General features: G+C 62.4%; 52 protein-coding genes and 1 pseudogene (2 of these 53 running past the window's edge). 21 read left to right on the plus strand and 32 right to left on the minus strand.

Annotation, left to right across the window (positions count from 1 at the left end):
- A protein-coding gene (locus RAE09_RS05605; RefSeq protein WP_316981166.1) for an ATP-binding protein crosses the window boundary here: on the minus strand, nt 1–690 show its 5' portion. The gene continues 483 nt to the left of window position 1, outside the view; the window shows 690 of its 1,173 coding nt (coding positions 1–690); its start codon is at nt 688–690; the stop codon falls past the left edge of the window.
- Between the two features lie 109 nt (nt 691–799).
- Entirely contained in the window at nt 800–1,939 is a 1,140-nt protein-coding gene (gene hemW / locus RAE09_RS05610) for a radical SAM family heme chaperone HemW (protein ID WP_316981167.1), read from the minus strand.
- Nucleotides 1,940–2,086: 147 nt separating this feature from the next.
- Here hemW and RAE09_RS05615 point away from each other — a divergent pair, with 147 nt between their 5' ends.
- From RAE09_RS05615 to RAE09_RS05625, 3 genes are all read left to right on the plus strand, one after another.
- The gene (locus RAE09_RS05615) at nt 2,087–3,481 is read left to right on the plus strand and encodes a hemolysin family protein (RefSeq protein ID WP_316981168.1); all 1,395 of its coding nucleotides are present in this window, start codon (nt 2,087–2,089) and stop codon (nt 3,479–3,481) included.
- Nucleotides 3,481–4,539 (plus strand): CNNM domain-containing protein, encoded by a 1,059-nt coding sequence (locus tag RAE09_RS05620; RefSeq protein ID WP_005324190.1) that lies wholly within the window; start codon nt 3,481–3,483, stop codon nt 4,537–4,539. The genes RAE09_RS05615 and RAE09_RS05620 overlap by 1 nt, the downstream gene beginning before the upstream one ends.
- Nucleotides 4,540–4,761: 222 nt before the next feature.
- Complete coding sequence (locus tag RAE09_RS05625) at nt 4,762–5,634, plus strand: hypothetical protein (protein ID WP_316981169.1); 873 nt, start codon at nt 4,762–4,764, stop codon at nt 5,632–5,634.
- Between the two features lie 225 nt (nt 5,635–5,859).
- Here RAE09_RS05625 and RAE09_RS05630 read toward each other — a convergent pair whose 3' ends face one another.
- The 3 genes from RAE09_RS05630 to RAE09_RS05640 all read right to left on the minus strand — a co-directional run bounded on the left by RAE09_RS05630 (nt 5,860) and on the right by RAE09_RS05640 (nt 10,692).
- Nucleotides 5,860–7,581, minus strand: coding sequence for a hypothetical protein (locus RAE09_RS05630; protein WP_316981170.1), 1,722 nt, complete (start codon nt 7,579–7,581; stop codon nt 5,860–5,862).
- Nucleotides 7,582–7,925: 344 nt separating this feature from the next.
- Nucleotides 7,926–8,606, minus strand: a complete 681-nt coding sequence (locus RAE09_RS05635) for a hypothetical protein (protein ID WP_005324183.1) — start codon at nt 8,604–8,606, stop codon at nt 7,926–7,928.
- Between the two features lie 253 nt (nt 8,607–8,859).
- Nucleotides 8,860–10,692 (minus strand): AMP-dependent synthetase/ligase, encoded by a 1,833-nt coding sequence (locus RAE09_RS05640; protein WP_316981171.1) that lies wholly within the window; start codon nt 10,690–10,692, stop codon nt 8,860–8,862.
- Nucleotides 10,693–10,786: 94 nt separating this feature from the next.
- Between RAE09_RS05640 and malQ the strand changes: the two genes are divergently transcribed.
- The gene (gene malQ / locus RAE09_RS05645; protein ID WP_316981172.1) at nt 10,787–12,910 is read left to right on the plus strand and encodes a 4-alpha-glucanotransferase; all 2,124 of its coding nucleotides are present in this window, start codon (nt 10,787–10,789) and stop codon (nt 12,908–12,910) included.
- A gap of 35 nt (nt 12,911–12,945) precedes the next feature.
- On the opposite strand, the gene RAE09_RS05650 is transcribed toward malQ, so the two are convergent.
- Nucleotides 12,946–13,185 (minus strand): hypothetical protein, encoded by a 240-nt coding sequence (locus RAE09_RS05650; protein WP_294163872.1) that lies wholly within the window; start codon nt 13,183–13,185, stop codon nt 12,946–12,948.
- A complete protein-coding gene (locus RAE09_RS05655) occupies nt 13,178–13,393 on the minus strand; it encodes a hypothetical protein (protein WP_005324176.1) in 216 nt (71 codons plus the stop codon). Before RAE09_RS05655 ends, RAE09_RS05650 begins: the two co-directional genes overlap by 8 nt.
- A 38-nt stretch (nt 13,394–13,431) precedes the next feature.
- On the opposite strand from RAE09_RS05655, the gene RAE09_RS05660 reads away from it, so the two are divergent.
- Nucleotides 13,432–14,736, plus strand: a complete 1,305-nt coding sequence (locus RAE09_RS05660; RefSeq protein ID WP_316981173.1) for a carboxylesterase family protein — start codon at nt 13,432–13,434, stop codon at nt 14,734–14,736.
- Between the two features lie 13 nt (nt 14,737–14,749).
- Here the strand turns inward: RAE09_RS05660 and idi are convergent, their stop codons facing one another.
- Nucleotides 14,750–15,286, minus strand: coding sequence for an isopentenyl-diphosphate Delta-isomerase (idi, locus tag RAE09_RS05665; protein WP_023020986.1), 537 nt, complete (start codon nt 15,284–15,286; stop codon nt 14,750–14,752).
- Nucleotides 15,283–15,831 (minus strand): hypothetical protein, encoded by a 549-nt coding sequence (locus RAE09_RS05670; RefSeq protein WP_005326421.1) that lies wholly within the window; start codon nt 15,829–15,831, stop codon nt 15,283–15,285. The genes idi and RAE09_RS05670 overlap by 4 nt, the downstream gene beginning before the upstream one ends.
- Before the next feature lie 190 nt (nt 15,832–16,021).
- Between RAE09_RS05670 and RAE09_RS05675 the strand changes: the two genes are divergently transcribed.
- The 4 genes from RAE09_RS05675 to RAE09_RS05690 all read left to right on the plus strand — a co-directional run bounded on the left by RAE09_RS05675 (nt 16,022) and on the right by RAE09_RS05690 (nt 21,944).
- The gene (locus tag RAE09_RS05675; protein ID WP_316981174.1) at nt 16,022–17,932 is read left to right on the plus strand and encodes an ABC transporter ATP-binding protein; all 1,911 of its coding nucleotides are present in this window, start codon (nt 16,022–16,024) and stop codon (nt 17,930–17,932) included.
- Nucleotides 17,933–17,984: 52 nt separating this feature from the next.
- On the plus strand, nt 17,985–19,115 hold the full coding sequence (locus RAE09_RS05680) for a MalY/PatB family protein (RefSeq protein ID WP_150851613.1): 1,131 nt from the start codon (nt 17,985–17,987) through the stop codon (nt 19,113–19,115).
- Nucleotides 19,116–19,319: 204 nt separating this feature from the next.
- Nucleotides 19,320–20,720: a branched-chain amino acid transport system II carrier protein gene (gene brnQ / locus RAE09_RS05685; protein ID WP_316981175.1), complete on the plus strand. Its 1,401-nt coding sequence runs from the start codon at nt 19,320–19,322 to the stop codon at nt 20,718–20,720.
- A gap of 204 nt (nt 20,721–20,924) precedes the next feature.
- Nucleotides 20,925–21,944 carry an LLM class flavin-dependent oxidoreductase gene (locus RAE09_RS05690; protein ID WP_316981176.1) on the plus strand — a complete coding sequence of 340 codons (1,020 nt, stop codon included), beginning with the start codon at nt 20,925–20,927 and terminating at the stop codon, nt 21,942–21,944.
- Here the strand turns inward: RAE09_RS05690 and RAE09_RS05695 are convergent.
- Nucleotides 21,941–22,477 carry a hypothetical protein gene (locus RAE09_RS05695; protein ID WP_179386845.1) on the minus strand — a complete coding sequence of 179 codons (537 nt, stop codon included), beginning with the start codon at nt 22,475–22,477 and terminating at the stop codon, nt 21,941–21,943. The genes RAE09_RS05690 and RAE09_RS05695 overlap by 4 nt on opposite strands.
- A gap of 200 nt (nt 22,478–22,677) precedes the next feature.
- Between RAE09_RS05695 and RAE09_RS05700 the strand changes: the two genes are divergently transcribed.
- The 6 genes from RAE09_RS05700 (at nt 22,678) to RAE09_RS05725 (ending at nt 30,058) form a co-directional block, all read left to right on the plus strand.
- Complete coding sequence (locus RAE09_RS05700; protein WP_316981177.1) at nt 22,678–23,442, plus strand: GntR family transcriptional regulator; 765 nt, start codon at nt 22,678–22,680, stop codon at nt 23,440–23,442.
- 39 nt (nt 23,443–23,481) lie between these two features.
- Complete coding sequence (locus RAE09_RS05705; RefSeq protein WP_316981178.1) at nt 23,482–25,062, plus strand: ABC transporter substrate-binding protein; 1,581 nt, start codon at nt 23,482–23,484, stop codon at nt 25,060–25,062.
- Nucleotides 25,059–26,027, plus strand: a complete 969-nt coding sequence (locus RAE09_RS05710) for an ABC transporter permease (RefSeq protein WP_316981179.1) — start codon at nt 25,059–25,061, stop codon at nt 26,025–26,027. Before RAE09_RS05705 ends, RAE09_RS05710 begins: the two co-directional genes overlap by 4 nt.
- Nucleotides 26,027–26,848 (plus strand): ABC transporter permease, encoded by an 822-nt coding sequence (locus RAE09_RS05715; protein ID WP_316981180.1) that lies wholly within the window; start codon nt 26,027–26,029, stop codon nt 26,846–26,848. The genes RAE09_RS05710 and RAE09_RS05715 overlap by 1 nt, the downstream gene beginning before the upstream one ends.
- Complete coding sequence (locus RAE09_RS05720) at nt 26,845–28,299, plus strand: ABC transporter ATP-binding protein (protein WP_316981181.1); 1,455 nt, start codon at nt 26,845–26,847, stop codon at nt 28,297–28,299. The genes RAE09_RS05715 and RAE09_RS05720 overlap by 4 nt, the downstream gene beginning before the upstream one ends.
- Nucleotides 28,300–28,366: 67 nt before the next feature.
- Entirely contained in the window at nt 28,367–30,058 is a 1,692-nt protein-coding gene (locus RAE09_RS05725) for an FUSC family protein (protein ID WP_316981182.1), read from the plus strand.
- Here the strand turns inward: RAE09_RS05725 and thpR are convergent.
- From thpR to RAE09_RS05740, 3 genes and pseudogenes are all read right to left on the minus strand, one after another.
- Nucleotides 30,055–30,597, minus strand: coding sequence for an RNA 2',3'-cyclic phosphodiesterase (thpR, locus tag RAE09_RS05730; protein ID WP_316981183.1), 543 nt, complete (start codon nt 30,595–30,597; stop codon nt 30,055–30,057). The two genes, RAE09_RS05725 and thpR, sit on opposite strands and share 4 nt — an antisense overlap.
- Nucleotides 30,598–30,600: 3 nt before the next feature.
- The gene (locus RAE09_RS05735; RefSeq protein WP_255342548.1) at nt 30,601–30,723 is read right to left on the minus strand and encodes a hypothetical protein; all 123 of its coding nucleotides are present in this window, start codon (nt 30,721–30,723) and stop codon (nt 30,601–30,603) included.
- Between the two features lie 85 nt (nt 30,724–30,808).
- Nucleotides 30,809–32,191: pseudogene (locus RAE09_RS05740) on the minus strand (YeeE/YedE thiosulfate transporter family protein).
- Between the two features lie 173 nt (nt 32,192–32,364).
- Between RAE09_RS05740 and RAE09_RS05745 the strand changes: the two are divergent.
- Nucleotides 32,365–32,745: a hypothetical protein gene (locus RAE09_RS05745; protein ID WP_023020971.1), complete on the plus strand. Its 381-nt coding sequence runs from the start codon at nt 32,365–32,367 to the stop codon at nt 32,743–32,745.
- A gap of 24 nt (nt 32,746–32,769) precedes the next feature.
- Here RAE09_RS05745 and RAE09_RS05750 read toward each other — a convergent pair whose 3' ends face one another.
- The 6 genes from RAE09_RS05750 to RAE09_RS05775 all read right to left on the minus strand — a co-directional run bounded on the left by RAE09_RS05750 (nt 32,770) and on the right by RAE09_RS05775 (nt 38,607).
- Nucleotides 32,770–33,423, minus strand: a complete 654-nt coding sequence (locus RAE09_RS05750) for a response regulator (RefSeq protein ID WP_023020970.1) — start codon at nt 33,421–33,423, stop codon at nt 32,770–32,772.
- Nucleotides 33,420–34,631, minus strand: a complete 1,212-nt coding sequence (locus RAE09_RS05755) for a sensor histidine kinase (protein WP_316981184.1) — start codon at nt 34,629–34,631, stop codon at nt 33,420–33,422. Before RAE09_RS05755 ends, RAE09_RS05750 begins: the two co-directional genes overlap by 4 nt.
- Nucleotides 34,632–34,697: 66 nt before the next feature.
- Nucleotides 34,698–35,363, minus strand: a complete 666-nt coding sequence (locus RAE09_RS05760) for a response regulator transcription factor (protein WP_316981185.1) — start codon at nt 35,361–35,363, stop codon at nt 34,698–34,700.
- Nucleotides 35,360–35,971: a hypothetical protein gene (locus RAE09_RS05765; protein WP_316981186.1), complete on the minus strand. Its 612-nt coding sequence runs from the start codon at nt 35,969–35,971 to the stop codon at nt 35,360–35,362. The genes RAE09_RS05760 and RAE09_RS05765 overlap by 4 nt, the downstream gene beginning before the upstream one ends.
- Nucleotides 35,968–37,188 (minus strand): sensor histidine kinase, encoded by a 1,221-nt coding sequence (locus tag RAE09_RS05770; RefSeq protein WP_316981187.1) that lies wholly within the window; start codon nt 37,186–37,188, stop codon nt 35,968–35,970. The genes RAE09_RS05765 and RAE09_RS05770 overlap by 4 nt, the downstream gene beginning before the upstream one ends.
- Nucleotides 37,189–37,230: 42 nt before the next feature.
- Nucleotides 37,231–38,607, minus strand: coding sequence for a M20 metallopeptidase family protein (locus RAE09_RS05775; protein ID WP_316981188.1), 1,377 nt, complete (start codon nt 38,605–38,607; stop codon nt 37,231–37,233).
- 157 nt (nt 38,608–38,764) lie between these two features.
- On the opposite strand from RAE09_RS05775, the gene RAE09_RS05780 reads away from it, so the two are divergent.
- A complete protein-coding gene (locus tag RAE09_RS05780) occupies nt 38,765–39,754 on the plus strand; it encodes an HNH endonuclease signature motif containing protein (protein WP_316981189.1) in 990 nt (329 codons plus the stop codon).
- 101 nt (nt 39,755–39,855) lie between these two features.
- Here RAE09_RS05780 and efeB read toward each other — a convergent pair whose 3' ends face one another.
- The 4 genes from efeB to lepA all read right to left on the minus strand — a co-directional run bounded on the left by efeB (nt 39,856) and on the right by lepA (nt 46,373).
- Entirely contained in the window at nt 39,856–41,139 is a 1,284-nt protein-coding gene (gene efeB / locus RAE09_RS05785) for an iron uptake transporter deferrochelatase/peroxidase subunit (protein WP_005329266.1), read from the minus strand.
- Complete coding sequence (locus RAE09_RS05790; RefSeq protein WP_005324121.1) at nt 41,139–42,296, minus strand: EfeM/EfeO family lipoprotein; 1,158 nt, start codon at nt 42,294–42,296, stop codon at nt 41,139–41,141. The genes efeB and RAE09_RS05790 overlap by 1 nt, the downstream gene beginning before the upstream one ends.
- Before the next feature lie 4 nt (nt 42,297–42,300).
- Nucleotides 42,301–44,265, minus strand: coding sequence for a phospholipase C (locus RAE09_RS05795; RefSeq protein WP_005324120.1), 1,965 nt, complete (start codon nt 44,263–44,265; stop codon nt 42,301–42,303).
- 257 nt (nt 44,266–44,522) lie between these two features.
- On the minus strand, nt 44,523–46,373 hold the full coding sequence (lepA, locus tag RAE09_RS05800) for a translation elongation factor 4 (RefSeq protein ID WP_316981190.1): 1,851 nt from the start codon (nt 46,371–46,373) through the stop codon (nt 44,523–44,525).
- Nucleotides 46,374–46,391: 18 nt separating this feature from the next.
- On the opposite strand from lepA, the gene RAE09_RS05805 reads away from it, so the two are divergent.
- Both RAE09_RS05805 and rpsT read left to right on the plus strand, forming a co-directional pair.
- Nucleotides 46,392–46,928: a type II toxin-antitoxin system PemK/MazF family toxin gene (locus tag RAE09_RS05805; RefSeq protein WP_179386861.1), complete on the plus strand. Its 537-nt coding sequence runs from the start codon at nt 46,392–46,394 to the stop codon at nt 46,926–46,928.
- 226 nt (nt 46,929–47,154) lie between these two features.
- On the plus strand, nt 47,155–47,418 hold the full coding sequence (rpsT, locus tag RAE09_RS05810; protein ID WP_005324114.1) for a 30S ribosomal protein S20: 264 nt from the start codon (nt 47,155–47,157) through the stop codon (nt 47,416–47,418).
- A gap of 118 nt (nt 47,419–47,536) precedes the next feature.
- Here the strand turns inward: rpsT and RAE09_RS05815 are convergent, their stop codons facing one another.
- Nucleotides 47,537–48,115 (minus strand): TetR/AcrR family transcriptional regulator, encoded by a 579-nt coding sequence (locus RAE09_RS05815; protein WP_316981191.1) that lies wholly within the window; start codon nt 48,113–48,115, stop codon nt 47,537–47,539.
- 333 nt (nt 48,116–48,448) lie between these two features.
- Between RAE09_RS05815 and RAE09_RS05820 the strand changes: the two genes are divergently transcribed.
- Together RAE09_RS05820 and RAE09_RS05825 are read left to right on the plus strand one after the other, a co-directional pair.
- Nucleotides 48,449–49,291 carry a DNA adenine methylase gene (locus RAE09_RS05820; protein WP_316981192.1) on the plus strand — a complete coding sequence of 281 codons (843 nt, stop codon included), beginning with the start codon at nt 48,449–48,451 and terminating at the stop codon, nt 49,289–49,291.
- On the plus strand, nt 49,284–50,615 hold the full coding sequence (locus tag RAE09_RS05825) for a type II restriction enzyme (RefSeq protein WP_200435324.1): 1,332 nt from the start codon (nt 49,284–49,286) through the stop codon (nt 50,613–50,615). Before RAE09_RS05820 ends, RAE09_RS05825 begins: the two co-directional genes overlap by 8 nt.
- Here the strand turns inward: RAE09_RS05825 and RAE09_RS05830 are convergent.
- The 8 genes from RAE09_RS05830 to rsfS form a co-directional block, all read right to left on the minus strand.
- Complete coding sequence (locus RAE09_RS05830; RefSeq protein WP_250412482.1) at nt 50,612–51,259, minus strand: LysE family translocator; 648 nt, start codon at nt 51,257–51,259, stop codon at nt 50,612–50,614. The two genes, RAE09_RS05825 and RAE09_RS05830, sit on opposite strands and share 4 nt — an antisense overlap.
- Nucleotides 51,256–51,645: an ankyrin repeat domain-containing protein gene (locus RAE09_RS05835; RefSeq protein WP_316981193.1), complete on the minus strand. Its 390-nt coding sequence runs from the start codon at nt 51,643–51,645 to the stop codon at nt 51,256–51,258. The genes RAE09_RS05830 and RAE09_RS05835 overlap by 4 nt, the downstream gene beginning before the upstream one ends.
- Before the next feature lie 10 nt (nt 51,646–51,655).
- Nucleotides 51,656–52,633, minus strand: coding sequence for a DNA polymerase III subunit delta (gene holA / locus RAE09_RS05840; protein ID WP_316981194.1), 978 nt, complete (start codon nt 52,631–52,633; stop codon nt 51,656–51,658).
- A gap of 1 nt (nt 52,634) precedes the next feature.
- Nucleotides 52,635–54,047 carry a ComEC/Rec2 family competence protein gene (locus RAE09_RS05845; RefSeq protein ID WP_316981195.1) on the minus strand — a complete coding sequence of 471 codons (1,413 nt, stop codon included), beginning with the start codon at nt 54,045–54,047 and terminating at the stop codon, nt 52,635–52,637.
- Nucleotides 54,048–54,065: 18 nt separating this feature from the next.
- Nucleotides 54,066–54,764, minus strand: coding sequence for a ComEA family DNA-binding protein (locus tag RAE09_RS05850; protein ID WP_316981196.1), 699 nt, complete (start codon nt 54,762–54,764; stop codon nt 54,066–54,068).
- Between the two features lie 99 nt (nt 54,765–54,863).
- A complete protein-coding gene (locus RAE09_RS05855; RefSeq protein ID WP_316981197.1) occupies nt 54,864–55,739 on the minus strand; it encodes a DegV family protein in 876 nt (291 codons plus the stop codon).
- Entirely contained in the window at nt 55,739–56,437 is a 699-nt protein-coding gene (locus tag RAE09_RS05860; protein WP_316981198.1) for a histidine phosphatase family protein, read from the minus strand. Before RAE09_RS05860 ends, RAE09_RS05855 begins: the two co-directional genes overlap by 1 nt.
- A gap of 6 nt (nt 56,438–56,443) precedes the next feature.
- On the minus strand, nt 56,444–56,877 hold the 3' portion of the coding sequence (gene rsfS, locus RAE09_RS05865) for a ribosome silencing factor (RefSeq protein WP_179387589.1). 10 nt of this gene lie beyond the right edge of the window; 434 of the gene's 444 nt are visible here — the last part of the coding sequence; the start codon falls outside the window, past its right edge; it ends in the stop codon at nt 56,444–56,446.

The raw sequence follows: 56,877 nt of genomic DNA on the forward strand, positions 1-56,877 counted from the left end.
GTGTACCTCAAACATGCGCTCCGCATAGGAGCGCGACCTAGCAACTTTTCCGGGCAAGCTCGGTAGGCCAGCGCCGATTATATAAAAGGGTAGACGGTTTTGGCCTGCTTCATGCTGGGCTGAAATTAACGCCTCCATCATTTCCTCATCTAGGTCTTGCATTTCATCGATAAAGAAAGCAAGGGCCTTTCGATCCCATTTTAGGGTTTCCGCTACAGCAGAGGTGACATCCTGAAGGTCGAGCTCTAAGTTTCCGGTAACAGGAGCTAAATCCTTAGTCTCCACTCCTAGGTTCATTGCTCCGTCCCCCAAGGAAAGGTGAAATGATGCAACCGCCCGCGACAGTGCCAAAGCACTCTCTTTCACCAACGCCTTCGCACGGTAGCGCAGCGAAGCTTTTCCTAGCCCGTTGGCAATTGCCCGCCGTACGCTCTCTGCCCCGCGCACTCCTTGCGAAGCTTCAACTTTTACCGTGAGCCAGTCACACTTATCGGCCCGTGATTTCAATTGGTTCAAAAGGACCGTCTTGCCGACTCCACGAAGGCCAATGAGCAACATCGGGCGGCCAAGCAAATTGTTTTCTGCACGCTTAATCAAGTTGTCAAAAGCTTGTAGATCCCTGTCACGCCCGGTGAGGACTGTAGGGGCAAGTCCCGAACCGGGCGTATACGGATTTAGTGCATCGTCCATATCAAAAGACTAACAAGAAAATAGCGGAATAACAGGTTTCTCATCGACTGAGTCAAAACTAACTGGTTTGGTTTCTACTGGACTAAGTCTAAAGGTCTGGGAACGAGGATTAGGTTTCTTCGGCGACGAGGAGATCGGTGATGATGCCATCGGCTAGCAGGCGGCCGGGCTTGGTGATGCGTACGCGATCGTCGGCGCGCTCGAGCAGGCCGCGGCCGATAAAGCGCTCGAGGGCGGGGGCGGCGTGGGCATCGAGCCAGGCCTCCGGGATGCCCTCGCGCAGGCGCAGGCCGAGCATGATTTTCTCCATGTGGCGGTCGGCGTCGGTAAGCGTCTCGGTTTCTTTGATGGGCAGCTCGTCGCGGCCGAGGGCATCGATATAACGCGAGGGGTGCTTGACGTTAAAAAAGCGCTCATTGCCCAAATGCGAGTGGGCTCCTGGGCCGGCACCCCACCAATTGCCGTCTACCCAGTAGATACGGTTGTGCTCGCACTCGCCGCCGGGCTTGGACCAGTTGGAGACCTCGTACCACTCGAAGCCTTCCGCTTCGAGGGTGGAGGAAATCATCTCATAGCGTCGTGCCAGCACGTCCTCATCGGGGGCGGGCAAGATGCCCTTATTGACCTTGCGCGCCATGCGGGTGCCGTCTTCTACGATGAGCGAATAAGCACTGACGTGGTCTACGCCCGTCTCTAGCACTCGGTCCAAGGTCTCGCGCACGTCGTCATCCGTTTCGGTGGGCGTGCCATAGATCATGTCGAGGTTGACATGCTCGAAGCCGGCGGCGCGGGCCTCGCGGGCGGCGGCAAAGGCGCGGCCGGGGGTATGGGCACGCTCGAGGACCTGGAGAACGCCCGGGGATGCGGACTGCATGCCGAGGCTGATGCGGGTATAGCCGGCGTCGGCAAGCTGGGCAAAATACTCCGGTGAGGTGGACTCCGGGTTGGATTCGGTGGTGACCTCCGCCCCAGGCTTCAGGCCGAAGGTGGAACGGACGGTGTTCAGGATGCGGCTCAGGCCCTGCCCTCCCAGCAGCGAGGGCGTACCGCCGCCAATGAAGACGGTCTCGGCCGGGCGGCCCACGCGCGCGGCCGCCAACTCCAGCTCGCGGTCCAGGGCATCCAGGTAGGGCCCGGTGAGATCGCGCGGGCTGCCAAGCTCGCCCGGGGTATAGGTATTGAAATCGCAATACCCGCAACGAGTGGCACAGAAAGGAACGTGGATATACAGCCCGAAGGGTTCAGTCATGGATAAAACCCTAATAGGCCGGGAACAAAATGGCCGAAAGCGGGGTTGAGCATGTAGTATGTTTCCATCTTCCCAAGTAGAAAGGCACCCTCAGTGGAACCTCCGAGTCGATGTCCCTACCTCCTTCTAGGCGGTGGGGAGTAAATCATGTTATCGGCTATTGTGATGATCTTGGCCGGCTTCGTTGTCATCGGCCTCATCATCGTCGCGAATGCATACTTCGTGGCCCAGGAATTTTCTTTCATGTCCGTGGACCGCACACAGCTGCGGACCCAGGCTGCTGAGGGGGATAAAACAGCACAGCGCGCGCTGGCTATTACCCAGCAGACCTCCTTCATGCTCTCCGGCGCGCAGCTTGGTATTACGATTACCGGCCTGCTCATCGGCTATGTCGCGGAGCCGCTCGTAGGCCAGGGACTAGGTACGTTACTCGGCGGCGTCGGTGTTCCGTCCGCGGTGTCTGTCACCGTGGGCACCATCGCGGCACTTTTCATCTCCACGATTGCAACCATGCTCTTCGCGGAGCTTTTCCCCAAGAACTACACCATCGCCGCCCCCATGAAGACGGCGCGCTGGCTGGCCGCATCCACGCAAATCTACCTGCGGATTTTCGGCTGGCTCATCCACTTCTTTGAGTATTCTTCCAATGCCATCCTCAAGGTCTTTGGCATCGAGCCGGTAGAAGACGTGGACTCCTCCGCCACCGCCGATGACCTGGAATCCATCGTGGATTCCTCCCACGAGGCTGGCGATCTGGATGAGAATACTTATATGGTGCTCGACCGCCTGCTGGACTTCCCTGAGCACGACGTAGAGCACGCCATGATCCCGCGCTCCCGTGTGGACGTCATTGATCCGGACACCACCCTCGGTGAGGTCCGCGAGATGATGTCTACCGACCACACGCGCTACCCCGTCATCGATGACGACCACAACCCGGTGGGCGTGGTGCATCTTATCGACGTCCTGGGAAGCGACCTTCCCGCCGCCACCAAGGCCACCAGTATCATGCAGGAACCCGTGGTGGTCCCTGAGCTGATGCCGCTGCCGGATGTGGTGGACGAGCTGCGCGATAGTGACCAAAAGATGGCCTGTGTCATCGATGAATACGGCGGCTTCGTGGGCATCGTGACCATGGAGGACTTGGCCGAGGAAATCTTGGGGGATGTCACCGATGAGCACGATATCGAAGAAACCGAGGAAATCACCGAGCAGGATGATTCCCACTGGTTAGTCGACGGCGATACGCCAATTGATGAGATCGAGCGCGCCATCGGCCACGACCTGCCTGAGGGCGACTTCGAGACCGTCGCCGGCCTCATCATCGCCCACTCCGGTGCGCTGCCCGAGGTAGGCGAGGAACACACCATCCAGCTCGAAGCCGAGCCCGATGACTGGGTGGACCACGATGAGGCGCCCGTTCGCTCCATCCGCCTGCGGGTGCAAGAGGTGGACCGCCACGTGCCGTCCGTCCTTGCCATCGAGCTGGTGGAGGATTACTCCGACCACTCCGATGATGACGATGAGAAGGAGGATGCATAATGACCGAATCTTGGTGGTTTAACCTCCTTGTTACCCTGCTCATCATCGCCGCTTCCGGATTCTTTGTGATTATCGAGTTCTCCTTGATGGGCGCTCGCCGCAACCGTTTGGAAGAGGACGCGGAAAACTCCCGCACCGCCCGCGCCGGCCTACGCTCGCTCAATGAGCTGACCATCATGCTCGCTGGCGCGCAGTTGGGCATTACCGCCGCTACCTTCGTGCTGGGTGCTGTGACCAAACCGTGGGTGCACCACCTGCTCATGGCGCCGCTGGAGGCCGCGGGACTACCGCTGGGCATTGCCGACGTCGTCAGCTTCCTCCTTGCCCTCTTCATCGTCACCTTCCTCCACCTTGTTCTAGGTGAGATGGCGCCGAAGTCCTGGGCGATTACCCACCCGGAGACCGCCCTGCAGTTCATCGCGGTCCCCGCACGTGGCTTCGTATGGATCTTCCGCCCGCTGCTGAAGTGGATCAACGTCATGGCCAACAAAATGGTGTCCCTGGCTGGCGAAGAACCCGTCGACCGCGCCGGTGCGGCCGGCTACGACGCTGAGACTCTGCGCACCTTGGTCGAGCACTCCCGCGAGACCGGTGCTCTGGATGATGAGTCTGCCAACCAGATTTCTGATGTCATCGAGTTGGAAAACTCCACCGTGGGCGCCATGGCCCGCGAGCACGGCTCGGAGGTAGTGCCCCTGCCTTCCGACGCCACCGTGGAGGACCTCCAAGACCTCGTCGTACGCAAGAACATCATGCGCGTGCTGGTCTTCCCCAAGGACTCCCGAGTCCCCCGCGTGGTCCACGTGCGCGATACCTTGCTGGCAGAACCAGAAACCCCGGTTCTCGAGTTCTCCCGCCCTGCCCTGTCCGTGTCTTCTTCCACCACCGTGCAAAAGACTCTGGACCACATGCGCGCTCGCAACGAGCAGCTCGTCATGGTGGGCAAGGCTGATAAGGACAACGCCGTGTGGATCCTTACCTGGGACGACATCATGGGCCAACTGTGGCCGCAGATTACCGAGCAGCTAGACAAGGTCACCCCTCCCCCGGCCGTCTAGTTCTCCCCGCACCCGCGCCCGCGCCCGCTTCATTGCGGCCGGCGCGGGCTTTGCCGTTTTCGCACCCGTGCGCAAGGGGTGTTTCCCCCGACTGTGGATAACTGTGGCCGTAACTTTCCCAGCCGCCACTTCGCTCACTCGCCTTTCCCTGCAGCCTTGTTATCCACAGGCCCGGCCGCCACCTCCTCGCGCCGGCCGGCAACGTGCCCTTTCCTAGGAGGCATGACACCACCACTGACCAATATCGACTCCATCCGCACCAACCACCCCACCTTTTGGACCGACCTGAAAAACGGCACCTACCTCAAACTCGCACCGCGCATCGCAGTCCGGCGCGATCACTACCACTGCCTCGACTTCCCCTCCCAGCTGCGCCTGCGCGCCATCGCCGCCGCCCGCAGCGCCTATACCGCGGTGCTCATCTCCAAGTCCGCCGCCCGCGTCCACGGGCTGTGGGTCATCGCCACGGCCGAGGAAAAGATTGAAATGGCCCTTCCCACCAATACGCTTCCCCACAAGGACCGCCGCCATCCCGAGCGCATCTACCGCAAGGCTTTACTTCCCGAGCCCATCCTCGTGGACGGCACCCGCTGCGTTTCCAAGGCCCGCGCGGTTATCGACGTCGCCCGCTACCACGGCTTCACCGACGGCCTCATCGCCGCCGACTCGGCTTTGCGCTCCGGCCTGAGCCGAGAAGACCTCAAGGAAGAGTTCGCCCGCATGGGCCGGGTGCGCAATAGCCGCATCGTCCGCGCCGTAATCCACCACGCCTCTTCCCTTTCCCGCTCTCCTTACGAGTCTTTCGCCCGCGCCCTCCTCATTGAGGCCGATTTCCCCTGGCCCATGTTCTTCGAGGCGCCGTTCACCGCGCTGCCTGGCATCACAACCGCCCTATGCATCAACAGCGCCTACCTCATCGACATCATCCCTGCGAAGGCACTTCTCCATCAGCGTGAGCGCCACCGACGTCTGCGCGAGGCCGGCTTCACCGTCCTCTGCTATACCCCGCGACAGCTCATCGACCACCCCACTCGCTTCCTGACCGACCTCATTTCCACCATCTCCGCCAGACAAGAGGCCGCCCGTTCTGCCTAAGTCCACGCTTCCTGCCTCCCGCCATCCTCTACCCCGCCGCCCTTCGCGCTCACCAGCGGTGCTTTCGCCGCGGAGTCGGCTGCGCCGGTGAGCGCGAAGGGCGGGTAATGGCGAATGCCTTGCAAGAGAACCCACCGAGACTTCGCCCGCAATAAGAAAAAGCCTCCGCGAGCGCATGCTCGCGGAGGCTCTACTACTTCCAGCTAATGCCTCAACAGGAAGGTCTTACTGGTTGATGCGCCATGGGACGCTGTTCTTCGGCAGCATGCCGTGGGTGTAGAGGTAGTCAATGGTGGACAGGATGCCCAGCACCGTGCCGCCGCCTACGAGCGCAGCCAGGAAGGAGAACCCTGCGACGGAAGACATGTCTGCGTCCTTGCCGTCCTTACCGTTGATGCCATCGCGGCCGTCACGTCCGTCGCGACCGTCTCGGCCATCACGTCCGTCTCGGCCATCGCGACCATCCTGGCCATCTTCGCCGTCGCGGCCGTCCTTACCGTCTTGGCCATCTTCGCCGTCGCGGCCGTCGCGACCATCGCGTCCATCGCGGCCGTTCTCGCCATCCTTACCGTCACGACCGTCACGGCCATCGCGACCGTCGCGGCCATCCTGGCCATCCTTACCGTCTACGCCATCCTGGCCGTCCTTACCGTCCTGGCCGTCTTTGCCCGGAACAACCGCAGCTTCGGTAGTGGAAGGTTCGGTGGATTCCTCAGAGGTCGGCTCTTCAGCGGAAGTTTCTTCTGCGGAGGTCGGCTCTTCGGTGGCCGTTTCTTCAGCGGAGGTCGGCTCTTCGGTGGCCGTTTCTCCAGCGGAGGTCTCCTCGGTGGAGGTCTCTTCTGCGGACTCGGACGGGGTGGTCTCCTCAGAGGTAGCATCCTCAGAAGCCGGAGCCTCGGAAGTGGTCTCCTCAGAAGAAGGCTCCTCGGAAGGGCTCTCCTCGGCAGGCTGGTCCTTGGTCTTCTTGCCGTTGAGCATATCGGAGCACAGCTGGCCAGCCGGGGCGTTGACGGCCGCGAGATCGGAAGCTGCGGTGGAGATGTTGTTCAGGGAGTCTTCGATGCTCTTCTGCTGGTCCTTGCTCAGCTTCAGGTCGCCGGCGACGCTCGCACCTGGAACCAGGCCGGCGATGGTAACGGCTGCATTAAAGAGCTTCAAGATAACCTTGGTGCCCTTGCCAAAGGCGCCGTCGGCGAACTTAAGCAGGCCGGAGACGGTCTTCTTAGCACCATCCGGGTTGTTCATATCAACGTCGGCATCGGCGTTATCGATACGGCCGATGGCCATGCCCTGGGCGCGGGAGAGATCCCAGGTAACGGTCTTGTCCTTCTCGCCTTCCTTGACCAGCTTGGCAATGCCGTCCCAGGTCTTACCGGAAATCTTATCGATGAAATCAGCCGGAACGAGGTCGCCGACAACCGGGATGATCTCCCAGACGGTCTTGAGGATCTTTTCGCCGCCATCGTAGAAGGCCTTAGCCAGCGCAAGCTTGAGGTCGAGCATGTTGCCTTCCTTGTCAGGGGCATCAGTGACCTCACAAACAAGCTTGTCCTTCTGCTCATCCTTGACCACCTTGACGTTGACGTCGCCGTTGGAGGCCTCAGTCTGTGCGAGTTCCTCGAGGGTGGTTGGCTTTGCAGACTCCTCGGAAGCCGGAGCCTCGGCGGTCTCCTCCGCGCCGTCTACGGCGTACGGGGTGATGGACTCGGCGGCGTCTTCTTCTGCGTCGAGTTCTTCCATCGCCTTATCACCGGCGTTGTTTTCCTCCAGCAGGTTGCCTTCTTCATCGAATTCAATGCCGTTGAGGCTTACGGTACCGTCGGTGGTCTTTTCCTCGACAAAGGTGGTGTCGTCGGCGGCGACGGCGTTAGGCACAACAGTGATGGAAGAGAAGGTGGCTACGGCCACTGCGCTGGCAATGAGGCGAGAAGTTCGGCGTGCGCCCATGGATTAACTCCCTGTAGATGTGGTTAAAGAATTTAATTGCGCGCGCCGCGTGTGGATGCTGCTAGGTCACGGCGTTCGCTTGGACGGGAATTACCCTACAGCGCGTTGAGAGTATTTTCTACTTAGATTTTAAGGTTGATCCAGCAACAATACCGCTGGATACACAACCCAACCCACTGAACAGGCATAACAGAAATTATATGGAACGGCTGTTAACCTAAAATTTCCCTAACTGCTTCCCCGAATCGGGGCGCCCTAGCGCAGAAAACTTCAACGGCCACCGAGAGAGGGAATCTCGGTGGCCGTGAACATCCCCTTGCGTGAAACAAGGAAGTCTATGTGGTTTATGCAGTTGTAGCCCGGCGGGCCGCCTCACGCTTAGCGCGGACCTTTTCCACCACCGCGGCAACCCGGGCGCGCTCTTCTAGAAACTGCGGCGGGTTATGCCCGCGCATCGTGCGGACATAGGCCGGGTGGGTATCAAGCACCGTGTGCTTCCACGCTTGGACCGCAATGAGGGCGGACTCGCCGGTGCGCTTGTACAAGTGCGGCAGCGAGACCATGTCGAGGTTGCGGGCCACGGCGTCGGTTTGCGCAAGCACGTACTCAACTACCTCGCGCAGGTAATCCGCCACGGCCTGGGTGCGAGAGCGCAGGGACTCGGCCAACTCGTGCACCACGATGGGCTTGGAGATGGGGAATCGCTCATCCAATAGGCGCGGGGTAAGTTGTTCCGGTTCTTCCACGTCGTTCACGCCGGAAGAAGCGGCGGAAATGGTGCCGGAGCGTACGCCAGAGACCAGGGCTTGACGCAGGCCCATCAGCTCGCCTACACAACGGCCGGAGTCAACGCGGGCGTCTTCGACGATATCGCCCAGTTCAGCTAGGCAATCCATGCACAGCTCTTCGTCCCAATCCTCGATGGCTTCAATGAGGTGCTCGAGATATTCTGCGACTTCGTCGCCGATATTGTAAATCTCTTGCGTAAGCTCGCGGTGGCGCAGCTCGGCGGCGATTTTGTGCATTGGCTTCGAGCCACTCCCTTCCACGGTCCCATTTCTAACCTCTAGTAGAGGTTGAGGTTTGCTGTAACGCCTCACGACTTTATGCGAGATCCGCCGCCGCGAGCGCGCGACACTCCGAAGCCATTCACAGGTTTATGGCAGGTTGGTCCGCACTGGGGTGAGGATGGTGGGGTGAGCTGCAGAAGGGGGCGTCGGCAAGCAGGGCAAAAAGAAACACCCGAGGAAGTTCCCTCGGGTGTACCCGTCGCGCAGACTAGCGCTTGTACAGGTGCTCGATGGCTGCGGCGTAGCGCTGCGAAACCACGTTGCGCTTGACCTTCATGGTGGGGGTCAGCTCGTTTTCTTCCTCGGTAAGGTCAGATTCGAGGATGTAGAACTTCTTGATGCCCTCCGCATGGGAGACGGTGGCATTGACCTGGTTGATGGCATCCTGCAGCTCCGCGCGCAGGGTCGGATCGGTAGCCAGCTCGCGCATGGAGCGATTCTCCGGAATGTTGTGGTCCAGCTTCCAGCGCTTCAAAATATCCGGATCCAGGGTCAGCAGCACGCCGACGAAGGGCTTGCCATCGCCTACCACCATGGCCTGAGAGATAAGCGGGTGCCCGCGCAAGATATCCTCCATCGGGCCGGGCGAGACATTCTTGCCGCCGGCCGTGACAATGAGGTCCTTCTTGCGGCCGGTGATAACGAGCTTGCCGTCTTCATCAATCTCACCCAAGTCGCCGGTGTTGTACCAGCCATCCTCGAGGGCCTCGGCCGTGGCTTCCGGATTATTCCAGTAACCGTGGAAGACGATATCGCCCTTGATGCAGATTTCGCCTTCCTCATTGATGCGGAAGGTCACGCCACCCATCGGCGGGCCAACAGTGCCGATGGACTGATCCACAAAGTCCACCGCGGCCGCGGCGGCGACCTCGGTCAGGCCATAGCCCTCATAGACCGGGATGCCGATGCCGCGGTACCAGTGCAGCAGGTCATGGCCCATGGCCGAGCCACCGGTAATGCAGTAGTTCACGTTGCCGCCCACGCCCTTGCGGATGGTGGAGTACACCAGCTTGTCAAAGACCTTGTGCTTGGCCTTCAGCAGGCGGTCCGGGCCCTCCGGCTTATCCAAAGCCTTGGAGTACTCGATGGCTACTTTCTCGGACTGCTCAAAGAGCAGGGACTTGATGCCGGAATCGGCCGCCTTAGCGGCGGCAGAGTTGCGCACCTTTTCAAAGACGCGCGGAACGCCCAAAATGACATTCGGGCGGGAGCGAGCGAATTCGATGGAGATGGTGGAAAAGTCCGACCAGTGATTCTGGGAGGCGCCGCGCAGGGCCACCGCAATGGATACCGCGCGGGCAAAGACGTGGGCCAGCGGCAGGAAGGTCAGGGTGTGGCTGCCCGGCACTGCGAAGATGCCAATCGGGTTGGTGCACAAGCCACGGGTCTGGGCCAGCCAGTTGCGGTGGGTCAGGATGCAGCCCTTGGGTCGTCCGGTTGTGCCGGAAGTATAAACCAAAGAAGCCAGGTCATCGGTGGAGGTGGCCTTGATGCGGGCGTAGACCTCGTCGGCGGCCACGCCGCGGCCCTCGAACTTCAAGGTATCGATGGCAGAGGAGTTAATTTCCAGCACGCGGCGCAGCTGCGATGGGGAGCCCTTGAGGTTGGGTTCGCCGTCTTCCTGCAGCACCAGGTTTTCTACCAGCTCGGAGTGCTCGCGGGTTTCCGTAATGGCGAGCACGGCGCCGGAGTCCTCGATGATCCAACGCACCTGGGAGGCGGACGAGGACGGGTAGACCGGCACGGAGGCGGCACCGGCGGCCCAGATGGCAAAGTCCAGCAGGGACCACTCATAGCGGGTGGCAGAGATGAGGGCGACGCGGTCCCCCTGCTGCACGCCCAGGGCGATAAGTCCCTGGGCTACTTCAAAGACCTCATCGATGAATTCTTTGCCCGTGACGTTGACCCACTCATAGTTAGCCGGGCGGGTGAACATGACGCCGTGAGGGCGCTTCTTCGCGGTGTCCATGAGGGCGGTCAGGCAGGTTTCGCCCGGCTCGATAGTAAATTGCGCCGGGGTATGCACTTCTTGCAGGGTCACGCGGTGTCCTTTCGAACAGCTAATTATTAATCTTCGCCTACTGTACCAATCTGTTTCCCAGCAGGCGCGTTGTCCCCGTGGCACAATGTGGCCTGTGACTACCCGCGACTTGCTTGAAGAACTCGCTCAGCGCCACGGCGTGGCCACCAGCTATACCTCCCAGTCTGGTTTCCCCGTCCACGTCGCTGAAGACACTATTGCCTATACCCTGCGCGCCTTGGGCGTGGCCATCGATGACAATCCAGACGATGCCGCACTGACGCAGCTGCTTTACGACGACTACCTGGACCGCTCCTCCCAGCCCCTCCCCCACTGCGTTGTCGCACCCCAGGGCCAAGAGCGCGGGTTCGTGGTCCACGTGCACGCGGGCGATGCCGCCAACGTACACATTGAGCTGGAGGAAGGAGGCACCCGCGAGGTCTACCAAGACCCCAATGACGCCCCGGATGCTGACGTTGATGGCACCCTGTGGGGCGAGGCGAGCTTCCACATCCCCGGCGATCTGCCCATGGGGTACCACGAGTTGGTGTTGGAGTCTGGGGGCATCGGCAAGCATGCCTGCCCGCTGATTATCACCCCGGCGCGGCTTTCCACGGCCGATGAGTTTGTGGAGCGCCCCATTAGCGGCGTGATGGCGCAGCTGTATTCGGTGCGCTCGGAGTCCTCCTGGGGCATCGGCGATTTCCAGGATTTGGGGCAGTTGGCAGAAACGTTGGCCCCGCACGCGGATTTCTTGCTGGTCAACCCGCTGCATGCGGCCGAGCCGCTTCCGCCGGTGGAGGACTCGCCGTACCTGCCCACCACGCGGCGCTTTATCAACCCGCTCTACCTGCACATCGAATCCATCCCGGAGCTCAAGCTCCTGCCGGAGGACCTGCAGGATGATGTGCGCGAGCTGGCCGAGGAGTTTCGCCAGCGCAATCGCAGCGCCGAGGAGATTGACCGCGACACCATTTTTGAGGCCAAGCTGCAGGTGCTGCGCGAGCTCTTTAACTACCAGCCCTCCCCGGAGCGCGAAGAGGCCTTCGTGCGCTACGCCCGCGAGGAAGGCCGCGGCCTGCGCGATTTCGCATATTGGTGTGCGCAACAAGACGCCGCCGCACAGTCGGGCCAGCGCCATGCCGAAGGCCTGGACATGGACACGCTCACGCGCTTTTATTCCTGGCTGCAGTTCCTGTGCGATGAGCAGCTGGCCGCCGCGCAGCAGCGCGCGCTCGATGCCGGCATGCGCCTGGGCCTGGTGACTGATCTTGCCGTGGGTGTGCACCCAGGCGGCGCCGATGCCGTGAACCTCACTGAGTATTTGGCGCCGCAGTGCTCGGTAGGCGCCCCGCCGGATGACTATAACCAGCAGGGCCAGGATTGGTCGCAGCCGCCGTGGCACCCGCAGCGCCTGGCCGCCGCGGGCTATGCCCCGTGGCGCGAGATGCTCTCCACCGTGCTCCGCCATGCCGGCGGCGTGCGCGTGGACCACATCTTAGGGCTTTTCCGCCTGTACTGGATCCCGCGCATGGCCAGCCCGCTGACGGGCACCTATGTCTCCTATGACTTTGAAGCCATGGTGGGCATCTTGGCGCTAGAGGCGCAGCGCGCCAGTGCGGTGGTCATCGGTGAGGACCTCGGCACCGTCGAGCCGTGGGTACAAGACGTGCTCGCGCAGAAGGCGGTGCTGGGTACCTCCATCGTGTGGTTTGAGCGCGACGATGATGACTACTCCCCGCTGCCGCAGGACAAGTACCGCCAGCTGGCGCTGTCCTCAGTCAATACCCACGATCTGCCGCCCACCTTGGCGTACCTGCGCGGCGATCATATTTCGCTCCGCGCGCGCTTAGGCGTGCTGACCTGCTCGGTGGAGGACGAGCAGCGCGATGACATCGAGTGGCAGGCCCGCGTATTGGGCGCGGTAGCGGACCGAGGCCTCTTGCCGCAGCGCGATTACCTAGTGGATCCGGCCGAGCGCGCCTCCCGCGGCGCGGAGGAAGACATTTCTGTGGCGCTGCACCGCTATATTGCGGGCACGCCTTCAGCACTTGCCTGCACCAGCTTGGTGGACATGGTGGGCGATGTGCGTGCGCAGAATCAGCCGGGCACCACGCACGAGCTCTATCCCAATTGGTGCGTGCCGCTGTGCGATACCAACGGCACCGCTCTGCTCATCGAGGATCTTGCTGGGTTGGAATTCTTCCAGCGCTTAGCAGCCACCAGCAGGAAGGACTAGCGCTGGGCCTAAGCCTCTGCGCGCAGTGGGCGCGTCTAGGTCCACAGGCCGATGAGGGCAACGACGATGACCAGCGCAATCATCGTCCACAGTGTGAGGGAGACGCGGGATTTGGGCAGGGCGCGCTTGCGCTTTGCCGGCTGGGCGCCGGGCGTGGTTGCCGGGGCGGAAGACTGGCCAGCGCGCTTGGCTTCGGGGTCCCAAAGGCCCTCGCGGGGGTTGGCGCGCAGCTCGGCGCGCTCTTGCCGCGCGCGCTCGTTATTTTCCTCAGCCATGGTGGTCTACCTTAGTGCTGCGGCTGCGCTGCTGGGAAATCACTCCGGCGGCCCGATTGGCCACGCGGTCAACCGCCCACATCAGGCACCACGCTATGACCACCATGAGCGGCACGGCGATGGCCACCACGATGACCATTTGAATCCACACGGGCGCCTGCACCAACAATTGCGATAGCGTGCTGCCCAAGCTCGTCAACCACTCCATGGCTACTTATCCTACTTGCTCGCGGTAATCTGGCTGACATGTCGAGCGCCCAGATTCCCGTTACCGTCACCACCGCCTCCGGCCGGATCACCGGCGTGCGCCGCGATGGCCTGCACTACTTCCACTCGGTGCGCTATAGCACCATCCCCAGCCCCTACTCGCCTGCCGAGCCGCTGGATGGCGCCTTTGATCAGGATGCCCGCGAGCCGCGCCCAAATGACATTGCGCTGAGCATTACCGCGCCTGCCGACGCCGCCGAGTGCCCCGTCGTGGTCTATATTCACGGCGGCCGCTTTGAGCATGGCTCGCACGAGGACCCACGGCTTACGGGAACGAAGAATGCCCGTCATGGGGTAGTCCAGGTCAACGTGGGTTACCGGGTGGGCTTGGCCGGCTTTGCGCGCTTCGACGGCGACGAGGCGGACCGCTACCGCGGCATTGATGATTGCCTCTTGGCCTTGGAGTGGCTGCAGGACAATATCGAAGCCTTTGGCGGCGATAAGACCAATATCACCCTGGTGGGCCAATCCGCCGGGGCGGCGATTAGCCTGTGGCTGACGCGTCGCGATCATTTCCGGGGCGGGTTCCGCCGCGTGCTGGCGCTCTCGCCGGCATTCCCGCGCGACCGTTTTGAGCATCGCATCACCGACCTGCGCCGGGCCCTAGGCGTGCCGGTCACGCGCCAGGCGCTGGAAAAGATGGATCCTGAATCACTGGCCAAGGGCTATGCCAAATTCCGCAAGAAGTACCGCTTCGACGTTGCCTTGGGCCCCGCACCACTGCACGCCGAAGAACTAGCGGATATCCCTATCGTGGTGACCTCCACCCGCGATGAGTTCTACACCATGCCCGCGGCCGAGCGCATAGACAAGATGGCGTTTGCCGGCTTTATTACCAGCTACCTCTCGCCCAAGTTCGGGATGTCACACGATCGTTTCAAACAGTGGCGGCAGCTAGCGCACTACGTCGATCCGCAGCGGCCAATGGGCCGGCTCATTGGTGATGCCGCCGTGCGCCGCTGGACCGCGCAGGTAGCCGAGGAGGCTCCAGGCCCGACCTGGATGATGGAATTTACCCGGACCGAAGCCCCCGCGGTGCACTGCGCCGAGTTAGACCCGCTCTTTGGCGGCAGCGGAGGCGAGGAGGCCGACGCTTCCCCGGCCGGTGAGCTCAACGAGTGGCTGCGCCACTATGCCACCACGGGCGAGCCCGGTTTCCCCGGCTACGGCGATGACCACCAGGTGTTGGAATTCAACCTGGATACGGGAGAGCGTCGGCTAGCCTATGCCACCTTGGACTATGTGGCCGCGGCCTTCTATAACGACGACGAGCTTGGGGTGTAGCGGGCGCCGAAAATTACAACGCGGCGCGCAGCGCGCTATCCGCGAGCTCGTCAATCATCCACGGGCTAAAAACACCAGGCATGGCATCGGCGGCGGCGAAGAGGTTTGCTGGCTCGACCCATTGGTAGGAATCTACCTCGTCAGGGTTGGGCTCCCAGGTGGCGTCGGCAGCAAGCTCAACGGTATATACCGGGCAGATTTCATTTTCTACCGTGCCGGAGGAATCCACCGCGCGATAGGAAAAGTCCGGCAGAATAAGCCGCGGGGCGGACAGATCCGCCGGCGCAATGCCCAGCTCAAAGGAAGCGCGGCGCAGCACCGCATCCGCGGTCTCCTCGCCGGGTGCGGGGTGGCCGCAAAAGGCATTGGTCCACACGCCGGGCCAGGTGCGCTTGCTCAGGGCGCGGCGGGTGACCAGCACCTTGCCACCGCAGGTCAACCAGGCAGAAAAGGCGAAGTGCAGCGGGGTATCAGTGGTATGAACTTCGGCCTTGGGAGCGGTGCCGATGGGTTCGCCCTCGGCAGAGGCCAAGACTACAAGTTCCGTCATAGATTAAGGTCTCCTACCCAGGTCACGTTGCCAATGTGCAAGCGCGCATTCCACAGGTTGCCAGGCGTCACGTCAAAGCGGTACTGCAGGTTGACCGAAGCGCCTGCACCCAGCGGGAGATCGAGTCCCGGGGGCTCCACGTCTGGGGCAGATTCCTTGTCATAGGGCAAGGAGTTGATCTTGGCCCAGCCGCCGTTGCCGTCGGCACGCTCCAGGGTGGGGTCCTCAAAGGCGTCGACAGGCAGGGGCACATCGTTTTTATTCTTGAGCAGAATGGTCACTACGGTGCCACCGGTGTTGCTATCGGTATACACACCCTGCAACTCCCAGCTCACACCAAGGCCCTTATCCTCTACCGGCTCGCCCAGATTAGAGGTGACTTCCTTATCGTCGGTGTCCTTGGCCTCGTACGGGGCCTCTTCGGAGCTGGAGACGGTGATATGGTCCCCCAGCCCGGTTTCTTCCGGCTGGAGAACGCTACATCCGGTCAGGGTCACGGCGAGTACGCTGACTACGCCCGCGCCGAGTGTGTGGGAAATTTTCACCGTGGATGGATCCTTTGCACGCGAAGATTGTTGTATTTCTGCACAAGTACCTTAGCCTAAACCACCCTGAACTTAAGTATTTACGCTCGTTAACGCCGCATGTGGCATACTGGGCAGTCGCTTAAATCTCTCCCTCCTTTTCCCTAATTCCGCGCACTAACCGCCGTTTCGAAGTGAGTGTGGTCTACTTATGAATTCCATTTTGCGCATTACCCGCAGTGCCTCTGCCCTGTGGCCCTACTATCTAGGCGTGCTGCTGACCGCCACGATAACGGCGGTCGTTGCACTGGTCTCGCCGTTTTTGACGCGCGAAGCCACCGATACCATCGTGGGCGCCCTGCAGAACGACGCCCCGCTGGGCGATGCGCTGCGTACGGTGCTGTTGCTGGCAGTAGCGCTTTTTCTTGCCGACGCCGCCAATGCCCTCTTCCGCAATATCGGCGGCTATATCGGCGATGTCATGGTCTCGCGTCTGCGCGAGATTTTGTCCACGCGCTACTTTGCCAAGCTGCTAGCCCTCCCGCAGGGCTATTACGATAACCAGGTCACCGGCACGATCATCGCCCGGCTGGACCGCTCGATTGCTAATATCACGCAGTTCGTGCAGTCCTTTGCCAATAACTTCTTCACGATGATCATCCAGACCCTCGCGGTGCTGGCCATTACCGCGTGGTATTACTGGCCGCTGGCCGTCCTGCTCGCGCTGCTCTTCCCGGTCTATATGTGGCTTACCGCGCTCACCTCGAAGCGCTGGCAAAAGTTTGAGGCGGTCAAAAACGAAAATATTGACGTCGCCAACGGCCGCTTCGCAGAGGTCATCGGCCAGGTCAAGGTGGCCAAGTCCTTCGTGAGCGAAACCCGCGAGCTCTCCCACTTTGCTAAGCGTTACCGCTCCGTGGTCGATACCACCAAGCCACAATCGCGCTGGTGGCACATGATGGATACCTTCCGCGGCCTGGCCATGGCTGTTATCTTCCTCGGCATTTACGGCGTAATTTTCTGGCGCACGCTCGAGGGGCATTTCTCCTTGGGCGATATGGTCATGTTGCTGCAGATGGTCTCCAGTGCGAAGCAGCCGGTCTTTATGATGAGCTGGATTGTCGATACCGCCCAGCGCGCCATCGCCGGTTCCAAGGACTACTTCAAAGTCATGGAAGAAGAGCTCGAGCCCACCGCGCCGCGCGAGCTGGTTGCGGCCACCACCGGTTCGCATACCCCGCAGCTCGACCTCACCCCGGTCAGCCCGCTGGAGCCCACACCCGGCGCGCCGGTCTTCTCCTTTGATCACGTCTCCTTCGCCTACGAGGAGGGCAAGCCCGTGGTGGAGGATATTTCCTTCGCCGCCTCTGAGGGCCACAAGGTGGCGCTCGTGGGCGAGTCCGGCGGCGGCAAGTCCACGTTGGTCAACCTCTTGCTAGGCCTTTACCATCCCTCGGCCGGACACCTGGATGTACTGGGGCACCGAGTAGACGATCTCACCGCCTCGCGCCTGCGCGCCTCAGTGGGCGTGGTCTTCCAGGAGTCCTACCTCTTTTCCGGCACCATTCGCGAGAACATCGCTTATGGCAAGCCGGGTGCCACGGAAGAGGAAATCGTGGACGTCGCCAAGCGGGCAAATGCCCGTGAGTTCATCCAAGCCTTCCCGGAGGGCTATGACACTGTCATTGGCGAACGCGGCCTCAAGCTATCCGGCGGGCAAAAGCAGCGCGTCTCTGTGGCTCGCGCCATGCTCAAGGACGCGCCCATCCTGGTACTGGATGAGGCTACTTCGGCGCTGGATACCAAGTCCGAGCGCGCCGTGCAGGCCGGCCTGGATGAGCTGATGAAGGACCGCACCACGCTCATTATTGCCCACCGCCTGTCCACCATTGCGGATGTGGATACCATCATCACCCTGGATCGCGGCCGTATTGATGAGATGGGCTCGCCGGCCGAGCTGGCGCAATCCGGTGGCATTTATGCCGAGTTGCTCAAGCTCACCCAATCCACCTCGGCCGCGGACCGCCGCCGGTTGAAGAAGTATGGCTTTGTCTCCGGCTCTGCCTCCGAATCCGAGGACGCGGAGGAGGACTCGCACTGGGCCGACAACGCAGATGAATAAAAGCGCATAGAAGCACTGGGGTGGCCGCGGGCTTCGCGTTATGGTTATGGCCATGGAGTTTCCTAGCCTAGAAGAGTTGCAAGCCCGCGGAACCCGCAAGTGGACCGTCTTCGAGGAAGACGTCCTGCCGTTGTGGATCGCGGAGTCCGATTTCCCCACCGCACCCGCCGTAAAGAAGGCGCTGGAAGACTTGGTGGATAAGGAAACCTTTGGCTATACCCCAGCGCCCAAGGCCTCGGGGCTGCGCGAGGCTGTGGCTGATTTTTATGACACGCGCTACGGCTGGCGCCCCAACTCCGACCATATTTTCTGGATCGGCGATGTGGTGCGCGGCCTGTTGCTCGGTGTGCAGTACTTCACCCGCAAGGACTCCCCTGTGATCGTGCCGGTTCCCTCCTACCCACCGCTTTTGGAGCTACCACGCACCGCGGGCCGCGAGAAGATCGAGACCAGCCTAGAGCTGGAAGATATTGAACGCGCCTTCCAAGCGGGCGCGGGCTCTATTTTGCTGGCCAATCCCTATAATCCGCTCGGCCGTGTGTTGGATGAGGACTACCTCGCCGAGCTAGTGGAGCTGGCGGAGAAGTATGACGCGCGCATCTTGGCCGACGAAATCCACGCCCCGCTGGTCTATGAGGGCCGGCATATCCCGGTAGCCTCGCTCGGCGCGGCGGCCGCGGAGCGCACCATCACGGTAACCGCTACGTCTAAGGCCTTTAATACCGCCGGGCTCAAGTGCGCGCAGATGATTTTCTCCAACGCGGCCGATGTTCAGACCTGGAACTGCCTTTCTGGTGTGGCCAAGGACGGCACGGGTACCTTGGGCGTGCTTGCTGCGGAGACCGCCTACCGCGAGTGCGGCGACTTCCTCGATGAGGAGGTGGCCTACCTGCGCGAGACTCGCGATTGGTTGGTGGAGGAGCTGCCCAAGCGCATCCCCGGCCTCAAGACCAGCAAGCCGGACGCCACCTACCTGCTGTGGTTGGATTTTGCCGATACCGCCATCGGCGGCAATCCACAACCGGCCAAGTGGTTGCGGGAGAATGCGAAGGTAGCGCTTAATGAAGGCGATACCTTTGGTACCGGCGGCCCGGGCCATGCGAGGTTGAATTTCTCTACCTCACGCGAGATCTTAGAAGAGGCACTCGACCGCATGGAGCGTGCCTTCGCGGCCCTCGATTAGGCCGGCCCAGCTGGGGCCACCATGTATCCTGCGTCACCCCCACACTTTGATTTCTCACCATGTGGGCGGTAATGTCTCATTACACGAACAGGCGTGACCCGCCACCTCGGACCGCGAAGAGGCACCCCGCCTCCGCCACCACCCTCGGCGGGATGGGGAAGCTTCCTCGCATTCTAGCTGTACATGGAAAATTAAGGAGCCACAATGGCTACCCCAGTTGCGTCAAGCACCCCTAAGCCCGGCGCCACCATCGTAATCGCGTCGCTGATGCTGTTTTCGATGTTCTTCGGCGCCGGCAACCTCATCTTCCCGCCCATGGTGGGCGTTTCGGCCGGCACCAACTTTTGGCCCGCCGTCCTCGGCTTTTTGGCCGCCGGCGTGCTCCTTCCGGTTCTAGCTATTATTGCGGTTGCCATTTCTGGCCGCTCCGTGCGCGATTTGAGCTCTAACGGCGGCGCCCTCTTCGGCCTGGTCTTTTCCGTGATGGCCTACCTGGCCATCGGTGCTTTCTACGCCCTGCCGCGTACCGGCGCCGTGTCCATGGAAACCGCCATCACCCCGCTTCTGGGCTGGGAAGGAACGAGGGCCAATGGCATCTTTAATATCATCTTCTTCCTTATCGCTTTAGTGCTGGCCTGGAGCCCAAACACCATCATCGATACCTTGGGCAAGTTCCTTACCCCAGCCCTGGTAGCGCTGCTGATCGTCCTTATCACTTTGGCCGCTTTTAGCAACGGCCGCGATCCCCAGACCCCTACTGCGGATTATTCTTCTGCCCCCATGGTCACCGGCCTGTTCGAGGGCTATAACACCATGGACGCGATTGCCGGCTTGGCCTTTTCCATCGTGATTGTCGGCTCTTTGCGCTCCAAGGGCTTTAAGACCAAGAAGTCCTTGGTTAACGGCACCATCACCGCTGCTCTGGTTGCTGGCGCTTTGCTGGCCGCGATCTACCTTGGCTTGGCGTGGGTAGGCCAAACCATTCCTAATGGCCAGTCCTATGAGTCGGGAGCGCCCCTGCTTGCCGACGCCGCCAATCTCACCATGGGCACCATCGGCCAGGCCGTCTTCTCTGCCATCGTCATCCTGGCCTGCATGACCACCGCGGTGGGCCTTATCACCTCCACCTCGGCCTTCTTTGAAATGCTGATGCCCAAGGTGAAGTACCACGTCTGGGCCTGCCTATTTACCGCACTGTCCATCCTCTTTGCCTTCCAAGGCCTGGATACAGTGCTCTCCATTGCAGTTCCATTCATTACCTTCCTGTACCCGCCGGCTATCTCCCTTATCGTTCTCACCCTGATCCAGCCGGTGGTAAAGAAGTCCGTTGTCTTCTACTGGACCTACCGCCTGGCGCTGTGGGTATCGGTGCTGTGGTCGGCTCTGTCCGTCATCGCCGCCCAGGGCTGGGGCGCCGACACACTCGATCCCCTCTTGAGCCTGGCGCCCGGCCAGTCCGTGGACTTGGGCTGGATTGTTCCTACCGCTATCGCCGCAGTCATCGGTCTCGTTGTCGACATCGCCACCAAGGCCGGCGAGAAGCACGCCGCCGCCAACCCACAAGCGGAAGAACCGGCCGAGGCAGAGGCCCTCGCTGAGTCTTAGTACCTCTCTCCTGTTTCACTCCGCTCCACTCCCCTCCCTCTCTGCACTGCATCGCAGCGCCGAGGCGGAGGGGAGATTTCTGTATGCCTACCACTCTGCACACCTCACTGCCGTATCGCCCCGACAGGAATAGTCTGGCGGCGCGTACCGTTGGAAGGAGAGAACCTATAGAGCATCTACCGAAGCAAAGAAAGGCCCTCTTCCTTGACCGAACGCGCGCATCTTTCCGTCCTGGACTTCTGCACCATCTATGAGGGCGAAACCCCTGCACAGTCCATCGCCCGCTCCGTGCAATTGGCACAGGAAGCAGAGAGACTGGGCTACTCCCGCATGTGGTACACCGAGCACCACAATATGAAGTCCATCATGTCCTCTTCCCCGGCCGTGCTCATCGCCCACATCGGTGCGAAGACCGAGCGCATCCGCTTGGGCTCCGGCGGCGTGATGCTGCCCAACCACTCCCCTTATGTCATTGCCGAGCAATTCGGCACCTTGGAGGAGATGTACCCCGAGCGCATTGACCTGGGCGTGGGCCGCGCCCCCGGCACAGACATGAATACCCTGGGCCGCGCGCTGCGCCGTGACCCCCACTCTGCCGAGCGCTTCCCCGAGGACGTCAAAGAGCTCAACTCCTACCTCGAGGGCAAGTCCTATATCCCGGGAGTCAGCGCCATCCCGGGCGCGAATACCAACGTGCCTATCTATATTTTGGGCTCGTCCATGTTCGGCGCCTCCCTGGCCGCCAAGCTCGGCCTGCCTTATGCCTTTGCCTCCCACTTTGCCCCGCAGCACCTCGAGCAGGCCACCACCTACTACCGCGAGCACTTCCAGCCCTCCGAGCGCTTTAGCAAGCCCTATGTCATCGCCGGCGTCAACGTCACCGCCGCCGATACCACCCAAGAGGCACAGGAAGAATACGAGCGCGTGTGCTTCAACCGCGTCAAGGCCTTCGCCGGCCGCGGCAAGCACCTCACCGACGAGCAGGTAGAGCAGATCATCGGCTCGTACCAGGGCCAGCAGATCCTCGACATGTTGAAGTACTCCGCCGTCGGCACCGCCGATGAGGTGGCCGCCTACCTCGATACCTTCCAAGAGCACGCCAAGGCCGATGAGCTCATGGTCTCTCTGCAGTCCAGCTCGCACGAAGAAGTAATCAAGAATATGCAGCTGCTCGCGCAGGGCTGGCAGCTCGATCCGGCACGCGTAGCCGGCACCCCGAGCTAGTCTTCGGCCCGCACCTGGCCCAAGTGGTCAATGGGAACGCCGGGGAACCGCTCCCGGAGCTTTCCCTCGAGTTCCCGCGGGCCCAGGTTCGCCTGCTCCGGCAGGCGGGCCGAATACCGTTGGGCCTCGTCCAAGGTAGAAACGCGCACCCCGCCTGGAATCAGGGCAAGGAAATTCTGATCCGGCCCGAGCGAATAGAACTGCACGCGCTCTAGCTCAGAGGCGGCGAAACTGGTCCGCTGGTGGGGCAAGGAAATCTCCTCGCCGATCCGCAGCACCGGACGTGCCCGGCGCCGCCCGGAGGCCACCACCGCCAGCATGGCGCACAGCGCCCCGCCTAGGGGCATGAGCGCGGCAATGAGATAAACGGAATGCAGGCGCGAATCGGCCGGTTCCTGCAACGCCGAGTAAATAAGCACCCCACCGATAACCAGCAGCGCGACGGCGATGATGACCGCCACCGCTATCGCCTTGCCCAGGCGCGCGCTGCCGCTAGCCGCGCGTACTTCAATCGTTTCGGTGCTCTCGTCCACGGTCACATAGCCTAGCGTGCTCGCCTAGCATCTCGGTGCTGGTCGGACGGCGCGTGACTTATTATTTGAACGCCTTTACCCGGGCAACGCGTTGTTTCTCCGTGACGCTGTTGCATTAGCGCGCCTTTGCAAAATGGAATAGCATTACTGTGCTTCGCTCCGCTGGGAAAGGCCCCGGAGAAACTAAGGACAAAGGTTGAATGAGCCCACGCGATAAACAGCAGCATAAGAAGATCGCTGATTACTTGCGAGAACAGATCAGCTCCGGCGTGCTGCAACCAGGAGATTTCCTGCCTAGTGAAGCAGACTTGTGCGAGAAGTTTTCTTCCTCCCGCGGCCCCGTGCGCCAAGCGGTTGCAGCTTTGCGGGCCGAAGGGCTAGTGTCTTCAGGTCGCGGGCGCCGCTCCACCGTTTTGACCTCCACCCAGGCAGAGCTTTTTGAATCGATTTACTCCATTTCCAGCTGGCTAAGCGAATATGACGTGGATCCGCAGCAGCACACCCTGTGGCTGGCTCGCCGCCGCGCGCCGCGGGATATCACCCGCTTTCTGCGCGTAGACCCAGAACAAAATGTCGTCTTCGTCCACCGCGTGCGCTATACCGAAGACCACCCCATTGCCATCGAGCGCATGTATTTCCCCATGGTGGTGGGAAAGCACATCCTAGACTTCGATGCGGATGCCGGCTCCATTCATGCGCACCTGCGCGATTGCGGCGTGGATTTTGATAATGTGCGCCGCGAACTCACGTTGGAAGAAGCCGATGCGGAGGACGCCGAAGCGCTTGGAGTGACTACAGGTACCCCGCTGTGGCGGCTCCAGATGGAAATATCCAACCACTCCGGCGAGCCGGTGGAATTGGCGGTCTATCTCTACCGAGCGGACCGCATGAAGCTGGCGATGAATAGCGTGCGCGGGGGCGTTTCACCCCTAGAAGTTATCCCCACACCTGGAAATTTTGCATAAGTTTCACGGCAGCTATACCCACCGGCTACCCTACTTTCTATGAGAAGATTTTGCGCCAGTAGGGCGCTGGGCAGCCTCGCCATGGCGGCCGCTGTAGGAACACTATCGGCATGTTCCGCGGGCCATACCGCGGTGGTTGATACCACCCAGGCAGGCAGCGACACCGCACCTTCTGCCCTCACCGTGGCCTCTACATCGGCCGCCACCTCGCTGGATTTCACCACCACCGGTGGCGCCGCCATTCCCGCAGTGCTTATGGATAACGTCTACGAGACCCTCGTGCGCATCGATGAAGACGGCTCCATTACCCCAGGACTTGCCACTTCGTGGGATATTAGTGACGATGCCCGTACCTATACTTTCCACCTGCGCGAGGGCGTCACCTTTTCCAATGGCGATGCCTTTAACGCTGAGACCGCCGCCTTTTCCATTAACTACGTGCGCGAGAAGTGGACCAACGGCATCGCCGCCGCCATGGATCCGGTAGACAAGGTCACCGCAACCGAGGATCACACGCTAAAAGTACACCTCAAGCAGCCCTCCAATGGCTGGCTGTGGTCCATGGGAACGGCCACCGGCGCGATGATGACGCCACACGGCATGGATAACCTCGCTGCCCAACCGGTGGGTACTGGCCCCTATGAGGTGTCCCGCTTTGCGCCTTCGGAGTTCGTAGAGCTGCACGTTCGCGACGAATATTGGGGAAGACCCGCGGCACAGGATGTCACGGTCCGCTATTTCCCGGATACCATCTCCTCGGTCAATGCTCTGCAGGCCGGCGGCGTGGACGTGGTCTTGGGCGTGCAAAACCCGGAGCTTCTTGATGACGTCAAAGAGGGCATCGCTACAGAGGTCGGCACCACCAATGGTGAGGTGCTGTTGTCCATGAATAATGCCCGCGCGCCTTTCGACGATCCACGGGTGCGCCAGGCCGTGGCCTATGCCGTGGACCGCTCGGCGGCCAATGACATTTTGTGGAATGGCATGGCCAAGGACACCGGCGGCGCACCGATCCCGCCTACGGATCCGTGGTTCGAGGGCAAGCACTACTACAACTACGACCCAGATAAGGCCCGCCAGCTGCTCACGGAGGCCGGCGCGAAAGGCGCCGAAATCACACTGACCACGCCGACGCTGCCCTACGCCCAGACCGTCGCCGAGCTGCTGTACTCGCAGCTTACTGAGGTTGGTTTTAAGGTGACGCTGGAATCCGCCGAATTCCCGGCCGTGTGGCTAGGCCAAGTAATGGGAGCAAAGGACTATCAGATGTCGCTCATCTCCCATGTGGAGCCGCGCGATGTGCCCACCTTGTTCGGCGATCCGGACTATTACCTCAACTACGATTCCCCGCGCACCCGCGAGCTTTTGGCCCAGGCCGATTCCGCACCCGAGAAGGACTACCCCAAGCTCATGGCGCAGGCCGTGGATCAGATCATGGCGGATGCTGGCGCGCTGACGTTAATGAATATGCCCAATATCGTGCTCACCCGCGCTGGCGTGCGCGGATTACATCCGAATCAGGTCACCGATGCGCTCATCCTGCGCGACCTGACTTCTGCCGACACGGACGCGGGTGCCAAAGCTGCCGCTGCCGATAACACCGAAAAGGAGGCCCGATGAGTTCCCTTCCTACCACGGGGCGCGCCATCGTGCGCCCGCTGCTGCGCTTTGTGTTAACGCTCTTTGTAGCCTCCATCATCATCTTCGCTCTCATGCGCGCGGTGCCGGGAAACCCGGCACGGGTGGCACTGGGGGTGAACGCGACAGAAGAGGCCGTCGACGAGCTCAGCTCTGCGCTGGGCCTGGACCGCCCGCTGCTTACGCAATATTGGGAGTGGATAAAAGGCCTATTTACCGGCAGTTTTGGCCAGTCTTTGTCCTCGCAGCAGGATATTACGCCGCTGGTGGTAGACCGCGCCCAGGTCACGCTCATCCTGATTGGTTTATCGATGCTGCTCGCACTGGCAGGGGCTATCCCGATGGGTATGTGGTTGGCCCTGCGCAACCGTACCCGCGGCGCGGATGTGGTTTCTGCCGGTACGCAGCTGGGCATTGCGGTGCCCAGCTTCCTCCTCGGCATCATTCTGGTGGCCATCTTTGCCGTCCATCTGGGCTGGCTGCCGGCCAATGGGTGGGTGCCGCCGAACCAGGGCGCGGGTGAGTTTATCCGCCACCTTATTTTGCCGGTCATTGCACTGGCCGTGGTGCAGGGCGCAATGCTGACGCGCTACGTGCGCTCGGCGGTGCTTGATGTACTGAATCAAGACTATATCCGCACCGCCCGTGCGCTCGGCCAGTCCCCGTGGGAGGCGCTAAAGCGCCATGGCCTGCGCAATGCGGCGCTGCCGGTGCTTACCGTGGCCGGCGTGCAGCTGACCACGATGGTCGTGGGTGCGGTGGTGATCGAATCCGTCTTTGTCATCCCCGGTATCGGTTCCATGCTCTTGGACGCGGTATCTGTGCGCGATCTGACCACGGTACAAACCCTGGTCATGCTGCTCGTCGCCTTCGCCTTGGTAGTCAATGCCTTAACGGATGTGGCCTACCGATTCATCGATCCGCGCATCACGGCAGGTGAGAAATAATGAAGCTGCGTTTTTCTGGCTGGCTGGGCGCCTTCCTCGTTGCCGCCACGGTGCTGGTGGCACTGGTTTCGCTGGTGTGGACACCGTATGACCCGACGCTGGCGCACCCGGATGTGCGCCTTGCCGGTCCCAGCGCCGAGCACCTCCTGGGCACGGACCGCTTTGGGCGCGATACCGCCTCCCGCATCATGGCGGGAGCCCAGATTACGGTCTTTGTCGGGCTCATTGCGGTGGGCATCGCCGCCCTCGTGGGCGTTCCATTGGGCATCCTCGCCGGCATGCGCCGCGGCAGGTGGGCCGATGCGCTGGTGATGCGCGGCGCGGATCTACTGCTTGCCTTCCCCGCGCTGCTGTTGGCGATCATTGCCGGCGCGGTGTGGGGCCCATCGACGCTGACGGCCATGGTTGCCATCGGCATCGCCGGCATTCCCTCCTTTGCCCGCGTGGCGCGTTCGGGCACGCTGCAGGTTATCACGCAGGACTTTATTTCCTCCGCGCGCATTTCCGCGGTGCCAGGCTGGAAAGTGGCGTGGCGCCATATCCTGCCTAATATTGCGGGCCTGCTCATCGTGCAGGCCTCTGTCTACTTCGCCCTCGCCATCCTGGCTGAGGCCGGCCTGTCCTACCTCGGCCTAGGCACTGCCCCACCGGCGGCCTCTTGGGGCCGGATGCTGCAAGATTCCCAGTCGCTTCTGGGCACCGCTCCCCTGCAGACCTTCTGGCCCGGCCTGGCCATTGCTGCGACGGTGCTGGGCTTTAACCTGCTTGGCGACGCCCTCCGTGACCTCCTCGATCCCCGCCTGAAAGGATCCGCGCGATGAGCCTGCTCCACGTAGATAGCCTGGCGGTCACCGCCGCCGGGTCCACCACTGCCCTTTTGGGCCCCATCAACTTCGAGCTGGGTGCCGGCGAAAAACTCGGCATTATTGGTGAATCCGGCTCCGGAAAATCGCTCACTGCGCTATCCATCATGGGGCTTTTACCCGATGGGGTACGCGCGAAAGGCTCCGTCACCGTGGATGGCCACGAGGTAGTCGGCGCACGCGATGCCCGCATCCGCCCCTTGCGAGGGTCCACCATGGCCATGGTCTTCCAAGAACCGATGAGCGCGCTGGATCCGCTTATGCGCGTGGGCAAGCAGCTGGCTCAAGCCGGGGTGCGCGATGCCGCAACCGCGCTCGAAGAGGTGGAGCTTGATGCCGACATTGCCTCCCGATTCCCGCATCAGCTCTCCGGCGGCCAGCGCCAGCGCGTGCTCATTGCCATGGCCATGGCCAGCCACCCCGACCTGCTCATCTGCGATGAACCAACCACCGCGCTCGATGCCACCACGCAAGATGGCGTGCTGAGCGTCATCGAGCGCGTAACCAAGGCCCGCGGCACCGCGCTGGTCTTCATCACCCATGACCTGGGCGTCATTCGCCGCATGTGCCCCAACGTCCTAGTCATGCACCAGGGCGCGGTGGTGGAATCCGGCCCCACCGAGCGCGTGCTTACCCAACCCGAGCATCCCTATACCCGCACGCTCATCGCCTCCTCGCGGCCGCCGGAACTTAGCCTTTCTCCGGCCACGGCGGAAGATGCGTTGGTAACGCTACGCGGGGTCAGCAAGGTCCACGGCACACATGCCGCACTCGATGGCATCGACCTGCGCGTGCACCACGGCGAGCACCTCGGCATCGTAGGAGGCTCCGGATCGGGAAAGACCAGCCTACTCAAGCTCATCGCCGGACTCGACCAACCGACAAGCGGCGAAGTTAACGTCCGCGGCCGTGTGCAGATGGTCTTCCAAGACCCCCAGGGCTCGCTCAACCCGCGCCTGAAGATCTGGAAATCCATCGCCGAGTCCATGCCGGGCAAGCCCAAAAAGAGCGAAAAGCGTGCCCGCGCCGCCGCTGCGCTCGAGGAAGTCGGCCTGCCGGCCGATAGTCTCGATCGCTTCCCGCACGAGTTCTCCGGTGGCCAGCGCCAACGCATTTCCATCGCCCGCGCACTGTGCGGCGAGCCGGATATCTTGCTGGCCGATGAAGCTGTCTCTGCCCTCGATATGTCGGTGCGCGCCCAGGTGCTGGAGCTTTTGGCGGGGGTCATCGCCAAGCGCAAGCTGACCCTGCTCTTTGTCACCCACGATCTCGCGGTGGTGCGCCACCTATGCGATAGCGTCGCGGTCCTGGACCGCGGCCGGCTCATCGAGCACGGAGCGACCGACTCCGTATGGTCCTCGCCCAGCACGGACTACACGCGCCGGCTCATCGCGGCCGCCGACATGTAAAGCGGGTGGCTTCGGGCGTAAGGTAGTCGGGTCAGATAACTCCGCCGAGAAAGGATCCTGCTGCTCCGTGGCCACCCAGCTTGACTATCCCATCCCGCAGCGCCCCAGCACCACCCAGTTGCTCACCGCGTTTAATAGCGCCTCGGTGCGCTGGCCCAGTGCCCTGCGCGCGGGCTTGGCGATTCTCATTCCCGGCGCCATCGCGCTGCTGACCGGCCACGACTACGCCATCCTGCTCATTTCCACCGGCGCGTTCACCGTCATCTTTGGCGAGGGCCACCCTTATCGCACCCGCCCGCGCGTCATGCTCACCGCCGGCACCGCACTCATTACCATCGCGGCCGTGGGCGTGCTGGTAGGCCACCTCATCTTTGCGCCTGGCCACGGCCACTGGTGGCTGCTGCTGGCGGGCCTGTACACCACGGCTTTGGCCGCCGTGTGCGGCTTTGCCCAAAATGCCCTGCGCTTGCCGCCGCCGGGCACCTTCTTCTTGGTCATGGTCGGCGGCGGTTCGGTGATGCTTGCGCGCACCGATGTCACCGTGGGCCAGCTGCTCTTTTGGGCGCTGACCGGCATGGTAGCCAGCCTCGTGCTCGGCATGGCGCCGGCCCTTATTGACGCCCACGGCCCCGAGCGCCGCGCGGTTGCCGCACTCGAAAAGGCCGCGGCCGACTTTAAGGATGACCGCGACGATTCCTTGGCCCGCCACCACCAGGCGCAGACCGCGCTCTTTGCTGCCTGGCAGGCGCTTTCCGACGCCCACATTATCCGCGGCGGCCGCATCATCGACTCCCAAGGCGCCCGCCTAGTGGAGCGCACCCTCGCGGCCCAGCACACCATCGTGGCGCATAACCGCGCCTTGGATTTGGGCGCCGATTCGGATCAGCTCACCGATCATGTCACCGACGTCGATCCGGATCGCACCGCCATCCCGCACACCCGCCCCACCGGCCGCTACCGCTTGTATCGCGCCGCGGTCCGGGATTCGCACGCCATGGTCACGACACAAAAGGTGGTCCTTTCCGCGGCCATTACCGTGCTGGTGGGCCTAACCCTCGGCTTCGACCGCCCGGACTGGGGCGTGGTCTCTGCCTTCCTCATGCTGCAATGGGGACCCGATCACGTGCCGGGCACTGTCCGCGGCATCCACCGCATGCTCGGCTCTGTCGTCGGCGTGCTGCTGTTTTCTATCCTCCATTACTTTGGCATTCAAGGGTGGACGCTCCTGCTCGCGCTGGCCGCGTGCCAATTCTGTGCCGAAATCTTCGTGGCCAAGAACTACGCCATCTGCGTTATCTTCTCCACCCCGCTCGCCCTCCTCATGGGCAACTCCGCCAACCGCCCCCTGTGGCCGACCATCCAGGCCCGCTGCGGCGAAATCATCTTATCCATCCTCATCGCCACCGCGGTGCTATGGCTGTGGCAGCGCAGCGCCCCCGTGCGCAATCAGGCCCGCCTGCAGGTCCGCGCGATGGAGTCCATGGCCACCCTGCTCGGCCTGCTCTTTGTCAATACCCCAGATGCCGTACTGTCCGCCCGCCGCGACCTGCAATACGAGCTGCTCTCGGAGCGCCGCGCCATCCAGTCCCTCGCCGTGGATAACCCCGATGCCGTGCGCCAATTCTGGGCCCGCCACATTGCCGTACAACATGCCGGTTACTTCCTGCTAGATTTCTGCACCACCCACCCGGACCGCACGGCCACCCGCGCGGAGCTTGATTCCCTCGTCCGCGAAATCCGCACCGCACGCGCCGCTTAAAACAGCGGATACTCCTCTATAACTTCGAAGCGTGGGCCACCGCCGCGGCCCTCACCGAGGTGCGATTGCATCAGGCACACCCGGTCCGCGCGAAAATCCGGCCCCCGATACACCGATAAAGCACGCACATAATCCGCCAGCGCCCACAGCTCACGGGTCCGCCGACCAGCGCGCGCGACGGTGAGGTGGGGGCGGTGGTGGCTAAAGGGGACGTCGGCAAGCTGGCACTGCGCCATCAACTCCCGCACACCGCGCGCCTGCCCGCCGACGCCCACCCACAACGTGCGCTGCTCAAAGCTCCCCGCTCCGCTCAGGTGCACATCCAACGCCCCGCGCCCAGCCACCGCGTGAGCTAGGTGCTCGCGCACCGCCGCGGCATCATTGGGCTGATCGCCATAAAAGGCCATGGTCACATGCCAATTATCCGGATCCGTCCAACGCAGCTCATTAGTAGTTGCCGCGTGGATGGGCCGCAGCGTATGCACCAAATGCTCGCGCGCGGCGGCCGAGGGCAATAGCGCAGCAAAGACGCGAATCATGGCCTAGCTGGCATAGACGTTGAGGCGCAGTTCCGCGTCCAGCAGGTGTTCTTCCTCGCGTTCAAAGACGGCGAAGGCATGCAAAATATCCGCAACAGCGGTGGAATTATCATCAAACTCGGGCATGCGATAACTTCTTTCAAACCACAAAGGAGGCACAAGAATCACGCTCGATTCTTCTGCCTCCACATAGTAGCTGACAATGATGTAATTATCCGCCCTTGACCACCGTGACCTGCCAGCCAGCATCCCCCGAGCGATGGAAATCACGAATCTCATGGCCCTCATCGGCCGCCCACTGCGGAATGGATTCGGTGGCCTGGGTGCAGTCGAAGTCAATAACCAGTGCCTCGCCAGTCTCCAGCTCCGCCATGACCTGCTTGGCCTCGATCAACGGGAACGGGCACACCGCGCCAAGGGTATCGAGCGCATAACGCCCGCCGCCCAGCGCGCGGGCCTTGTTCTTGGCCTCAGGCTTGGTCTTGAGCGCTACCGCCCCGGTGGCGGTGGCGAAGCTCGGCAGCACCTTATCCTCGGCGGAGGCCACCTTGTTATCCACGGATTGCTCGGTGGAGTAGGTCTGCGGCTGCTGCGGCTCACCCTTAGGCTTGAGCCACAGGCGCGCGCCCGCACCGACGCCCAGGGCCATAAAGAATAGCGATACCCAGCCCTGGAAGCTAAACAGGGAGGTCTCCACCATGCCATTGCCCACGGTGCAGCCGCCGGCCAGCGACGCGCCTACGCCCATCATGATGCCGCCCCAAATAGCGCGGGTCGCGGTCTGTGCATCTGGCACGCGCACACGGAACTCACCAGCGGACTTGGCGGCGATAAAAGCGCCCACCAGCAGGCCGATACCCAACAGGGTGCCCCAGTTCATGCGCGCGGAATCGCCGGTGGCGGTCCAGCGGACGATGTCCGCGGTCGGCGTTGTGATACCGAGGCCGCCGTTGCGGCCAGCGTTGGCCGAAAGCACAAAGCCCACCGTGCCGATGATGCCCACAGCAACCGCCGCGATATTCATGTTCAGCGGCTTGGCGTACCACGGCTGGCCCAGGTCCACCTTCGGGCGGCCGGCGTCCTTGGCGCGGTAGTGGCGCCACAGCAGGAAGGTCACGACCCACAAGACCGCCACCAGGATCCACGGTGAAATGTGCAGCGCGCCATGGATGGTGGTGACCGGGAGGCTCCACTGCTTGAACCAATCATTGGCGCCAGACAGCGGGCCGGACTTCATGGCCGCGGCCGAAAGCCCATAAAACAGCAGCGCAATCTACGAGCCGACCAAGCCCTCGGCCGAGCGGTACCACGTGCCGGAGGCGCAACCGCCGGACAAGATAATGCCGAGGCCAAAGATGAAGCCGCCCACGATGACGGCTACCGGCTTAAAATCACTAATCTCCGGCGAAAGCACGCCCGTGCCTGTCAACAGAGTCAGGCCAAAGGCATGCACCGAAATCAAAATGAGCAGGGCGGTAAAGCCGCGCCAGGTCTTGTTGAGGAAAATATCGCGCAGCATACCGGTTACGCAGAAGCGCCCGCGCTGCAACACAGCACCGAAGGCGATGCCTGTGAGAAGTCCGGTAATACTCACACTGTCTCCTTGCATCGAGTCAAGGGTTTCAGACTACGCCCTCTAAGACAGAATTGTCTATAATTGACGTACAACCCGGTTTTAAGGTGGCAGATTTCCGCGTTTCCGTCGGCCTTCCCTATGCCACCTCAGGCGCCCCAGCCGCTCCGGGCACAATTAAGGAGAATTAACCTATGGGAATCCCAGACGACGTTGTCCTCGATGGTTATACCCTCATTGAGCAACACGCAATCGACCACGAGTTCCTGCTGCGCGGCTCTCCGCTGGGCACCGAAACTCCCCTCCTATTCGCCCTGACCATTGCGGGCGTACTGCTGGTTGCGGCGAGCTTCTTCCTCCGCGGAGGCAGCCGCGTCGCCGCCGGCTTGGTGGGCGCCATCCTGGCGCTAACCAAGCTGTGGTGGATGCCCTTCGCGCTATGGCAGCAGTTCGATGACGGCCAAGTATTCGGCTACACGCTCAAGTACTTCCCGCAGTACTGGCCGGTGGCGTCCCTTATCGTCGGCGTCATCGCGCTGGTGGGCCTAGCCTCCGCCATTTTCCGCCGGCCTTAGTTGCCCAGGCCAGCCCAGCCGCGACTAGCCGCCGAGCACCGCAATTGCGATGTGTACCCGGTTGGTGCCATCGATCTTGGCCAGGATGTGCTTCATGTGCGTCTTGACCGTGGTCAGGGAGATGAATAGCTGCTCGGCAATCTCGGCGTTGCTCAGTCCTTGGGCCACCAGCTGGGCGATTTCATTTTCGCGCTCGCTCAGCTCGGCCAGCCCGCTGGGCTGAATCATCTCTTGTTCCGGCTGCGGCGGCGTGGCCGCCAGCCCCACCAGGTTTTCTAGCACCTTCGGGCTGAGCTGTTGCTGGCCTTGGGACGCCGCTCTTACCGACGCCACCAGCGCCTCCGGCGCCGTCGTCTTCAACAAAAAGCCCACGGCACCTGCGCGCAGGGCGTGCAGGATGAATTCGTCGGTATCAAAGGCGGTAAGCATCACCACCGGGATATCCCGTGCGCCGGCCAGCGAATGCAGCTGCGCCGTCGCCTCGATGCCGTCCATGACCGGCATGCGAATATCCATCAACACCACGTCCGGCTCCTCGGCCAGGATGAGCTCCACTCCCTCCTTGCCGTTTCCGGCCTCGCCAATGACGCTAATGCCCGGCGCGCCTTCCAAGATCATGCGCAGGCCGTGGCGCAGCAGCGGCTCATCATCGACGAGCACCACACGAATCTCACTCACTGTACTTCCTTCCTGGGCAGGCGCAGAGTCCACGAGAACCTATCGTCCTCATCATTTACCTGCAGCGATCCGCCCACCACACTAGCGCGCTCGCGCATGCCGACGATCCCGTACCCGCCACTGTTCCCACTCCCCTTTTCTTTGGCCTGGGCGGTGGGGTTGGACATGGTGATTAAGAGGGCGTCGGCAAGCGCGGCGATGGTGATGGTGACCGGCTCGCCCGGCGCGTGCTTGCGGGCGTTGGTCAAGCCCTCCTGGACCGCGCGATTGAGCGCGTGGCCAGCCATGGTGCTCAGCTCCTCCAGCGATTGCGGCCCCGCGCCCGCCTGGTAGCGCACTTCCACCTCCATGCCCGCCTGGCGGGAGCGGTCCACCAGCGATTCCACGCCCTCGCGCGGATCGATGCGCCCCTCGCTGCGCAGCGAGTGCAGCGCCTCACGCAGATCCCCCACGGCGGCCTCGGCTTCATCGCGAATCGTGCGCGCGGACTTCCGCGTCTCTTCCGGATCTAGGTCTTTGCGGTAGGCCAACCCGCCGGCGTAGACCGCAATCATGCTCAGCCGATGCGAGAGTGTATCGTGCATATCCCGCGCGATCCGGTCGCGCTCTTCCTGCCGCGCAAAATTCTCCCGCGTGGCCATTTCCTCGTGCGTGAGCTCCGCCTGCGCCTGCAGCGCAATCGTGCGCTCTTTTTGGTTCGAACGAACCAACCCGACTACTAGAACGACTACTGCTGGGAGGATGTAGCTAGAGAAAAATCCCAGCTTCCCGGGAGCACTAAGCCCTTCGCTTCGAGATAGATCGAGAGTGACCAGCTTCGAGGCCACCATGGCCGCACATACCGTCGCCATCCACAACCGGCTGCGGCGCGAGGCCACAGAAAACGCCGCCATCATTACCGAAGGCCGAAACTCGGCAATCGAAACCGTCGCCGAAATGACCGTCGCCGCTACCAACGCACTGCGCGGACCGGGCTGTGCGCTGCGCGGGTCACGCTCCCGCGCGGCATGCCGGAGAGCAAAGGGCAATAAGATCCACGTGCCGATCATCGCCGCGGAAAAAATAAACAGCCGTCCGGACGAGCCATCGGTCTCGCTGAACCGGACGGAAAAGACGGCAAAATCGCCTATCACTGCCACCGCCGCAATGATGAGCTTCTGCCACATCGGGCGCTGGAGCATCTCGTCGGATTTTCGGAACAACTTCATAACGCGCACCAGTCTAAGCCGACCCACCGCCAGCGCGGTATCCCTCGCAGGGAGGATTCTCCAGCCTTAGCCGCGGGCCTCTAAGACCATAATGGCGATGTGCACACGGCTGGTACCGCCGATCTTTTTCAAAATATGCTGCATATGCGATTTCACCGTCGCCATGGACACCACCAGTTGGTCGGCGATGTCTTGATTATTCAAGCCCTGGGCCACCAGCTCGGCGATTTCGCGCTCGCGGGAGCTAAGCCTACCTAGGTGGTTGCGGGCGGTGCGGGTGTGGTGCGAATGGGCGTCGTCAAGCGCGGGGCCTTGCATGCCTACCAGCTTGTCGACGACCTGCGGGCTCAACAGCGGTTGCCCCGCCGCGGCCGCGCGCACGGCCGCCATGAGCGATTCCGGCGGCGTCGACTTGAGCAAGAACCCGGCCGCCCCGGCGCGCAGGGCCCGCAGGATAAAGGAATCGGTATCGAAGGCCGTAAGCATGATGATCGGCACTGTGTGGACCGACAAGATCTTCTCCACGGCCGCGATGCCATCCATGACCGGCATGCGAATATCCATTAACACCACATCGGGCTGCGCATCGAGGACGGTAGCCACCGCGTCTCGGCCATTGCTCGCCTCGGCCACGACCTCGATATCGGGCGCGTTGGATAGCAGCAGGCGCAGGCCGCTGCGGACTAGAGCCTCGTCATCAACGAGCACTACGCGCAGGGCAACGGCCATCATGCTCCCTTTCCTACTGGTTGATTCCACCGCGCCCGCCAAAACTTCGACGCAACGGGCGTATACGCCACTGTAAATGCCATAAAAATTGCCAGTACTACCGGCACTATATTGGCGTGGCCCACCACTACGCCGTTGAGGAACGAGGGCACGAGAATATCGTTTAGCTTTTCGAAGAATTTGGGGAAAAATTCGATGACTAGCGTGGCCGCAATGAATGTCAGCGCAGCCTGCAGGAGCACCGTCCATAAGTTCACCCGATGCAGGCGCTTATCGACGTCCACCTTCCCCACCGCCGCAAACATCACCCTCGCGCCTTGCCCGCGAAACTCCGGCACGACGTAACCGCGGCGCTCCACCAGCTCGATGCGGTCTGTGTCTTCGGGCGCGTTATCGTCGCTGTGCCCACGCAGGAATTCCAGGCTATAGGCCGAGTCATCGGTATCGGTATAGCTGAGCTTGCGCGAAGTTCCGTCAACGGTGGAGGTAAAAAGACTGCGCTTAAAGTCTAAGTACTTTCCCGTCCACCCCTCACTGGCCGTGGTTTCTTCTAGGTCAATGCGCATGAGCCCGTAATCGGGATGGCGCAGTTGCCAGCTCATTTCGCTCATTGCGTGGCCTCCTGGCGCGCTAGCGGTAGACGGATACTCCATCCAAACTCCTCATCTTCTTTACCGACGTGGACATTCATGCGTCCACCGGATAGCTCCACGCGCTCGCGCAGGCCCACCAGCCCATAGCCGCCGATGCTGCTACCTGCGCAATCATCGGTCTTAGCTACCGGGAGCGGGTTCCACATCTCGATGTCTACCGCGCCGCTCGTCTCGCGCACCGTGATGCTTACCGGCTGGCCGGGCGCGTGCTTGCGTGCGTTCGTCAGACCCTCCTGTACTGCGCGGTGTACGGCGTGCTGCGCCATCGTCGACAACCCGGCAAAAACGTCCGGGCCGGTACCGTCCGCGTAGGTCACCGTCACCTCCGTGCCGGCCTCGCGCGCGGCAGCGACCATCTCCTCTAGACCAGTGCGTGGGTCCTGGGAAAGATCTTCGCGCAAGGCGCTTAGGACGGTGCGCAAATCCTCGACCGCGTTCTGGGCCTCCGTGCGGATGGTGCGCGCTGCGTCGGTAAACTCCTCCGGCACGCCCTCGCGCGGATAGCTCAGCGCACCCGCATGAATAGCCACAAGGCTCAACCGATGCGAGAGCGAATCGTGCATATCCCTTGCGATGCTCTCGCGTTCCTCTCGCCTTGCATGCTCCACCTTGGCGCGCATCTCTTCCCGGTTCATCCGGGCTTGCTGCTCCACGCGCCACCGCTTTTCGCGCAGATTGGCGCGCTTTTGGCCCACCAATAACCCCGCGACCATCACTACCACGACGAAGATGACACCTACCCACCCGATCTCGTCCCAGCCCATATAGGGGTTGAAGATGGTATCAATCGCAAATGCCGCCACGAAGCACGCCACTGCGGCCACCGAGCGCGAGGTTGAGCGCCGCGAGACCATGGAAATAAAAGCCACGACGCCACTAGCCGCACCAAAATAGGAACTCGACCCCAGCAGCACGATACAGCCCGCGATGAAGCTACGGGTGGAGCCGGCATAGTCGACGTCGGAAAGCTCACGCGGCTGGTGCTCTAACGCAAAAGGAAGAGCAATAATCGTCACTACGCCCACCGCAAAACCGGTGCAGATATAGGGCCCGTACTCCTCAAATGTCGGCGAGTACTCCTCAATATCGAGGTTCATCAGCACCATGCCGACGAGCCAATTCGCCACCGCGCAGGCGGCAACAATGCCCGCCGTACTCCACTTCGTTCTGACCATGGCCCCAAGCTTAAGCCCGCGGCCATAGTCCCTAGGGATGATTTATTTCTGCACCCCGGCCGCATCGCGCATGGCCTTCGTCTGCGCGGACGGATGCTCGTTCTCGGTAGCCAGGCGCTCAAACGCCACGGCCGCCAGCGCCGCGGACTGCATGCCGAGTACGGAATCATCAAAGCGCATCATCGGCGAGTGATTCCACTCGCGCTGATTTTCGGGCTTTTCCGGATTGGCCGTGCCCATCCACATAAACGTGCCCGGCACCTGGGAGAGGACGTAGCCGAAGTCCTCGGAGGCCATCATCGGGGCGTCGAAAGGCTGGACGTTCTCGGCGCCAAACATCTGGCCCCACAAGGTGGCGGCGAATTGGTTCTCGCGCGCATTGGTCTTGGTGGTCGGGTACAAAATCTCGAAATCCACCTGCGCGGTGCAGCGGTGCGAGGCAGCGACGGAGCTGGAGACCTCCGTAATCATCTGCCGCACGGCGTCGATCTTCTCATCGCGCAGCACGCGCACCGTAGCGCCCAAGGCCGCGCGCTCCGGGATGGCGTTATAGGCGCCGTCGCCCGCCCACAGGTTGGTCACGGTAATCACGATGGGCTCCAGCGCATCAAAACGGCGGGTCAGCGCGGTCTGCAGAGACATCTGAATCTCCGCCAGCGCCGCCACCGGGTCGATGGCATCGTGCGGGCGGGAACCGTGCCCGCCCTTGCCCAACACCGTGATGGTCAGGTTGGAGGAGCTGGCCATCATCGGGCCTGGCACATAGTGGAAGGTGCCGCGATCCTGCGGGCCGACGTGCAGGCCGTAGGCGGCAATGGGGCGTCGGCCAGCGGCGTCGAGCACGCCCTCCTCAATCATCGGCAGCGCGCCGCCCGGGCCTTCCTCGCCGGGCTGGAACATGAAGGTGACATCGCCGTGCAACTCCTCGCGGTGCTCGCACAGAATCCGCGCCGCGCCCACCAGGCCGGCGGTGTGCAAGTCGTGGCCGCAGGCGTGCATGTACCCATTCGTCGACGCGAACGGGCTGCCGGTCTGCTCGCGCACCTCCAAGGCGTCCATGTCCGCGCGCAAAAGCACCGACACCGGCCGCTCGCCGCGCTGGCCGCCGCGCAGCACAGCCACCACCGAGCTCAAATCCTGGCCCACGTGAATCTCCAGCGGCAGGCCTTCGAGCGCTTCCAAGACCTTCTTCTGCGTGCGCGGCAAATCCAAGCCGATTTCCGGATTGCGGTGCAGGTCGCGGCGGAAGTTCTGCAGCTCCTCGAGCATCTCCTCGCCCATTTCCTGGAAGACCTCGGTGGCTACCCGCTCACCAATGCGCGCCCGCGTCACCGGCAGGGGCGGCAGCTGCTGGGCCTGGCGCGGGGCGGCCAGGCGGCCGGGGTTGGTGGGGCGAATTCGCTTGGTCGGGTCAGTCATGGGGAGCTCCTTTTCTCGCTTTCCTATTCGAGGGTACCGCAGGTTATCCACAGGGCGCCCGGCGGGTTCGGGGTTGGTGTGACGGGTGGGGCGAGTTATCCACAGGCGGGCGCGGGTGGGCTACCGCGGGCTTGCGGGGTGCCTTAGGCTCACCGGCATGACCCGCTTGCAGGACTACGCCCGCCAACTTGCCTCGCCGATGGAGCTTCTCGGCGAGGTCTCTGGCGCGCGCGAGGCCGACCTGCGGCGGCTGGGGCTTCCTCGGCAGGAGGCCCGGAGCCTGCTTGCGCTTGCCGACGTCTACTTTGGCCCCACCCCCTTCACCCGCCGGCAGCGCTCGTGCCGGGCGACCAAGCATTGCTTGGCGACGTTGAAGATCATCGAAAAGTACGTCTCGCGCACGAAATCCAAGCGGGATGCGTGGGCGCTGCGCGCTGAACTATGCGCGACCGACCAAGACGTGGAGCGGCTCGCGCGCACGCGATTGAAGGAGATGTATCCGCCGCGGCAGCCGGAGAAAGGCGTGCGAATGACGCGGCGCAAGGGCGGCCCGTCGACGCTCTCGATTACCGGCGATTCCGATTTCATTGCTGACCTGCACGCCAGCATCAATGAGGAAAAGCCGCTTGATTCCGTAGAGAATATCTTCTTCCGCGGTGGGGCTACGGCGCGGCCTACTGCCACGACGAATATCATCATCCAGCTCGATGAATTGGATGAAATCTTAAGCGGTGGAGGCGAGGAAATCACGCTGCGGCTGACCAATGGTGCCGAAATCAGCGGCGCGAAGCTGGTGGAAAAGCGCTTGGCCGAATGCGGGCTCGTCACCCTCGTTCATCCTTATGAGGGAGCGGTAAACCTGTATCGCACCTCGCGGCATGCCTCGGAAAAGCAGCGGCTGATGGCGGGCGCGGAAAACCCCACCTGCCCGTGGGCCGAGTGCAACTATCCGGCGGATAAGTGCCAAATCCACCACCTGCAGGCGTGGAAACACGGCGGCGAGACCAATATGGCGAACCTCAGCGTGGCGTGCCCGTATCACAACGGCGTCAACGACGACGATCCGCACGCGCCGCCGGTGCGCGGCCGGCTTGAGCGGCGGCAGGGCCGAATAGTCTGGGTCCCGCCCTGGGCCAATTCCAGCTGAGCGCCCTGCCTCGCTATTTACGAACGAGCCTCACAACGCAGCTCACCCTGCACAGTTTCGCATATGCTGCAGGGCAGCGAAGCTTGCCTAGGCTTGGATGCCTAGGCTTGGAGGAGCGAGCGGCCGAAGAAGTCGGAGTCGTCAGCAACGCCGGGCAAAGCATAGAAATAGCCGCCGCCGTAGGGGCGGATATAGTCCGCGAGCGGTTCGCCCTCAAGGCGTTTTTGCACCGTGATGAACTGACGCTCCAAGTCCTGCTGGAAACAGATAAAGACCAAGCCGACATCGAGGGTGCCGTTGTCGCGCACTCCGTTGTCATAATTATAAGCGCGACGCAACATGAGCTGGTCGGAGGTTTCTGGCGTGCGCGGATTGGCGAGGCGAATATGCGCATCGGTGGGGATGACGTCACCGGTGGCGTCGTCGAGGTAGTTCGGCTCAGCGTGCTCGTCACCGCCGGAAAGTGGGCCGCCGGTAGCACGGTCGCGGCCGAAGATTTGCTCCTGCTCGGCAATGGAGATGCGATCCCAGAATTCGGTATACATAGCAATCAGGCGAACCACCATATAACTGCCGCCGGCGGCCCAATCTGGCTCGTCCGCGCCGGCCCACACCAGCTTGTCTTGATCCTTTTCGGCCGGATTGACGATGCCATCTTTGAACCCAAGATGATTTCTTTGGGTGCCAGAAGGCCGTGGCTCGTTCATGTAGCCGTTTTGGCGCCAGCGCACGGCGACGTCGCCGCGGGTGTGCCGAAGGATATCGCGCAACGCGTGAATGACGGTATCGTGCTGATCGGCGCAAATCTGCAAGGCGAGGTCGCCGTGGCACAGCTCGTCCTTCAAGGTGTCATCAGCGAAAGCCTGCATAGAGCTCAGGTGGACAGGCTTGTGGGGTTTTAGGCCAAAGCGGTCGTCGAAAAGCGAATCGCCCACGGCAAGGGTTATGGAAAGGCTATCGGTAGGAAGCTTTGGACCCAGCTCGCCGGAATCGCCGGCAGGATAGGCTATACCATCGGCTGCGGTGGCTCCGCCGGTGGTAAGAACGCGGGCGCGCTCGGTGATGGTACGAAACAGCTCTTCCAGGCGCGATTTTCCTGTGAACTGTACGTCGAGAGCGACAACCTCAGAATACTTTTGGGCCGGGTTGACAATACCCTGCTGGTGCTCGCCATGGAAAGGAAGATCGAGCGGGTCATCCGCATCGGTGCGCGGCGAAGACACAGCGGGGTCGGACGAAGAATCCTTGCCATGCTTTGAGGAACCGAAGGAGGAACCAGCAAAGCTTGACTGCCCGTTGGCGGCCGCGGCTGGGCCGGTTAGCGCAGCGGTTGCAGCAAGGCCAGAGAGAAAGGAGCGGCGGGAAAAATTAAACGGGCAGGGCACTAATCCATCCTTCTAATAACGGTCATCGTGGCGACAGGGGCAAGCAACTCATTAGCACGGGCAACGGCCGACTGCAGGCGCATCCGATCCTTTTGCGACCACTTGTCAAAAGCGGTGTCATACTTTTCATCGAATTCACCGGCGATCTTGTCGAGTTCATCGAGCTGGTCATAGATTGGCGCGGTATCCAACCCGCGGCCCTCAACGAGGGAGCGGACGGCATCCAGCGTCAGCCGAGTGGAGGTAACATTGCCGCGCAGCGCGGTGGGCAGGGCATGAGCGCCGAAGTCACGCTCCCCACGCATGTCGAAACGCTCGAATTCCTCCATCACCTCGTGGGTGCGCAGGCCGTAATCGGGCGCGGGAATAGCGAAGTGGGAGGTCTCGAGGGCGCGGGCGGTTTTATCGACGGCGTCGGCAAGCGCGCGGGCGGGCTTGGCCGCATCCTTGACAGGGCGCTTGGACCACAGCAGCTTTTCAACCTCCGCGTACCCCTCTAAGTCCGGCCCAGGCCACATTTCGCTGGAATCGTCGAAGGAGCGGTAGGTCTCGAGGTAATCGAGGTAAGCTGCTCGGGCGGTCGGACGGTTTTTAGAGGTGGCATCGGCAAGAGCGTGAGCCTTTTTCTGCAGCTCAGGAACGCGCTTTTTCTGCTCCGCTGCCTGCTGGATAGCAACGGCTGCGACCTCGCGGTCAGTAATAGGTACCATCTTGGGGGCTTCGGTGATGGTGGAACCGGTGACCGTGAAATCATCAGACTTCACGGCCGAGTCATTGTGGAAGACACAGGTGAGGTGGTAGGTGCCGTCTTGCAGCTTCGGGGCCCACGCGCGCTTGGCTGGAGTACCCACGCGCTCTAGAACTTGGTAGGCATTGCCTGCATCGTCTGCAACGTAGACGGTAAGCGCCAGTCCAGAGGTGTTATAGACCTTCCACTCCGCTTGCCTCTGGACCTTGTCGGGCGTAGGGCACGAATACACGTCGCGCACATTTAGCTGCGGTTCTTTCGGCTTCGCGCTTTTGCTTGTCGACGGCGCCACCGACTGCGAGTCCCGGGAGCTGGAGCCGAAGGAGCTTAGGGAGCTTTGGGCTACAGCATGTGGGGATACGGCCGCGATGGCAAGCACCGCGGCGGTAGCGATGTGGAAGGTCTTCATGGGGTTAGAACGGGAGGTTAGGCAGTGGTGGGAGCTTGAAATCCTGCAGCTTTTTCAGGTCCAGGCCGGGGTGGCCATTCATGTACCAAGCTACGATGCCAGCGCCTACGCCTAGGGCAGTAAGGATAGCCGCGATGGTACCGGCCTTGGAAGAACCAGCAGAAGAGCTGGAACTCGAGTCAGCAGGCTTGTTTGTGCCAGGCTGCGGCTTGGACTCTTGGTGCAGCTTGGTGATGGAAGGCACGTCCTTTTCAGTAACCTTCGGGTCATCCATGCCTTCGACGACGTCCTTGAGGTTGGTGCCGGCACGAGAGGAATTATCCACCTTCTCAATGGACGCGTAATCCTTAGCGACGGTGCCGTCAGTCTCGTTTAGGAACAGCTTCGGTGCCTTCTTGGTGGTGTTGAAGTCGAACATGTTGTTCAGCTCTCCGGCACGCTCGTCAAAGGCGATTCCACCTAGGCGGCCGAGGCCCCAGTTGTCCTGGATGAACTTAGTGACGGAGGTCTGCTCGGTGTAGGTGGAATCGATGTGGTTAGTCTTTGCGTACGGGGAAATGACCAGCAGGGGCTGGCGGGTACCCGGACCGCACTGGCCGTGCTTATCGCCTGCGACGCCGACCTTAGCTGCGGCGGCGGTGCAGATTTCTTTATCTTGGTGCGGATCGTTGGAGCCGTTGCGGATTTCTGGGGCCTTGTGGTCGTACCAGCCGTCGGAATCGTCGTAAGCGATAACCACCGCGGTGGAATCCCACTCCGGGGAATTTTGCAGCTCGTTTATGTAGTGGGTGATAAAGGCCTGCTCGTCCAACGGATTCGAATAGCCGGCGTGGCCGTCTTGGTAGTTAGCGGCCTTCAAGAAGGACACGGCCGGCAGGTTGCCCTGCTCGATTGCGGTGTCGAAGTCCTTCAGGTCGTATTGGTGGTTGGCGCGGTCGGTCTTGCCAATCATTTCATCGCTCGACGGCGCCAAGTGGTGCGGATTAGCAGTGGATGCATAGTACTGGAACGGCTGGTGGTGAGGGTTGTAATCCGTCTGATTCTGGCCAGTCAGCGTGGTGTGGGAAGCGCCGCAGCGGGCACGGGCATTATCGGTAGCTTCGTCAGTAGGGCGGAAGCCGCCTTGGAACCAGCCCCAGGTGACGTCCTTGTCGTTGAGTTGGTCGCCGATGTTCTTGGAGTGCATTGCGGTGACCTGGTTGGTGCCTGCGGAGGAGTTATTAGAGCAGTCGTCGTAAAGCGGGTCTGGGTCGCCGACGACGGTAGCGGTCTTGCCGTCCTCGGAAACGCCAGCGAGGGCGTGGTTCTTGCCCGCTTCAATCTTCTTCTGCTCACCGGTGGCGGGGTCATGCATGGTGCCGCCGGCCACGGTGCCGGAAATCAGGTTCAGCGCGCCAGGGGTAGACGGGCCGAAAATAGTGGAGTAACTGTTGTCGTTCAGAGCGAAGTTCTGCGCATAATTCCACATGCCAGTGACGGTATTGCCGTCGTAGTAGCCCATGGTCATGCCAGGGGCGGCATAGTAGCCATTGGAGGACTTATCGATGTCGGTGGACACGGTCTCTGGGAACTTGTCCATCTTGCCGCCGTTGTATGCGGCCTGCTCATCGCCGTAGTGATGGTTCTGGTCCGTAGTCACGGCGTGGTCAGGCCCAATGCGGAAAGGCTTGACGGAGTTGGGGTTCTTCTCCCCCATTACGTCATCATTTTCGAGGTTTTTCGCCTTTGGGGTGCCTTCTTTTGCGGTGAATTTAGGGGCGCTCTTGCCGCTGCCCTGCAGCTTCTCACCGTCCTTGTTCAGTGCATTAGGGTAGGTTCCGAAGTAGTGGTCGAAGGAAATGTTCTCCGAGTAGATAACGACAACATGCTCGATTGGGGTGGTAGTGGCCGCCTGAGCGATGCCGGGGACAAGTGATGTAGTGGCAGCTGCGGCGGCGCAGACGGCCACAGCGCGAGAGCGAAGCTTCATGAAAAGTCCAACCTTGGTCAAGAAATAGCGGTGCAGGTCGAAAGTGGCTGTGGCTCATCGAGCGAGTCATCGGTCGCTTTCGAATCGAGATTTAACGCCGCCAACACATAAACCGCAACTAGTTCACAAGGGTGTCCCCGGCCGTGGGGACACCCTATAGAAGCAGCTCACTTTGGACTTTGGGATAGCCACACCCCGAAAGCTGTTAACGAAAAGTTAAAGATCTATTCGGCTCCACTTTGCAAACAGGTGGGGTTTTAATCGTCGGCGTCGGTAGACAGCGCGGCCACGAAGGCCTCCTGTGGCACCGAGACGGAGCCCAGCGTCTTCATGCGCTTCTTACCGGCCTTCTGCTTCTCCAGGAGCTTGCGCTTACGGGAGATATCGCCGCCGTAGCACTTAGCCAGCACGTCCTTGCGCATGGCGCGGATGTTTTCGCGGGCGATGATCTTCGAGCCGATGGCCGCCTGGACGGGCACCTCGAACTGCTGGCGCGGGATGAGCTCCTTGAGCTTCTTGGTCGTCTTATTGCCGTACCACTGGGCGGAATCGCGGTGGACAATGGCAGAAAAGGCGTCGACCGGGTCGCCGTTGAGCAAGATGTCGACCTTTACCAAGTCCGCGAGCTGCTCGCCGGCCTCTTCATAGTTCAGCGAAGCGTAGCCCTTGGTGCGGGACTTGAGCATATCGAAGAAGTCGAAGATGATTTCGCCGAGCGGCATGGTGTAGCGCAGCTCAACGCGGTCCTCGGAAAGGTAGTCCATGCCGCCCATCTGGCCGCGCTTGGACTGGCACAACTCCATGGTGGGGCCGACGAACTGCTCGGGCACGATGACGGTCATCTTCACCACGGGCTCGTAGACCTCGTTGAGCTTTCCTTCCGGCCAGTCAGACGGGTTGTGGACCCACTTTTCCTCGCCGTCTTCAGCCACCACGCGGTAGGTTACCGATGGCGCGGTGGAAATCAGGTCGAGGCCGAACTCGCGCTCCAAGCGGTCGCGGGTGATTTCCATGTGCAACAAACCCAAGAAGCCGCAGCGGAAACCAAAGCCGAGGGCGACGGAGGTTTCGGGCTCGAAGGTTAAGGAGGCGTCGTTAAGCTGCAGCTTTTCCAAAGCATCGCGCAGGTCCGGGAAGTCGGCCTGGGAAATGGGGAAAAGGCCGGAGTAGACCATCGGGTCCGGGTCCTTGTAGCCCTTGAGCGGGGTTTCGGCGCCGCCGTTGGACCAGGTGACGGTATCGCCCACCTTGGTCTCGCGGACGTCCTTTACGCCGGTAATGAGGTAGCCCACCTCGCCTGGGCCCAAGCCATCACACTTTTGCATCGTGGGCGAAACGATGCCGATTTCCAGCAGCTCGTGATTGGCGTTGGTCGACATCATGGTGACCTTCTGGCGCGGGGTGAGCTTGCCGTCCACCATGCGGATATAGGTCACCACGCCGCGGTAGGTGTCATAGACGGAGTCAAAAATCATCGCGCGGGCCGGCGCATCGGCGTCGAATTCAGAAGATGGCGGCGGGACTAGCTCGCAGACCTTGTCCAGCAGCTCGACGACGCCCTCGCCGGTCTTGCCCGACACGCGCAGCACCTCTTCCGGCTCGCAGCCGATGATATTAGCGATTTCCAGCGCGTATTTTTCCGGGTCGGCGGCCGGCAGGTCGATCTTATTGAGGACCGGGATGATTTCCAGGTCGTTTTCCATCGCCAGGTAGAGGTTGGCGAGGGTTTGGGCTTCGATGCCCTGGGCGGCGTCGACAAGCAGGATAGCGCCCTCACACGCCTCGAGCGCGCGGGAGACCTCGTAAGTAAAGTCCACGTGGCCGGGGGTGTCGATCATCTGCATGACGATCTGTTCCCCCTGCGCGGTGCCGGACTGGGGCACCCACGGCAGGCGCACGTTCTGCGCCTTAATGGTGATGCCGCGCTCGCGCTCGATGTCCATATTATCGAGGAACTGGTCACGCATATCGCGCTCCGCAACCACCTTGGATAGCTGCAGGATGCGGTCCGCCAGCGTCGACTTGCCGTGGTCGATGTGAGCAATAATGCAGAAGTTTCGGATTCGGGCGGGATCCGTAAACGTCGTGGCCGCAAAGTTTTCAGACATACGTCTACAATAGTCGACATGAAAAGCGCCATGCTCACCCGTCTGCGCCAAGCGCTGGGAATCAGCGAGCGCGAGCCGATAGACACCGGCCTGAGCCGCATTAATTCCCGGTTGGGGCTGGATAGGTCGGATGAGTTCCACGAGCCGCGCAAGGCCGCCGATATCCGGGTAGAGGCCACCGCCTCCCACCCCCGCTCCATATTTTTCTCCCCCGATATGGACGGCCAGGCCGATTCCGGCGAGGTGGTCTGGGTGTGGGTGCCGGCCGAGGGTAAGCAGGCGCCACCGCGCGAGCGCGCCATTTTGGTCGTGGGTCGCACCCGCACCACGGTGATGGGTTTGCTCATCTCCCCCAATCCAAAGCATGCGCTTGACGACGCCTGGCTGGAAATCGGTTCCGGCGAGTGGGACGAGTCCGGCTGCGATTGTTGGGTCCGCCTCGACCGCCTGCTCGAGGTATCCGAGGAGCAGGTGCGCCGGCAAGGCACGCTTTTTCCGGAACGCAGGTTCGAACGAATCGCGAATAGGTTGCGGGCGCGCTACCACTGGGCCTAGCCGCCGCGCGACCGGCGGCCGCGGGGAGAGTTTTGGCAGGTCGGGTTCGGTACTGCTATTGTGTGTTGGTTACTTACTTGCCGGGCGCGTTGGTCGGGGCGGGCAGGACCTTGGGTTCGCTCTTCGAATACCAGCGCCGAGCGCGCCAGTAATTGCTGGCCGCGGGAGTAGTCCGAGTAGGTCGGTTTCTACGTCAATCACTTTCGATTACTAAGAGGTATTTTTCATGGCAAATATCAAGTCCAAGCAGAAGCGCGTTATCACCAACGAGAAGGCACGTCAGCGTAACAAGTCCGTTCGCTCCGCCGTCCGTACCGAGATCCGCAAGTTCCGCGAGACCGTTGCCGCTGGCGACAAGGCTGCTGCTGAGAAGCAGCTGCGCGTGGCATCCCGCGCCCTGGACAAGTCCGTGTCCAAGGGTGTCTTCCACCGCAACACCGCAGCCAACAAGAAGTCCGGCATGGCTTCCGCGTTCAACAAGATGGACTAAGAGCCATTGCACAGATTATCCCCCGGTCGCGCTCTACGGAGCGCGCCCGGGGGATTTTCTTAGCTTATTTTGGGCGGCGGAACCGGCAGGCAGGGCCGGTGAGACTTAGGCGGGGCGCTTAGGCCAGTTCGTCGTTGAAGTAGTCTTCGAAGATGGCGCCGGCGTTGTGGAAGGCGTCGGCAAGCGAAGTGCCGCCACGGGTTTCCACGAAGGTCTCAAAGGCGGTCAGGAACTGGGTGTGGATGATGTTGACGGTCGGCGTGAGGCGCGGATCGGAGGACTTCCAACCCTCACGGGCCTGTACCGCCTGGCGGACGCGCTGAATGATGCGGCTATTGCGCTGGCAGTACAGGGCGCGCAGCTTCGTGTCCTTTGCCAGTGCCTGGGCCGTGAGCTGGGAAATTTCGGGGAAGAACTCATTGCCTACGGCACGGTTGAATTCGGCCATGGCCATGATTTCGGAATCTTCGCGCAGGCTTCCGGTGGGTAATCCGGCGGCGAAATTCTGGAATTGGCTCTCTACTTCCTCCGAAAATTCGGGGCCTAAAACTGCCGATTCTTTGTCTTTTATGTGATTGAAAAGGGTACGGCGGGAAACGCCTACCTCGTGTGCGAGTTCCTCCATGGTGAACCCGTCATAACCTCTCTGGATGACGAGGTTGAGCGCAGCGACTCGGATTTTTGATATACGCGGCATAAATGCCCCTTTCTGTCCCGACGCTCTTTAAGCTTCAGTATCTTTTCTTTCTCCCTAAAGAATTGTGAGGAAATTCTATTTTGCCTACAAACTAAGGGATTTTGGGGCGATTTTATTACCTTATATTCGGTCAGGGAAACCACCATGCGCTTCGCGGGAATTCCCCGCCTGCGCGACGGCGAGTTTGCGCCCGTCATGGCACTAATCAGGAAAACTGTGACGTTGGACAACCAGGCCGCCACGCTCGCGCGGCCGGTCCCACATCTTATCCGCTCGTGCGTTCGAAAGCCCGATGGTGCTCGTGTCCGGTGGGGCGGCTAAGATGAGTCAACGATGAAAAACGTTAAGCCACTGGTGAAATGGGCGGGCGGGAAGCGCCAGCTCTTGCCGCATATCCACGCCGCCCTGCCGGCGGAGACCCCGCGGCGATTTTATGAACCCTTCATCGGTGGCGGCGCGGTGCTTTTCTCTCTCGAACCGGCCAGCGCACGGGTCAACGATCTCAATAGTGAGCTCATCAACCTCTATGAGGTGGTGCGCGGCGGCGTCGATGAGCTCATTGAGGAACTCGCGGGCTACCCCAATGAGGCAGAGTTTTTCTATGCGCTGCGCGCAGTGGATCGGGATGCCCACAAGTTTGCCGCCCTCTCCCCCGTCGAGCGCGCCGCGCGAACGTTGTATCTGAATCGCACCTGCTATAACGGCCTGTACCGCGTGAACGCGGCCGGCCAATTTAATGCCCCGTTTGGGCGTTATAAGAATCCCACCATCTGCGATGAGGACACGCTGCGCGCGGTGCACCGCTATTTTGCGGAAAATGATGTGACCTTCTCGCAGGGCGATTTCGCCGCGGCGGTAGCAGAGGCGCGCGAAGGAGATTTTGTCTACTTTGACCCGCCCTATGACCCGGTGAACGTGACGAGTTCGTTTACCGGCTACCAAAAGGGCGGCTTTGACCGTGCGGAGCAAGAGCGCCTCAAAGAGGTCTGCGATGACTTGGATAGGCGCGGGGTGAAGTTCCTGTTGTCTAATTCGGCCACCGAGTTCATCCGCGAGCTCTATGCGGACTATGAAGTAGGCATCGTGGGCGCGACGCGGGCGATTAACTCCGTTGGCTCGAAACGCGGCAAGGTCGACGAGGTCCTGGTGCGCAACTACGAGGTCCGCGGTGACTAGCGGGCCGGAAGCGCGGGAGCTGCGGGCGCGCTTTGGTGTGCCGGAGTCGGTGAAGCTCGGCGTCAATGACTGGGGGTGGCTGCGCATCCTGGCGGCGGGATACGACGCGGAGCTGGAGCGGCGCGGGTATTTCTATATCGGCGCGCGGGAGCTAGAACGGCTTTCGGGCCGGCAGCCGCGGCTGATGGCCAAGCATGATTTTTCTACGTCGCGGCCGTGGATCTTTCAGCGCCTCCAGCTGGGAATCGTACCGGTCAGCCGCAGCGAATACCTGGTGGGCCGGTTCAACCTCTACGAACGGTTTCCAGAAACGCAGCGCGGCGAGGTACGCACGCTGGAGTTGCCCGCGGGGCTGGACACCCTCTCGTTGGAGGGGGTGAGCTCGGAGGCGGTGGCGTTAAATGGGGCGTCGGCAAGCGGGATGCTAGAGGACTTCCTGGGCTGCGGGCCATTGCAGGCGACGGTGGCCGGGCGCATGTCCACGCGCGGGCTTAAGGTGCGGCTGCCGGACTTGGGCGTGGATGTGGCGGTGGACCGCGCGCAGATGGAGATCGACGGCGGCTTCGAATCGCTCGAGCACCTGGTGCTGGTGGAGGCGAAGAACCACCTTTCGGACGATTTCAATATCCGGCAGCTATATTTTCCGTATCGCCGGTTCCAGCAGCGCCTGGCCAAGGATGTCGTGCCGGTTTACCTGGTGTATTCCAATGGTATTTTCCACCTGTACCGCTATGAATTTCGGGACCCGGCGGATTTTCGCAGCATTGCGCTGGTTGATAGTGCCCGCTACGCGCTGTCCGCCTCGACCCTGGACGCGCAGGCGGCGCTCGACATTGTGCGGGCGGTGGAGCCCGATCCCGAGCCGGCCGTGCCCTTCCCCCAGGCCAATAGCTTTGAGCGGGTGGTCAACCTGCTGGAGCTCATCGCCCTGCAGCCGCTAAGCAAGGCGGAGATTACCCAGCGCTATGATTTCGACCCGCGCCAGGCGGATTATTATGCCAACGCCGCGCGCTACCTGGGCCTGGCGGAGCCGGTGGAGGACACGTGGGAGCCGACGGAGCGCGGGCGACGGGTTATTGAGCAGCCGCAGCGCGACGCCCGGAATGGGGCGCTCATACGGGCGCTGGCGGCGCGGCGGGTTTTCCGCGAGATCCTAGAGCTCAGCTTGGCCCGCGGCGCGGTGGCCAGCACTGCGGAGATTTGCGCGGCCATGGAGGGGCTGGGCCTGAGCTTGGCGACGTCCCGGCGGCGCGCCTCCACCGTCGCCCGCTGGACCCAGTGGGTGCTGGACACGGTGGCCGAGGGCACGCCGCGCCTGTTTTAAGCCAGCAGGTTCTGCCCGCCGGAGATGATGAGGACGATGCCGGCGATGATGAAGAAGAGGCCAGAGCCGATGTCGATCCACGGGCCGGCGGCGATGAGCTTGCGGCGCACGGCATTGGTGGAAATTACCGTGGCGACGACGAGGAAGAAGAGGAAGGCCGACAGCGAGAGCGAGAGTGTCAGCGCAATGGCCAACCAGATGGGTGGGCTAGCCGGAAGCAGCGGGGCGATCATCGCGGCGAGGAAGAGCACGATTTTCGGGTTGGACATATTCGTGGCCAGGCCGACCTTGAAGGCGGTGCGCAGGCGGCCGAGCTGGGCGGCGGCGTCTTCTAAGTCCACGGGCGGGTTGGCGCGCTGGGCGATGCCGCTGCGCAGCGCGCGCGTTCCCATAAACACTAGGAAGCAGCCGCCGATGGCTTGGACCGCGCCGAGGATTTCCGGGAAGGCGGTCAGCAGCGCGGCGGCGCCAAAGACGGTGGCGGCGCTCCAAAAGAGCACGCCGATCTGGATGCCGGCGGCCGCGGCAATGGCGTGGCGGCGCGAGCGGGTGGCGTAGCGGGTCACCAAAATGATGTCCGGTCCCGGCGAGGCGACGCCCACCAGGTTCATCAGCAACAGGGTGAAGAAGGATGTCCAGGTCACTCCCCCGCCTCGCTTTCGAGCCGCGGGAGAAGGTCGTCGCGGCCAAACATGCGGGCGGAATCCAGCGCGGAGGGATGGCCGGCGGTGGGGTCGGCGTGGGCGGAAAGGAGGGCGTCGACAACCGCGTCTTCCTTCTTGAAGATGGCACCGGCCAGTGGGGACTGGCCGCGGTCATTGAGCAGGTTGACGTCCGCGCCGGCGCGGGCAAGTGCGGTAACCAGCTCGGCGTGGCCGTGATAGGCAGCGAGCATAATAAAGGACTGGCCTTCGTGGTTAACGAGGTCGATATTTACGCCGTGGTCGATATAGGCGAGGAGGTCCAGGTTGCCCTCGCGCGCCATGTCGAAGAGTCGACCGGCGAATTCTTGCACTTGCGTCTCAGACATGGTTTCTAGCTTATCGCGCCAGTTCCGCGACGCGTTTGACGGCCGCCTCTATGGCGAATTCGGGCTCGCCGCCTTGCCCTTTGACGGCGGCATCGAGCTCGGAGACGAGGATAACCGCCTTGGTGACATTATCGGCGGACCAGCGGCGGGCCACGGGCTGGGTCATTTTGACCACGTAGGGTGCCAGACCGGTTTGGCTCGCCAGCGAATACTGGTCCCCGCGCGCGGAGTAGAGGCGGGCGACGGCGCCGACCTTATTGGCCAACGCGGCGACAATCGCCACGGGGCTCGCGCCCAGCTGGAGGGCGCGGCGGCAGGTGGATACGGCGGCTTCGACGCGGCCGGCGACGGCGGCGTCGGCAATGTCCCAATTGGCCACCTCGGCCACGCCGACGTAGTAGTTTTGCACCGCCTCGCGGGTGACATTGCCGCCGGTATCGGAGACCAGCTGGGAGATGGCCGAGGCCAGCTCGCGCAGGTCAGAGCCCACTCCCTCGAGCACGGCGTGGATAACGTCCGGGGTGGGGCGCACGCCGTGGCTGGAAAATTCGCGGGTGGCCCACTGGCCCAGCTCATTGGGGTAGAGCGAAAAGACCTCGTGGACCTCAGCAATCTTGCGCAGCTTGGCCACGAGCTCGGGCTGCTTCTTCTTTTTCTTCAGCGTCTTGGCCGTCACGGAGTAGATGATGACCATGGTCATGCCCGGCGCGGGGTTGGCGCAGGCGCGCAGGATGATATCGACTACTTCTTTGCCGGCGCGCTCGCAGTCGCTGATGACGATGACGCGGTTATCGCCAAAGAGCGACGGGCTGGTGGCCTCGAGGATTTCGCCTTCAGAGACCTCGGAGGCCTTGAGCTTCGTCAGCTCGGGCCGAGCACCGGTGGGGCCGCTCTCCTCGGCCGCGGCGCGCTGGATGTGCAGGCGGGCGCGTTCGGTGAGGAATTCATCGTCGCCAAGGATGAGGTGTACTGGAGGCATGCCCGCCATTCTAGCTTGCGGCCAGGCCGAGCCAGGCGATGCCCGCCAGCGTCAGCGCCAAGGTGAGCCACGGGCGGTGATAGAGGAGGCCGGCGATAATCCAGGCGTAGGCAAGCAGCGTAAAAAGCGGATTGGCAGGGATGGTGACCACAGGCAGGTGGGCCACGCCGTGGGCGACGGTGTTAATCCACCACGAGAAGGGCTCAATGAGGCGCAGCAAGCCGGCGCCCAGCACGTCCAGCGGGCCAAGTTGGGCAAAGATGGCGGCGATAAGCCCCACGATGGTAATCGGCACGGTGGCGGGCTCGACGAGGATATTGGCCAGCACGGAGACCACGGAGACCTCACCGGACATGAGTGCTACCAGCGGGAGGGTGACGATATCGGCGGCGATGGCCACGGCGACCGCGCGCAGGAAGATGGCGGGCCAGCCGGTCACGGCCAAGTGCTTGTAGATGAGCGGGCTCAGCGCCACGATGCCGAGCGTCGCCGCACAGGATAGGGCGAAGCCGAAGTGCACGGCGAGGTCGGAATCCACAAAGAGCAGCGCGATGATGCCGAGACTGAGAGCATGGATGGGCTCCATGCGGGTGGAATTGAGCACAGCAAGCAGCCCCACTACCCCGGCGACGGCCGCGCGCTGGACGGAGGGTTCGAAGCCCACAAGCAGAACATAGGTGGCAAGGGCGCACAGGGAAGCGGCCACGCGGGCGCGGGGCCCGAGCGCGAAGGCGGCGCAGACCACGGCCGCGGCGGAGCAGACTATGGCCACATTGGCGCCGGATACAGCACTCAAGTGGGAGAGCCCGGTGGCGATATACAGGTCACGCTCGGCGGTATCTTGCAGCGCGGTATCGCCGAGTACCATGCCGGGGATAAGGCCCTGGCTGGAAGGACCGACGGTATCGAGTACCAGCGCGCGGAAATTCTCGGCCACCTCGGCCGCCCAGCCGGCCAGGCCTTCGGGTTCGGCGGTTACCTGCACGTCGGTGGCATTGGCGCTGAGCTTTCCGACGCCCGCCCTATCCGACTCCCCTACCCTTACCCTGGCCGTAACCTCGGCGCCAGCGGCCGCTGGGACTGGTTCTGGGCTAAAGACCGGCAGCTGGGTCGGGTATCCCGGAACCTTGAGCTTGAGCAGCCAGCCGCCCGTACTGGTCTGCGTTGGTGCAGTGACAAGGCGCCCGGTGACTTCGCTGCCGAGGTCGAAGGCGGCGGCGCGAGCCTGGCGCACCGCGGCGACGAGCGCCGCACCCCCAGCGACCGCCCCGCAAAAGAGCGCTTGGCCCCATTGACGGGCAATGAGGCACAGCGCGACGACGACCGCGATCAGTGCGGTGGCCCAGCCGCGGCCGGCGAGCAGCACGGCGATGACGGCCAGCCAGGCGGTGGCCGCGCCGGGGACGAGCCGCAGTTCTCGCATCGCGCACTCGGGTACGGGCTAGAGCTGGACTTGGTCTTTGAGCTGTGCCAGCTTCGCCGGACCGATGCCGGAGACCTCGAGGAGCTCTTCTACATCCTTGAAACCGCCGTGCTCCTCGCGGTAGGCCACGATGGCCTGCGCGGTCACCTCGCCGACGCCCTTGAGCTCGGTGAGCTCCTCGGCGGTGGCGCTATTAAGGCTCACGCCGCTGCCGCTAGCGCTGTCGCCGGGGCTGCTGGAGTTTCCGCTGGCTGGGGCAGGTTCGCCGGGTGCGGGAGCTGGGGCGGCGCCGGAGGGCAGGATGTGGAGTTGTTGGCCGTCGGAAAGCCGCTGCGCATGGTTGAGGGCCATGGTCTCGGCGCCTGGTAGCGGCTGGGCGGCATCGAGGGCATCGGCCACACGCGCGCCGGGCTCGAGTGTTTTCAGACCGGGCTCAGCCACCTCGCCGATGACCGAGACGATGATCTCGCTAGGCTCTTCGCTGGGGGCCGCGCCTGGGCTCATTGCTGCAGGCTCGGGCATGCCGGAGGCGTCATCGGAGCGCGCATTAATGCCGAGCCAGACCACCACGCCGATAACGAGAATGACCGCCACGGCGCAGGCCTGCCAGGGGCTGATGCGCAGTCGCGGGCGCGGGTAATCGACGGCGAGGAGCTCTTCCTCGCCGGTGGGTTGGGTAAATTCGCGGAGTCGTTCGCTGATCTTGGGTGCCGCCATGGCGCTGAGGCTAAGCGCAGGCGCAATTAAGCGGTAGGTCGAGCGAAGGTAGCCTGTGGATAACTTGTTGTGGGCGTCAACGAACCCGGCGCGGTGGGGCTAGTTATCCACAGATCGGCGCGGCGGGAAGGCGCGGGGTCGACCACGTGTGTGAGGATGTGCTGGTTCCGCGGGAGGCTCGGAGCTAAACACGGCGGAGACGCCGATGGCGGAGGGGCCGGCGTGGACAGAGAGGACGTCGTTAAGCGGAGTGCAGAGGAAGGACGACCCCTGCGGCAGCGCCGCTTCAAGGAGCGCCTCCAGCTTGGCAGCCGCGTCTTCGGCCTGATTGTGCTGAATGGCGACGAAGGCCGGCTCGCCGTCCGCGCGGGAGGCGATGAGGTCCACCAGCTTGGTAAAGGCCTTGGTCTGGGTGCGGGTCTTGCCCACCAGCTCCAGCTTGCCGCGGGTAATCGACATAATCGGCTTGGTGGCCAACAGCGCCGTAGACAGCACGGCCGTGGCCGGGGAAAGGCGGCCGGAGCGGCGCAGGTCCTCCGTGGAATGCAGGTAGACCCAGGTAGACGCGCGCTTGAGGGTATCGACGGCCGCGGCGTAGCACTCGTCCAAGCTGGCGCCGCGGGAGGCGAGCTTAGCCGCGGACATGGCGGCCGCGCCCATGGCCATGCCGGCCGAGCCGGAGTCAATAACCCGCACCGTGTGCGGAAAGACGCCGGAGGCGGATACCGCCGCGGAATAGGTAGAAGATAGCTCTTTAGACAGGTGAATGGCCACCACGCCGTCATCCTGGGCGCGCTCCATTTCGCGGCCGTAGGCGGCGGCCAGCTCCAGCGCGCTCAGCCCCGAGGTGGAGCGCTCCAGGCCATCCTTGCCGTGGCTTTCCATAAGGTGCAGGTCAATGACGGTGATGGATAGCTGCTCCGCCAGCTCCGGCGGCAGGCCCGCGGAGGAATCCGTAATGACGCGAACCGTCACTAGATATCCGCCCCGCCGTCCCCGGTGACCTCGCCGCCCATATTCCAGCCGTCGAAATACCACTGGGCGCTGCCCACATTGTCTGGGGTGAACTCCAGGGAGGACAGCGGCGTTTCCGGGTTAAAGTCCGGGCGGGCGGTCAGCTGCGACCAGTGGGTATTTTTCAGTCCGGAAAGGATGCCGTACTGCGCGTGGTCGAGGCCCAGCAGGTGGCAGGTCAGCGCTGAGATGGCGCCGCCATGGGCCACGATGAGGACGGGGCCGTGGTCCCAGCCGGCGAAGTCTGCCATGAGCTCATCGACGACGGGCCGGGCGCGCTCGGCCACGTCCACGCGGGATTCGCCCTGCGGCGGGGCCCATGTGGGGTCGTGGCGCCAGATGGCGCGCGCGCCGGGGAACTCGGCATCTACTTCGGCGGAGGTTCTGCCCTGCCACTGGCCTAGGTGCGTCTCGCGCAGGCGGGCATCCGTGGTGAAATCCACGCCGAGGGCCTCAGCGACGACGCGGGCGGTTTCGCGCGCGCGGAGGAGGTCGGAGGCGACGATTTTAGACACGCCCTGATCCTGCAGCAGGCGCCCGGCGGCGCGGGCCTGCTCATAGCCTAGCTCGGACAGCTCGGTGTCCAAGTGGCCCTGCATGCGGCCGGTGGCGTTATAGGTAGTTTGTCCGTGGCGGATCAGGATCAGGCGGCGGCTCATGCGGGCTTAAAGCTCCTCGTCCTCACCAGGGACCTTATCGGCCAGTGGGAGCTCATCGATGGAATCGACTTCGCGCGGGTTAACGCCATTGGTCCATTCGCCCGGGCGCTCTGGGGCCTCGATGCCCTCGATCTCCAGTGCCGGGCAATCGTGGTACAGGCGGTCTAGGCCGTAGAACTCGCGCTGGTCATTGCGCTGAACGTGGACGACGATATTGCCATAATCCAGCAGCACCCAACGGTTCTCGCGGTTGCCTTCGCGGCGCTGCGGCTCGAAGCCTTGCTTGGTCATTTCGTCTTCGACTTCATCCACGATGGAGCCCACCTGGCGCTCGTTGTCTGCAGAAGCGAGCACGAAGACCTCGGTAATAGCGAGGACATCGGAGACATCAATGGCCGCGATATTGGTGGCCAGCTTTTCTTGCGCGGCGTGGGCCGCGG

Source organism: Corynebacterium tuberculostearicum, assembly GCF_032821615.1.
GTDB classification, from domain to species: Bacteria; Actinomycetota; Actinomycetes; order Mycobacteriales; family Mycobacteriaceae; genus Corynebacterium; species Corynebacterium tuberculostearicum_H.

Excerpts from the sequence above, each read along its gene's own strand:
- hemW (WP_316981167.1), bottom strand. The coding sequence starts at position 1,939 with ATGACTGAACCCTTCGGGCTGTATATCCACGTTCCTTTCTGTGCCACT.
- RAE09_RS05615 (WP_316981168.1), top strand. The coding sequence starts at position 2,087 with ATGTTATCGGCTATTGTGATGATCTTGGCCGGCTTCGTTGTCATCGGC.
- RAE09_RS05620 (WP_005324190.1), top strand. The coding sequence starts at position 3,481 with ATGACCGAATCTTGGTGGTTTAACCTCCTTGTTACCCTGCTCATCATC.
- RAE09_RS05625 (WP_316981169.1), top strand. The coding sequence starts at position 4,762 with ATGACACCACCACTGACCAATATCGACTCCATCCGCACCAACCACCCC.
- RAE09_RS05630 (WP_316981170.1), bottom strand. The coding sequence starts at position 7,581 with ATGGGCGCACGCCGAACTTCTCGCCTCATTGCCAGCGCAGTGGCCGTA.
- RAE09_RS05635 (WP_005324183.1), bottom strand. The coding sequence starts at position 8,606 with ATGCACAAAATCGCCGCCGAGCTGCGCCACCGCGAGCTTACGCAAGAG.
- RAE09_RS05650 (WP_294163872.1), bottom strand. The coding sequence starts at position 13,185 with ATGGCTGAGGAAAATAACGAGCGCGCGCGGCAAGAGCGCGCCGAGCTG.
- RAE09_RS05655 (WP_005324176.1), bottom strand. The coding sequence starts at position 13,393 with ATGGAGTGGTTGACGAGCTTGGGCAGCACGCTATCGCAATTGTTGGTG.
- RAE09_RS05660 (WP_316981173.1), top strand. The coding sequence starts at position 13,432 with ATGTCGAGCGCCCAGATTCCCGTTACCGTCACCACCGCCTCCGGCCGG.
- idi (WP_023020986.1), bottom strand. The coding sequence starts at position 15,286 with ATGACGGAACTTGTAGTCTTGGCCTCTGCCGAGGGCGAACCCATCGGC.
- RAE09_RS05675 (WP_316981174.1), top strand. The coding sequence starts at position 16,022 with ATGAATTCCATTTTGCGCATTACCCGCAGTGCCTCTGCCCTGTGGCCC.
- RAE09_RS05680 (WP_150851613.1), top strand. The coding sequence starts at position 17,985 with ATGGAGTTTCCTAGCCTAGAAGAGTTGCAAGCCCGCGGAACCCGCAAG.
- brnQ (WP_316981175.1), top strand. The coding sequence starts at position 19,320 with ATGGCTACCCCAGTTGCGTCAAGCACCCCTAAGCCCGGCGCCACCATC.
- RAE09_RS05700 (WP_316981177.1), top strand. The coding sequence starts at position 22,678 with ATGAGCCCACGCGATAAACAGCAGCATAAGAAGATCGCTGATTACTTG.
- RAE09_RS05705 (WP_316981178.1), top strand. The coding sequence starts at position 23,482 with ATGAGAAGATTTTGCGCCAGTAGGGCGCTGGGCAGCCTCGCCATGGCG.
- RAE09_RS05710 (WP_316981179.1), top strand. The coding sequence starts at position 25,059 with ATGAGTTCCCTTCCTACCACGGGGCGCGCCATCGTGCGCCCGCTGCTG.
- RAE09_RS05715 (WP_316981180.1), top strand. The coding sequence starts at position 26,027 with ATGAAGCTGCGTTTTTCTGGCTGGCTGGGCGCCTTCCTCGTTGCCGCC.
- RAE09_RS05720 (WP_316981181.1), top strand. The coding sequence starts at position 26,845 with ATGAGCCTGCTCCACGTAGATAGCCTGGCGGTCACCGCCGCCGGGTCC.
- thpR (WP_316981183.1), bottom strand. The coding sequence starts at position 30,597 with ATGATTCGCGTCTTTGCTGCGCTATTGCCCTCGGCCGCCGCGCGCGAG.
- RAE09_RS05735 (WP_255342548.1), bottom strand. The coding sequence starts at position 30,723 with ATGCCCGAGTTTGATGATAATTCCACCGCTGTTGCGGATATTTTGCAT.
- RAE09_RS05745 (WP_023020971.1), top strand. The coding sequence starts at position 32,365 with ATGGGAATCCCAGACGACGTTGTCCTCGATGGTTATACCCTCATTGAG.
- RAE09_RS05755 (WP_316981184.1), bottom strand. The coding sequence starts at position 34,631 with ATGAAGTTGTTCCGAAAATCCGACGAGATGCTCCAGCGCCCGATGTGG.
- RAE09_RS05760 (WP_316981185.1), bottom strand. The coding sequence starts at position 35,363 with ATGATGGCCGTTGCCCTGCGCGTAGTGCTCGTTGATGACGAGGCTCTA.
- RAE09_RS05765 (WP_316981186.1), bottom strand. The coding sequence starts at position 35,971 with ATGAGCGAAATGAGCTGGCAACTGCGCCATCCCGATTACGGGCTCATG.
- RAE09_RS05770 (WP_316981187.1), bottom strand. The coding sequence starts at position 37,188 with ATGGTCAGAACGAAGTGGAGTACGGCGGGCATTGTTGCCGCCTGCGCG.
- RAE09_RS05775 (WP_316981188.1), bottom strand. The coding sequence starts at position 38,607 with ATGACTGACCCGACCAAGCGAATTCGCCCCACCAACCCCGGCCGCCTG.
- RAE09_RS05780 (WP_316981189.1), top strand. The coding sequence starts at position 38,765 with ATGACCCGCTTGCAGGACTACGCCCGCCAACTTGCCTCGCCGATGGAG.
- RAE09_RS05790 (WP_005324121.1), bottom strand. The coding sequence starts at position 42,296 with ATGAAGACCTTCCACATCGCTACCGCCGCGGTGCTTGCCATCGCGGCC.
- RAE09_RS05795 (WP_005324120.1), bottom strand. The coding sequence starts at position 44,265 with ATGAAGCTTCGCTCTCGCGCTGTGGCCGTCTGCGCCGCCGCAGCTGCC.
- lepA (WP_316981190.1), bottom strand. The coding sequence starts at position 46,373 with ATGTCTGAAAACTTTGCGGCCACGACGTTTACGGATCCCGCCCGAATC.
- RAE09_RS05805 (WP_179386861.1), top strand. The coding sequence starts at position 46,392 with ATGAAAAGCGCCATGCTCACCCGTCTGCGCCAAGCGCTGGGAATCAGC.
- rpsT (WP_005324114.1), top strand. The coding sequence starts at position 47,155 with ATGGCAAATATCAAGTCCAAGCAGAAGCGCGTTATCACCAACGAGAAG.
- RAE09_RS05815 (WP_316981191.1), bottom strand. The coding sequence starts at position 48,115 with ATGCCGCGTATATCAAAAATCCGAGTCGCTGCGCTCAACCTCGTCATC.
- RAE09_RS05820 (WP_316981192.1), top strand. The coding sequence starts at position 48,449 with ATGAAAAACGTTAAGCCACTGGTGAAATGGGCGGGCGGGAAGCGCCAG.
- RAE09_RS05835 (WP_316981193.1), bottom strand. The coding sequence starts at position 51,645 with ATGTCTGAGACGCAAGTGCAAGAATTCGCCGGTCGACTCTTCGACATG.
- holA (WP_316981194.1), bottom strand. The coding sequence starts at position 52,633 with ATGGCGGGCATGCCTCCAGTACACCTCATCCTTGGCGACGATGAATTC.
- RAE09_RS05845 (WP_316981195.1), bottom strand. The coding sequence starts at position 54,047 with ATGCGAGAACTGCGGCTCGTCCCCGGCGCGGCCACCGCCTGGCTGGCC.
- RAE09_RS05850 (WP_316981196.1), bottom strand. The coding sequence starts at position 54,764 with ATGGCGGCACCCAAGATCAGCGAACGACTCCGCGAATTTACCCAACCC.
- RAE09_RS05860 (WP_316981198.1), bottom strand. The coding sequence starts at position 56,437 with ATGAGCCGCCGCCTGATCCTGATCCGCCACGGACAAACTACCTATAAC.